The organism is Vibrio sp. S12_S33 (genome assembly GCF_963889785.1).
GTDB classification, from domain to species: domain Bacteria; phylum Pseudomonadota; class Gammaproteobacteria; order Enterobacterales; family Vibrionaceae; genus Vibrio; species Vibrio aestuarianus.
Genome location: NZ_CAWPQZ010000031.1, coordinates 1 through 46,001, shown reverse-complemented (window position 1 = coordinate 46,001; position 46,001 = coordinate 1). Strand labels below are relative to the sequence as shown.

General features: G+C 41.3%; 37 protein-coding genes and 3 pseudogenes. 19 read left to right on the top strand and 21 right to left on the bottom strand.

The genetic code is table 11. From position 1 onward, the window contains the following. Window positions 1-176: 176 nt before the first annotated feature. The 4 genes from yfaE to ubiG form a co-directional block, all read right to left on the bottom strand. Entirely contained in the window at window positions 177-455 is a 279-nt protein-coding gene (gene yfaE, locus AACW06_RS13825; RefSeq protein ID WP_192075504.1) for a class I ribonucleotide reductase maintenance protein YfaE, read from the bottom strand. Beyond that, window positions 455-1,588 (bottom strand): class Ia ribonucleoside-diphosphate reductase subunit beta, encoded by a 1,134-nt coding sequence (nrdB, locus tag AACW06_RS13820; RefSeq protein WP_053309895.1) that lies wholly within the window; start codon window positions 1,586-1,588, stop codon window positions 455-457. The genes yfaE and nrdB overlap by 1 nt, the downstream gene beginning before the upstream one ends. A 70-nt stretch (window positions 1,589-1,658) precedes the next feature. Beyond that, the gene (nrdA, locus tag AACW06_RS13815) at window positions 1,659-3,941 is read right to left on the bottom strand and encodes a class 1a ribonucleoside-diphosphate reductase subunit alpha (RefSeq protein ID WP_192075503.1); all 2,283 of its coding nucleotides are present in this window, start codon (window positions 3,939-3,941) and stop codon (window positions 1,659-1,661) included. Window positions 3,942-4,400: 459 nt separating this feature from the next. After that, complete coding sequence (gene ubiG, locus AACW06_RS13810; RefSeq protein WP_192075502.1) at window positions 4,401-5,108, bottom strand: bifunctional 2-polyprenyl-6-hydroxyphenol methylase/3-demethylubiquinol 3-O-methyltransferase UbiG; 708 nt, start codon at window positions 5,106-5,108, stop codon at window positions 4,401-4,403. Between the two features lie 293 nt (window positions 5,109-5,401). Here ubiG and gyrA point away from each other — a divergent pair, with 293 nt between their 5' ends. The 6 genes and pseudogenes from gyrA to AACW06_RS13780 all read left to right on the top strand — a co-directional run bounded on the left by gyrA (window position 5,402) and on the right by AACW06_RS13780 (window position 15,680). Then, window positions 5,402-8,056, top strand: coding sequence for a DNA topoisomerase (ATP-hydrolyzing) subunit A (gyrA, locus tag AACW06_RS13805; RefSeq protein WP_192075501.1), 2,655 nt, complete (start codon window positions 5,402-5,404; stop codon window positions 8,054-8,056). Between the two features lie 213 nt (window positions 8,057-8,269). Next, window positions 8,270-8,729: pseudogene (tnpA, locus tag AACW06_RS13800) on the top strand (IS200/IS605 family transposase). 656 nt (window positions 8,730-9,385) lie between these two features. Next, window positions 9,386-12,175, top strand: coding sequence for a glycosyl hydrolase family 18 protein (locus AACW06_RS13795; protein WP_192075500.1), 2,790 nt, complete (start codon window positions 9,386-9,388; stop codon window positions 12,173-12,175). A gap of 111 nt (window positions 12,176-12,286) precedes the next feature. Continuing rightward, a complete protein-coding gene (locus AACW06_RS13790; protein ID WP_238336714.1) occupies window positions 12,287-14,248 on the top strand; it encodes a S8 family peptidase in 1,962 nt (653 codons plus the stop codon). Window positions 14,249-14,344: 96 nt separating this feature from the next. Then, window positions 14,345-14,911 (top strand): annotated as a pseudogene (locus AACW06_RS13785) (IS66 family transposase); the annotation flags it as partial. 142 nt (window positions 14,912-15,053) lie between these two features. After that, window positions 15,054-15,680, top strand: coding sequence for a LysE family translocator (locus AACW06_RS13780; protein ID WP_192075498.1), 627 nt, complete (start codon window positions 15,054-15,056; stop codon window positions 15,678-15,680). Window positions 15,681-16,174: 494 nt separating this feature from the next. On the opposite strand, the gene manA is transcribed toward AACW06_RS13780, so the two are convergent. Next, complete coding sequence (manA, locus tag AACW06_RS13770; RefSeq protein ID WP_238336711.1) at window positions 16,175-17,371, bottom strand: mannose-6-phosphate isomerase, class I; 1,197 nt, start codon at window positions 17,369-17,371, stop codon at window positions 16,175-16,177. A gap of 153 nt (window positions 17,372-17,524) precedes the next feature. Next, window positions 17,525-19,423: a PTS fructose transporter subunit IIABC gene (locus AACW06_RS13765; RefSeq protein ID WP_192075497.1), complete on the bottom strand. Its 1,899-nt coding sequence runs from the start codon at window positions 19,421-19,423 to the stop codon at window positions 17,525-17,527. 319 nt (window positions 19,424-19,742) lie between these two features. On the opposite strand from AACW06_RS13765, the gene AACW06_RS13760 reads away from it, so the two are divergent. Then, complete coding sequence (locus tag AACW06_RS13760; protein WP_192075496.1) at window positions 19,743-20,597, top strand: helix-turn-helix domain-containing protein; 855 nt, start codon at window positions 19,743-19,745, stop codon at window positions 20,595-20,597. On the opposite strand, the gene AACW06_RS13755 is transcribed toward AACW06_RS13760, so the two are convergent. From AACW06_RS13755 to AACW06_RS13730, 6 genes are all read right to left on the bottom strand, one after another. After that, on the bottom strand, window positions 20,594-21,382 hold the full coding sequence (locus tag AACW06_RS13755) for a PTS sugar transporter subunit IIA (protein ID WP_192075495.1): 789 nt from the start codon (window positions 21,380-21,382) through the stop codon (window positions 20,594-20,596). The two genes, AACW06_RS13760 and AACW06_RS13755, sit on opposite strands and share 4 nt — an antisense overlap. A 6-nt stretch (window positions 21,383-21,388) precedes the next feature. Further along, window positions 21,389-21,685, bottom strand: coding sequence for a PTS fructose transporter subunit IIB (locus tag AACW06_RS13750; RefSeq protein ID WP_192075494.1), 297 nt, complete (start codon window positions 21,683-21,685; stop codon window positions 21,389-21,391). A gap of 297 nt (window positions 21,686-21,982) precedes the next feature. Continuing rightward, the gene (locus tag AACW06_RS13745) at window positions 21,983-22,387 is read right to left on the bottom strand and encodes a LysR substrate-binding domain-containing protein (RefSeq protein WP_337923473.1); all 405 of its coding nucleotides are present in this window, start codon (window positions 22,385-22,387) and stop codon (window positions 21,983-21,985) included. Window positions 22,388-22,394: 7 nt separating this feature from the next. Next, a complete protein-coding gene (locus tag AACW06_RS13740) occupies window positions 22,395-22,649 on the bottom strand; it encodes an antibiotic biosynthesis monooxygenase (RefSeq protein WP_192075493.1) in 255 nt (84 codons plus the stop codon). After that, window positions 22,649-23,302, bottom strand: coding sequence for an oxygen-insensitive NAD(P)H nitroreductase (gene nfsB, locus AACW06_RS13735; protein WP_192075506.1), 654 nt, complete (start codon window positions 23,300-23,302; stop codon window positions 22,649-22,651). The genes AACW06_RS13740 and nfsB overlap by 1 nt, the downstream gene beginning before the upstream one ends. Window positions 23,303-23,399: 97 nt before the next feature. Beyond that, entirely contained in the window at window positions 23,400-23,825 is a 426-nt protein-coding gene (locus AACW06_RS13730; protein WP_192075492.1) for a PaaI family thioesterase, read from the bottom strand. A gap of 38 nt (window positions 23,826-23,863) precedes the next feature. Between AACW06_RS13730 and AACW06_RS13725 the strand changes: the two genes are divergently transcribed. Next, on the top strand, window positions 23,864-24,142 hold the full coding sequence (locus AACW06_RS13725) for a DUF134 domain-containing protein (RefSeq protein ID WP_192075491.1): 279 nt from the start codon (window positions 23,864-23,866) through the stop codon (window positions 24,140-24,142). On the opposite strand, the gene nqrM is transcribed toward AACW06_RS13725, so the two are convergent. Together nqrM and AACW06_RS13715 are read right to left on the bottom strand one after the other, a co-directional pair. Further along, on the bottom strand, window positions 24,139-24,342 hold the full coding sequence (nqrM, locus tag AACW06_RS13720) for a (Na+)-NQR maturation NqrM (protein ID WP_192075490.1): 204 nt from the start codon (window positions 24,340-24,342) through the stop codon (window positions 24,139-24,141). The two genes, AACW06_RS13725 and nqrM, sit on opposite strands and share 4 nt — an antisense overlap. Further along, on the bottom strand, window positions 24,339-24,812 hold the full coding sequence (locus tag AACW06_RS13715; RefSeq protein ID WP_192075489.1) for a NifB/NifX family molybdenum-iron cluster-binding protein: 474 nt from the start codon (window positions 24,810-24,812) through the stop codon (window positions 24,339-24,341). Before AACW06_RS13715 ends, nqrM begins: the two co-directional genes overlap by 4 nt. A gap of 568 nt (window positions 24,813-25,380) precedes the next feature. On the opposite strand from AACW06_RS13715, the gene mglB reads away from it, so the two are divergent. From mglB to mglC, 3 genes are all read left to right on the top strand, one after another. Then, a complete protein-coding gene (mglB, locus tag AACW06_RS13710; RefSeq protein WP_192075488.1) occupies window positions 25,381-26,355 on the top strand; it encodes a galactose/glucose ABC transporter substrate-binding protein MglB in 975 nt (324 codons plus the stop codon). Window positions 26,356-26,601: 246 nt separating this feature from the next. Continuing rightward, on the top strand, window positions 26,602-28,110 hold the full coding sequence (gene mglA / locus AACW06_RS13705; RefSeq protein WP_053309876.1) for a galactose/methyl galactoside ABC transporter ATP-binding protein MglA: 1,509 nt from the start codon (window positions 26,602-26,604) through the stop codon (window positions 28,108-28,110). 10 nt (window positions 28,111-28,120) lie between these two features. Then, window positions 28,121-29,128: a galactose/methyl galactoside ABC transporter permease MglC gene (mglC, locus tag AACW06_RS13700; RefSeq protein WP_176246325.1), complete on the top strand. Its 1,008-nt coding sequence runs from the start codon at window positions 28,121-28,123 to the stop codon at window positions 29,126-29,128. Window positions 29,129-29,243: 115 nt separating this feature from the next. Here the strand turns inward: mglC and AACW06_RS21035 are convergent. The 7 genes and pseudogenes from AACW06_RS21035 to AACW06_RS13670 all read right to left on the bottom strand — a co-directional run. Next, window positions 29,244-29,354: pseudogene (locus AACW06_RS21035) on the bottom strand (IS5/IS1182 family transposase); the annotation flags it as partial. Then, on the bottom strand, window positions 29,309-29,437 hold the full coding sequence (locus tag AACW06_RS13695; RefSeq protein WP_272956763.1) for a hypothetical protein: 129 nt from the start codon (window positions 29,435-29,437) through the stop codon (window positions 29,309-29,311). The gene AACW06_RS13695 and the pseudogene AACW06_RS21035, both read right to left, overlap by 46 nt. A gap of 223 nt (window positions 29,438-29,660) precedes the next feature. Further along, window positions 29,661-30,017, bottom strand: coding sequence for a diacylglycerol kinase (locus tag AACW06_RS13690; RefSeq protein WP_176246328.1), 357 nt, complete (start codon window positions 30,015-30,017; stop codon window positions 29,661-29,663). Between the two features lie 209 nt (window positions 30,018-30,226). Next, complete coding sequence (locus AACW06_RS13685) at window positions 30,227-31,753, bottom strand: tripartite tricarboxylate transporter permease (protein WP_192075487.1); 1,527 nt, start codon at window positions 31,751-31,753, stop codon at window positions 30,227-30,229. A gap of 9 nt (window positions 31,754-31,762) precedes the next feature. Further along, window positions 31,763-32,260 carry a tripartite tricarboxylate transporter TctB family protein gene (locus AACW06_RS13680; protein WP_053309867.1) on the bottom strand — a complete coding sequence of 166 codons (498 nt, stop codon included), beginning with the start codon at window positions 32,258-32,260 and terminating at the stop codon, window positions 31,763-31,765. A 195-nt stretch (window positions 32,261-32,455) separates the two neighbouring features. Beyond that, window positions 32,456-33,427: a tripartite tricarboxylate transporter substrate binding protein gene (locus AACW06_RS13675; RefSeq protein ID WP_053309866.1), complete on the bottom strand. Its 972-nt coding sequence runs from the start codon at window positions 33,425-33,427 to the stop codon at window positions 32,456-32,458. 247 nt (window positions 33,428-33,674) lie between these two features. Beyond that, on the bottom strand, window positions 33,675-34,517 hold the full coding sequence (locus AACW06_RS13670; protein ID WP_238336710.1) for a hypothetical protein: 843 nt from the start codon (window positions 34,515-34,517) through the stop codon (window positions 33,675-33,677). A 245-nt stretch (window positions 34,518-34,762) separates the two neighbouring features. Here AACW06_RS13670 and AACW06_RS13665 point away from each other — a divergent pair, with 245 nt between their 5' ends. From AACW06_RS13665 to AACW06_RS13630, 8 genes are all read left to right on the top strand, one after another. After that, window positions 34,763-35,494, top strand: coding sequence for a GntR family transcriptional regulator (locus tag AACW06_RS13665; protein ID WP_192075486.1), 732 nt, complete (start codon window positions 34,763-34,765; stop codon window positions 35,492-35,494). Between the two features lie 117 nt (window positions 35,495-35,611). After that, entirely contained in the window at window positions 35,612-36,508 is an 897-nt protein-coding gene (gene prpB, locus AACW06_RS13660; protein WP_192075485.1) for a methylisocitrate lyase, read from the top strand. Window positions 36,509-36,774: 266 nt separating this feature from the next. Next, window positions 36,775-37,905, top strand: coding sequence for a bifunctional 2-methylcitrate synthase/citrate synthase (gene prpC, locus AACW06_RS13655; RefSeq protein ID WP_192075484.1), 1,131 nt, complete (start codon window positions 36,775-36,777; stop codon window positions 37,903-37,905). Between the two features lie 66 nt (window positions 37,906-37,971). Then, the gene (acnD, locus tag AACW06_RS13650; protein ID WP_192075483.1) at window positions 37,972-40,593 is read left to right on the top strand and encodes a Fe/S-dependent 2-methylisocitrate dehydratase AcnD; all 2,622 of its coding nucleotides are present in this window, start codon (window positions 37,972-37,974) and stop codon (window positions 40,591-40,593) included. A 12-nt stretch (window positions 40,594-40,605) separates the two neighbouring features. After that, window positions 40,606-41,781, top strand: coding sequence for a 2-methylaconitate cis-trans isomerase PrpF (gene prpF, locus AACW06_RS13645; RefSeq protein ID WP_192075482.1), 1,176 nt, complete (start codon window positions 40,606-40,608; stop codon window positions 41,779-41,781). 29 nt (window positions 41,782-41,810) lie between these two features. Further along, window positions 41,811-43,688 carry a propionyl-CoA synthetase gene (locus AACW06_RS13640; RefSeq protein WP_192075481.1) on the top strand — a complete coding sequence of 626 codons (1,878 nt, stop codon included), beginning with the start codon at window positions 41,811-41,813 and terminating at the stop codon, window positions 43,686-43,688. 227 nt (window positions 43,689-43,915) lie between these two features. Further along, a complete protein-coding gene (locus tag AACW06_RS13635) occupies window positions 43,916-44,398 on the top strand; it encodes a GNAT family N-acetyltransferase (protein WP_192075480.1) in 483 nt (160 codons plus the stop codon). Between the two features lie 29 nt (window positions 44,399-44,427). Then, window positions 44,428-45,846, top strand: a complete 1,419-nt coding sequence (locus AACW06_RS13630) for an NUDIX domain-containing protein (RefSeq protein ID WP_192075479.1) — start codon at window positions 44,428-44,430, stop codon at window positions 45,844-45,846. Window positions 45,847-46,001: the final 155 nt, after the last annotated feature.

Below are 46,001 nucleotides of genomic sequence, written 5' to 3'. Positions count from 1 at the left end.
GATGATATCGAGGGCTTGAGAAACGTGCATAAAAAAATCCGATAAACAATGTCTATCGGATTTTTACATAAAGGTAGGATCATTCAACTGATCTGCCGATTAAAGTCTTAACTGATCGGCATTAGAGCTTAGCTCTGGCTTTATCGTTTTCTCTATCTTACAGCATTATGTCAGTTCTAAGCTCGTTTCGCTTTCAACCGATAGGTTACATTAGCAAGTTCAATGTGATTCTTCGCCTTACAAATACAAGGCAAAATTTCATTGTGCTCAATGTAAGCCATAGCAAAACCAACATATTCCACTTCACCAGAAACTAAAGTGCAACGACAAGCACCACAATGGCCATCACGGCAGTTAAACTCAGGCTCTAGCCCTGCACCTTCCATACTTTCCAATACAGTGTTGGAAGAGTTTGATTCTATGGTGTTGATATTGTTGATTTTTATACGTGCCATTACAGCTCAAAGTCCTCAAAGTCATCAGCGTGAACTTCATTATCAATTTGACCTACAAGATATGAGCTAATTTCTGCTTCTTGAGGAGCAACTTGTACGTTATCTGAAGATAGCCACGCATTTATCCAAGGAATAGGATTGGAGGTTGCTTCAGGGTATGCGGTTGGAAGTCCAACGGCTTGCATACGCACGTTAGTAATGTATTCAACGTATTGACACAGGATATCTTTGTTCAAACCGATCATTGATCCATCTTTGAACAAGTATTCTGCCCACTCTTTTTCTTGTTCCGCTGCGGCCTTAAATAGGTCGAAACATTCTTGTTTACACTCTTCAGCGATTTGTAAAAATGCGAAATCATCTTGCCCGTTTCGTAGCAAGTTGATCATATGCTGAGTTCCCGTCAGGTGAAGCGCTTCATCACGTGCAATTAGCTTGATGATTTTGGCATTACCTTCCATCAATTCACGCTCTGCAAAAGCGAATGAACAGGCAAAACTAACGTAGAAGCGGATGGCTTCTAGCGCATTCACTGACATCAAGCAAAGGTACAGCTTGCGCTTGAGTTTATTTAGACTGACTTCGACAGGCTCTCCGTTGATTTGGTGGGTGCCTTCACCATATCTGTGGTAGTCGTTGGTCAATTGGATCAAATCATCGTAGTAGTGCGCAATGTCTTTGGCTCGTTTTAAAATATGCTCATTTTCAACGATGTCATCAAACACAAGACCAGGGTCATTCACAATATTGCGGATGATATGGGTGTAAGAGCGTGAGTGAATCGTTTCAGAGAATGACCAAGTTTCAATCCACGTTTCAACTTCAGGCAAAGACACCAACGGAAGTAGCGCAACATTAGGGCTACGACCCTGGATGGAATCAAGCAAGGTTTGATATTTCAAATTCGAGATGAAAATGTGCTTTTCATGATCAGGAAGTTTGTTGTAATCAATACGATCGCTTGATACATCAACTTCTTCTGGTCGCCAGAAGAAGGAAAGTTGTTTTTCGATCAGCTTTTCAAAAATCTCGAATTTTTGTTGGTCATAACGTGCAACGTTAACCGATTGACCAAGAAACATCGGTTCTTTTAATTGGTTATTCTTTTTTTGAGAAAAAGTACTGTAAGCCATAAATGCCTCAATCCTTTAAAACTCCCCAAATAGGGGAGCATTATTAAATATGTTTGAATGTGAAATAAGGTTAGATCTTACAACCACCGCCAGCACAATCATCATCTTGAGCCTGCACGGCATCTTTTTGATCATCTTTAGCGCCATCACGAGTGTTGTGATAGTACAGTGTTTTCACGCCAAATTTATAAGCAGTGAGTAGATCTTGCAGCAATTTCTTCATCGGCACTTTGCCCGTTTCGTAAGTGCTTGGGTCGTAGTTTGTATTCGCTGAAATTGCTTGGTCTACAAACTTCTGCATAATACCCACTAAGTGCAAATAACCGTTATTTGAACCGATATTCCATAGCAATTCGTAGCTCTCTTTTAGGTTGATAAAATCAGGAACTACTTGTTTCAAAATGCCGTCTTTAGAGGCTTTCACCGACACATAACCACGTGGTGGTTCGATACCGTTAGTCGCATTAGAAATTTGAGAAGACGTCTCTGAAGGCATTAACGCCGTCAAGGTCGAGTTACGTAGACCAAATTCCATGATTTCCGAACGTAGTGTATCCCAATCATAGTGCAAAGGCTCATCACAGATTAGATCAACATCTTTTTTGTAAGTGTCGATAGGCAGTAGACCTTTTGCATAGTTCGTCTCATGGAACAGCGGACATCTACCTTGCTCTTTTGCTAATGTAACCGATGCTTTCAATAAGTAATACTGCATTGCTTCGAAGGTGCGGTGGGTTAGGCCATTGGCACTACCATCAGAATATTTCACACCATTTTTCGCTAAGTAGTAAGCATAGTTAATGACACCCACCCCTAATGTACGACGATTCATCGTTGACTTATAAGCCGCTGGAAGTGGGTAATCTTGATAATCTAACAAGGCATCAAGAGCGCGTACAACTAAGTCCGCAAGTTCTTCAAAGTCATCAAGCGATGTAATGGAACCCAAGTTAAAGGCTGAAAGTGTGCACAAAGCGATTTCACCTTCGTCATCTTCAACGTTTTTCAATGGCTTGGTTGGTAGAGCGATTTCTAAACATAAGTTAGATTGACGCACTGGAGCGACTGCTGCATCAAATGGACTATGCGTATTACAGTGGTCAACGTTCTGAATGTAGATACGACCCGTTGACGCGCGTTCTTGCATCAATAATGAGAATAGCTCAACTGCTTTTACCGACTCTTTCTTAATTGAAGGGTCATTCTCATATTGAACGTATAGACGTTCGAACTCTTGTTGATTTTCAAAGAAAGCGTCATACAACCCTGGAACATCAGAAGGAGAGAATAGTGTGATGTTGCCGCCTTGCACTAAGCGCGAATACATCAGCTTGTTCAGTTGAACGCCGTAGTCCATATGACGTACGCGGTTCTCTTCAACGCCACGGTTGTTCTTCAATACCAGCAAAGATTGTACTTCACCATGCCATAATGGGTAGAACACCGTCGCAGCACCGCCACGAACACCACCTTGAGAACAGCATTTTACCGCGGTTTGGAAGTATTTATAAAAAGGGATACAGCCAGTATGGAATGCTTCACCACCACGGATCTCAGAGCCTAGTGCTCGGATACGACCTGCATTGATACCAATACCTGCACGTTGAGATACATAACGTACAATTGAGCTTGCAGTTGCATTGATTGAATCAAGGCTATCACCACACTCAATCAATACACATGAGCTGAATTGACGAGTAGGGGTACGTACACCAGACATAATTGGTGTTGGCAGCGAAATTTTGAATGTCGACGTTGCATCGTAAAAACGCTTGATGTACTCAAGACGATTCTCTTTTGGATACTTAGCAAATAGACAAGCCGCAACCAAAATATAAAGAAATTGAGCACTTTCATAGATTTGCTTGGTTACACGGTTTTGAACGAAATATTTACCTTCAAGCTGTTTAACCGCAGCGTAAGAGAAATCTAAGTCACGTTTGTGATCTATGTAAGTGTCGAGTTCTTCAAACTCTGCACGAGTATAGTCTTCAATAAGATGCTTATCATACTTACCCGTTTCGACCAAATGTGTCACATGCTTGTATAGCGTTGGTGGTTCATATTGGCCGTATGCTTTTTTGCGTAAGTGGAATACAGCAAGACGAGCAGCCAAATATTGGTAATCGGGTGTCTCTTCTGAGATCAAATCCGCGGCGGATTTGATAATGGTTTCATGGATGTCCGAAGTCGTGATGCCATCGTAAAATTGAATGTGAGCTTTCAATTCTACTTGTGATACAGACACGTTGTGAAGGCCTTCAGCTGCCCATGCAATCACACGGTGGATCTTTTCAAGATCAATATTTTCTTTGCGGCCATCACGCTTAGTGACAGTGAGTTGTTGGTTCATTCTGCTTCATTTCCCTAACAAAACTGCTTAAAGCCGCATTTCCATAGAATTGTTGTAAATTTCATTGCGGCTTTGTGATCTGAGTCTATCTATATATTGTAGCGTAAACACTACATATAGGGGTGCTTTGCTTTGCAATTTACAAGATAGTGCTATATGGAGGTCATTTCAAGTTACAGATCTTGAACAGCTTGTGGATAACTAGCAAATAACAAAAAATCAGTTAGTATCCACTTACCGATGATCAAAGAGCAGGTTTGCTTGTAGGAAATTGCCATTTTGAGATCGGTTTAGATATAACCACAATTAAAAAAAACTTCTTGATCTTTGTATTAAATCGAAGGTGTATTTTAGGTTGGTTAAAATGGAATCTGGAGCACAAAAAATGCACTAAAAAAACGAGTTGAGTTGTGTTAATCAACTCGATTTTTAACGTGAGTTATGCGCTAAATAATACGCCTAAAACAGACGTGTATGAACGATGTAGTTAACGTCGACATTACGACCCAAGCGGTAAGTGTCAGTCAGAGGGTTATATAGCAAACCTGTGATACCTTGTTCCTGCAAATTAGTTTGATCAATCATTTTAATAAGTTCGGATGGGCGAATGAATTTATCGTGGTCATGGGTGCCTTTGGGAACAATTCGCATCAACTTTTCAGCACCGACAATGGCAAATAAATAAGACTTAATATTACGATTGAGAGTTGAGAAAAACACATGCCCCCCTGGTTTAACCAAAGTCGCACAAGCACGAACTACCGAAAGCGGGTCTGGAACGTGCTCTAACATTTCCATGCAAGTTACCACATCATAGTAGTGTGGTTTCTCTTCGGCGTGGTCTTCAATCGTACTTTGGATGTAAGTCAATTTGGTGCCTGTTTCTAATGCATGTAAACGAGCAACTTCCAGTGGTTCTTTGCCCATATCCAAGCCAGTTACGTTTGCCCCTTCGCGTGCCATACTCTCAGCCAGAATACCACCACCACATCCTACATCGAGTACAGTCTTACCAAATAAGCCATTGGCATTGCCGAGCACATAATTCAATCTTAATGGGTTTATCTGGTGAAGAGGTTTAAATTCCCCATCGAGATCCCACCAGCGAGACGCCATTTCTTCAAACTTTTTGATTTCATTAAGATCAACGTTCTGTGCTTTAGTCATGATAGATTCGCTCTTACTGTCAACTTATACATCCTTTATTGAATCACGCATTATAACTTGTTAAGTGAAACAGACCACTGCTTTCCCTATTTCGCGGATTTGTGGCTGAAAAGTAACCACTTATCAGTTGGGTATGGAATGAATGTGCAATTTCTCGGCATTTGATACACAACAAAGGTCACAACCTGATAAAAGGACAGGGAAAGTGATGCCGAAGTAGTGAATTATGTGTTATATTTTCCGGCCTTGTACGTATCAAATATACGATCAAAAGATAGAGGGATAATGGCTCTATGAGCGATTTAGCTAAAGAGATCACGCCCGTCAACATTGAAGATGAGCTAAGAGGTTCATACCTAGACTACGCGATGTCAGTCATTGTGGGTCGTGCTCTTCCAGACGTGCGTGATGGTCTAAAACCAGTACACCGCCGCGTATTATTCGCGATGAATGTGCTTGGTAACGATTGGAATAAACCATATAAAAAATCTGCCCGTGTTGTGGGCGACGTAATCGGTAAATATCACCCACATGGTGATAGCGCGGTATACGATACTATTGTTCGTATGGCGCAGCCTTTCTCATTGCGTTACATGCTTGTTGATGGTCAAGGTAACTTTGGCTCGATCGATGGTGACTCTGCGGCAGCAATGCGTTACACCGAAGTGCGTATGGCAAAAATAGCGCATGAGCTATTGGCCGATCTCGACAAAGAAACCGTTGATTACGTACCAAACTATGATGGTACTGAGCAAATTCCAGCGGTTCTGCCAACAAAAATTCCTAACCTGTTGGTAAACGGTTCATCCGGTATCGCTGTAGGTATGGCCACCAACATTCCACCACACAACTTAACGGAAGTAGTTGATGGTTGTTTGGCGTATATCAATAACGAAGAGATCACTATTGATGAGTTAATGGACTATATTCCAGGTCCTGACTTCCCAACAGCTGCACTAATTAGTGGCCGCAAGGGCATTATTGATGCTTATAAAACAGGGCGCGGTAAAGTTTACATGCGTTCTAAAGCAAACATCGAAGTTGAGAAAAATGGTCGAGAAACCATTATTGTGACTGAGATCCCTTATCAAGTGAACAAAGCTCGTTTAATCGAAAAGATTGCCGAGCTGGTTAAAGATAAGAAAGTGGAAGGCATCAGTGCGCTGCGTGACGAGTCTGATAAAGATGGTATGCGTATCGTTATTGAATGCAAGCGTGATGCGGTAGGTGAAGTGGTTCTAAATAACCTCTACTCACAAACTCAGCTGCAAACGACTTTCGGTATCAACATGGTTGCGCTTGATAATGGTCAGCCTAAGCTATTCAACTTGAAAGAAATGTTGAAATGCTTCGTTGATCACCGTCGTGAAGTAGTGACACGCCGTACTATTTTTGAATTACGCAAGGCGCGTGATCGTGCTCATATTCTTGAAGCACTAGCACTGGCACTGGCTAATATCGATGAAATCATCGAGTTAATTCGAAGTGCAGCGACACCTGCTGAAGCAAAAGCAGGATTGATCGCGCGCGGTTGGGACCTTGGTAACGTTGCTTCTATGCTTGAACGTGCTGGTACTGATGCGGCTCGCCCTGAGTGGCTTGAGCCTGAGTATGGTATTCGTGATGGTCAGTACTTTTTAACTGAGCAACAAGCTCAAGCGATTCTCGAGTTACGCCTACACCGATTAACAGGCCTAGAGCATGAGAAGATCCTTGACGAGTACAAAGCACTTCTAGAAGAAATCGCAGAGTTAATGCATATCCTTGCAAGTACTGAGCGTTTGATGGAAGTGATTCGTGAAGAGTTGGAACTTGTACGTGAAAACTTTGGCGATACACGCCGTACAGAGATCACTGCTGCAAGTCACGATATCGACATGGAAGAGCTAATTGCTCGTGAAGATGTTGTGGTAACACTGTCTAATGCTGGTTACGTGAAGTACCAAATTCTGAGCGACTACGAAGCTCAGCGCCGTGGTGGTAAAGGTAAGAGTGCGACGAAGATGAAGGAAGAAGACTATATTGAACGTCTTCTTGTCGCGAATACGCACGATAACATCCTTTGTTTCTCGACTCGTGGTAAAACGTACCGCCTGAAAGTTTACCAATTGCCATTGGCAAGTCGTACTGCACGCGGTAAGCCAATCGTTAATATTCTTCCTTTGGAAGAAGGTGAGCGTATTACAGCGATCCTACCAGTGACAGAGTTTAATGATGATAAGTTTATCTTCATGGCAACTGGCGATGGCACGGTTAAGAAAACCTCACTTTCAAGCTTTGCTAACGTACGTTCAAATGGCCTGATTGCTGTTAACCTACGTGATGATGATTCTCTAATTGGTGTTGATATTACCGATGGTGACAGCGATATCATGCTGTTCTCTAAAGAAGGTAAAGTCGTTCGCTTTAATGAGAATCATGTTCGAGCCATGGGACGTACTGCAGCGGGTGTTCGTGGTATGAAACTGGCCGAAGGCGACCAAGTTGTTTCTTTGATTGTTCCTTCCAATGAAGGTGATATCTTAACTGTAACGCAAAATGGTTACGGTAAACGTACAACCTTAGGGGAATACCCAACTAAAGGTCGTGCTACACAAGGTGTTGTTTCAATCAAAGTTTCTGAACGTAACGGTCAAGTTGTCGGCGCAGTGCAAGCTGAAGAAGGCGACGAGTTCATGATGATCACTGATGCTGGTACGCTGGTTCGTACACGTGTGGCTGAAGTAAGTCAAGTCGGTCGTAATACTCAAGGTGTTACTTTGATTCGTACTGCTGATGATGAGAATGTTGTTGGTCTACAGCGTATTGAAGAAATTGAAGAAACTGAGTTACCAGAAGGCGAACAGCTGGAAGGTGAAGAAGCGACAGTGGTGGCTACAGAAGAGAACACTGATTCTCAAGTTAGCGATGATACTACTGCCGAGAATGATGACTCTGAAGACGAGTAGATTACTCTTGCGCCTTGAATAACAAGGTTTAAACAATACGAAAAGCCGAGCGATGATAGCTCGGCTTTTTTGTATCGAGAACCCCCCCAGCTAGGCTGGGGGGTCTGTAAAGCTTACTGCTATAAGTCAGTTATATAATCCCTTTCAATTTGATAAAAACGTCTTGTGGTCTGGCAACTGCAAGAGTTAATTAAGAATTGAAAGGGGATCCCAATGGGGGACGAAAAGAGCTTAGCGCACACGCGATGGAATTGTAAATATCATGTGGTTTTTGCACCGAAGTGTCGAAGGTAGGTGTTTTATGGTGAAAACGAAGGACAGTAGGCGAGATACTTAGAAAACTATGTGAATGAAAAGGTGTGAATATTATTGAGGCGGAATGCTGCGCAGATCATATTCATATGCTTTTAGAAATTCCCCCAAAGATGAGTGTTTCATCATTTATGGGGTATTTGAAAGGAAAAAGTAACCTGATGCTATATGAGCGATTTGGAGATTTGAAGTTCAAGTACAGGAATCGAGAATTTGGTGTCGAGGGTATAATGTAGGTACGGTAGGAAAAAACACCGAGAAGATAAAAAGTTAGATAAAGCACCAACTAGAGCAAGATAAAATGGGAGAGCAATTATCGATCCCATATTCAGGTAGCCCGTTTACAGGCCGCAGGAAATAGTCATATGCAAATGCCAGATCACTACGCGCCTGTTAGGGCGCAGCCAGTAGGAGAGCCTTATAGGCGCATATGAAAAACCACCGGCTATGCCGGTGGATACTTTTTTGTCATCCCTAAACCATCGCCTTGGGCGGTGGTGATTGAACCTTGGGGTTATTGCCCGAAGGAGTGCCCATGCTAGAAGTAAACCTCTTATTCATCACAAGTAAGAGGAAATTAAAAACATGGACGATTACAGGTATAAACATAATTGGTAGATATCATTATCAATTAAATCAATACAAATATGATTTATATGGATATTACAAATATTATATTGGTGTTAATTAACTTGCGACCTTAATATCATAAAATTTAATAATATTATTGTCTAATATAGTTGGAGTTATTTTCAAATATGATACATATCACTTTTTAATGATAGGAGGTTATGTATGACTGCGACGCAACTAATGATAATAGAAGGCATTAAATTAGCAATATACCCGTTCAATTTAACCATGTATTCTCATCGAATTAAGCAGTAAAGCTTGAATCAATATCATATTCTTAATTTTTATTAAATTTATATGTTTATTTTTAATCAAAACATAATAATATGAATATGCTTAATGTTTAATTTTTAAACACACTTTGAAATTAAAGAGGATAATATCATGAAAGCTTTTAGGTTTGCATTATTACCTACATTTATTAGTTTGTTGATCACTCATTCAGTATATGCATATCCGCAAAATGTTTCTAAATCTGATGGCGTATCTGTTCCGCCTGATTCTACCACTGGATTAACAGAGTATGCTCTGATAAATAAATATGGTCAATATTCAAATGAGTATAATAAAGACCAAAACTTGCCTAAAGTAACGGCATATCTATCTAACTGGACCTTTTGGGAGCAAGGCTATCAACCTAATCTAACCGAATTGTCTAAATATGATAAAATTCTATTATCATTTTTTGGGCTGTGTGGGACAGAAATTGGTGATCCAACGGTTATTAGTGGGGTCAATGGTTTAAAAAGCACATGTGAAACATTTAGTTTAGAAAAATTTGAATTAGCAAGTACAGATAAGGACGGTGATTTTAACAAGCCTTTACTACCGGGTCAGAATTGGGATGAACATACTTGGTTAGATCCAAATCTAAATGCAGGCATGATGAAAGTTATGAAAGACCTCCATGAAACTCATGGAACTAAAATTGGCATTAGTATTTTTGGCTGGTCTTTATCAAATATCGCCAGTGATGCAGTTAAACCTGAAAATAGAGAAAAAGTCATTGATAGCATAGTTAACTTTGTTAAAGCATATGATTTTATCGAACATTTAGATATTGATTGGGAATATCCTGGTATCCAAGGTGCGCCACGGAATAAATTTGATCCTGTTAATGATGCTACTAACTATAAAGATTTTATCTCAGAATTGAAAAGTGAATTTAATAATAATGGTCTAGATATTTCTATTGCAATAGCAGCAGGAGCACCAAAAGATAAAATAGATGCTGCTAAATTAAATGATTTAATAGCCGCTGGCGTTGATATGATTCATCTTATGACTTATGACTTCTTTGGACAGTGGGCTGAATCATTAGATCATCATACAAATTTGTTTTCCTCATCTGAAAACAAATGGTCTGCTGATAAATCAATACAATACATGATAAATGTACTGCATATAGATTCTAAAAAAATATCAATTGGTTATGCTAACTATTCACGAAATGCTTTAACTAAGCCTAATGCAATAAGTTTAGGTGATATGGATATTAATCCATTAAGTGGTAATTTTACCCCTAATTCAAGGACAATAGGATCTTGGGAAACAGGAGTAACTACAATAAATGATATAATGTCAAATTACGTAACACCGTCAGCATCATCACCATTGTTGGGGAAAAATGGTTTTAATTTATATACAGATGAATATGCTGATGCTGATTTTTTGTATAATGATTCTGAAGGGATATTCATAAGCATTGATACCCCTAGAACTGTTTTTGCTAAGGCTCAATATGTAAAAAAATACAATCTAGGTGGAATATTTAACTGGATGGCAGATCATGATGAGGGTTTGATGTTAAATGCAGCTAGAGAGGGACTAGGTTATATACCAAAAGTTAAAGTATTTGATATGAATAAAATAATCAATTCTTGTGGTATAAATATTGAATCAACAAATAAATGTCATGATTTAACATATTTGGATACAGCTGTAGATTCAATTACTACAAATGGCCCTATTGAAGATGTGTACGCACCAGGGAAGAGTTACGATTTAGGTGCCACTACAACTTCTGAAGAAGGTGTAACTGTAAAATCAGTTTTATGGAGCATTTATTCAGTTAAAGGTACAAATGAAAGTAATATTAACATTCTTAATCCTAATCAGTTGAACACATCGTTTTCAATTAATGATGAGTCAGCTAATGAAAATATTGACATTAAATTTATAGTTTCTGCAGAATTCTCTGATGACCAAACTGCAAATGCGACATTAGATTACAAACTAAAAGTAGGAGAAAGCATTCCTATTATTACTAAAATTAAACATGAGAAAGAATATAATATTTCATCAGGAGATCCTTTGAGTTTTGAATCGATTGCTTCTGATGATAAAGATAAAAACTTAATTTATTCGTGGTCTGTTAATTTGGATTCTTCAGTTATTGACTATGGGCAAAATTCAAGTAAACTGGTAATTGATACAAATAAGTTGCCTAATAAACCTCAATATGTTCTTAAAGCCACATCTGTTGTTAAAAACAAGTTTGAAAATACAGATACAAAGACAGCTAAAACTACAGTTATTGGAGATGAATCAGAAAACGATTCTCCTGAATCAAGCTTTATTATTAACAGTCAAGATATTCACCAAGGTGATATTGTTTCTTTAACCTCAACATCAAAAGATGAGTTACCTGATGAGTTAATTTACACTTGGAAAGTAATTTATCAAGATGAAGAAATCCAAGTTGATAATCGTAAAGGCATAAATGCATCGTTTATTGCAGAAAACTTAGGTAAATATACGATTAAACTAACTGTCAAAGATGTATTTGGTTTAACCGCTTCATCTAAACAAGTAGTGGACGTAAAACAAAAGGATATTCCTGATATTTGCTCCCCAGTTGATTCAGATGCAGTAAACTACCCAGAATGGGATCCAACTAGAGACCATTATAATACAGGAGATAAAGTCTCTCATAATGGATTAGTATTTGAACCAAATTATTGGACAAATAGTGAGCCAGTATATGGAAACTCTGATTGGAGTTTAATTTCTCCCAATGAACAACCTTGGTCTGCAACAAATGCTTATAAACAAGGTGATGAAGTAGATCACAATGATAGACGTTGGAGAGCAAATTGGTGGGTAGTAGGTACTGAACCTACTGAAGGTGCTAGCGAATGGACAGATATTGGTGAAGCAATATGTAATTTTTAAAGAGAATAATTCAATTTATATGTATAGATATTAGTTTGTGAAATTTAATTTGATATAACTACATTGGTGTCATCGCCTATTCTTAGATGTTTGAATTAGGTAGGGTAGGTGATGACATTTGTTAAAAATAATAAAATTTATTTTAGTCTGGATTCAACTCTCAAGAAAATTAAGAAGGTTATCAAATTGGATGGCTTTAAATATTGTCAGGAGGATTTTATGAAACTGAAGTTTTTAATGTGTGCAATGATTTTGTCTTTTTCGTCTGTTGCACATGCAATACAGGTTAAATATGCTCAAGAAAATATTGACTATGATGCCGTAGTTGTGAAGTTTAAAACAAGTATAAAGGATATTAATGCGATAAGAAAAGCCATAAATAATAAGTTTCCCAACACTGATAATGATGATGTTTTTTATGCTTATAAAAACCATACTGGCAATAAAGAAACCATATTAAATCGCTATGTTAAAATACGGATTCCTACGGGTTTTTCAGGTACGAAAGATTTTATTAATGAAGTAATAAGTATTATCAAGGACTTTGATAGTGTTGAATTGGTTTATCCTCAGACTCCTGGAGTAGGGATTCAATTACCACCACCACCTCAAATACTCAATAAAACAAACCAATCCTTAGAAACGACGCAAAACTACGAAACCTTGCAGTATTATTTAAATGCGCCAGATAAGAAAAAACCAAATTATCAGCTTGGTGGAATTAATGCGCATTACGCATGGAGTGTGTCAGGTGGTGATGGCTCAGAAATTACTGTTATTCAGAAAGAGATAGACAGATGGAATGAAAGTCATGAAGACTTACCTAGGGCAATTGTCCAATTTACGCCGTCCAATAAAGTAGATGACCATGAAACTGCATCAATGGGTATCATGGGAGGAATACGAAATGGTTATGGTGTCACTGGTATTGTTTATAATGCTCAATTTGGTCGTGCAGGTCCAGGCTCAGAAAATTTCCCTGATTTATTAAATTATCTTAAGCCAGGCGATGTGATACAAATTGGTATGCAAGCAAATATGGGTTATAAAGATGGCTGCACGAAAAGTTGTTACGGCCCTGTGGAGTACCAACAGCTGTGGTTTGACTTTATTAAAGAACTGACTGATAACGGAATTCATGTTATTGAAGCTGCGGGAAATGGGAGTCTTAATTTAGATAGCCAAGACTTTAAAGGTCTTTTTGATCGTAACATTAGAGATTCTGGTGCAAATATCGTTGGTGCAGTATGTGCTAGTGACAATAAAACTGCGTCGTTTAGTGATTATGGTAGCCGTATAGATAATTCTAGCTGGGGTTGCTGGGATGTAGTCACAGCAGGTTATAACGGCTTATCAAGCAAACCTAACGCAAATTATACTGATACTTACTCAGGTACTTCTTCAGCAAATCCTATCATAGCGGGTGCTACAGCATCACTATCTGGTGTTGCTAAAGCTCATGATATCAGTATTACGCCAAAAGCCTTACGCCAATTATTAATAGACACGGGAACACCAGTCGGCAGTAAAGATCGTTATATAGGTACACAACCTAACTTAAAAGCAGCTATTGATGCATTATTAGGTAATTCAAACAACACTCCTCCAGTTGCAAAAGCGACGGTAGACAAATCTATTATTACCGATAATGAAAGCATTATTTTAAATGGCCAACAGTCAACAGACATGGATGGTGATGAGTTAACCTACCAATGGAGCCAATTATCACCAAAAGAACCTAAAGCAATTATTCAGTCACCATCAAGTTCAATGACATTGGTCTCCTTTTCAGATATTGGTCAGAAAACTTATTATAGCTTTATGCTAACCGTCTCAGATGGTCAGTTCTTAAATACAGATGAGGTCACAATTACTGTAAATCCAGAATTTCCAGTATCTAATCAATGGGACCGATATAAAACATATTCAAATCCATGTAATAGAGTCTCTTGGAACGGTAAGCAATGGGATAATCAGTGGCACACGGTAGGTGAGGAGCCTGGAACAACCGGAGATTGGGGGGCATGGAGACAAGCTGGAGGAAGTACCGAAAATAATTGTGAAAAAAAATAAATGATGGGATATCAAGATTAGAATATGAATTGTATTAATTCTGACTAGATCTGAATGTAGTGGTCAATGAATATTGACCACTACAACCACTACAGGCCCAATCTATTGAGTCATATCGCGCTCTTGGCTGGTCAATATCATCTGAGCGTGCACAAAATACGCTCTTTACTTAAGGAGCAATTCGGTACGACTTTTTCAATTGGCGCAATCAGTGAAGCTCAAACTCGTGTTGCCTCAATGCTTACCCCACTGCACCAAGCCATCAAAAGTAATATTCAAACGGCTCCGTTAGTACATGTCGATTAGACTTCACACTCACGAAATAGTGAAGAGCGTTTACGGTGGTGCTGGTTAGTATCGAGCGACGATTTAGTGTACGAAAAGATCCTATTCTCTCGCTCCATTCACTCAGCTAAAGCGGTTCTGGGCGCCAATTACTCTGGGGTTGTCGTCAGTGACCAATATGGTGGTTACAACTGGATATCACCAAATAAACATCAGTTATGTTGGTCACACGTGATCCGAAACTTACAACAGATTGCGGATTACACAGGTAAAGGACATACAGCTAAAATAGGGCAACGACTTGTTATGCTGAGCAAATTAGTCTTTCGAACACGACATCGTTGGGAGTCCGAAACGATAAAATATAGCCTGCACCTAAACACTTAGTCAACACACTGCTGGTGAACGCTTACTTATATTCGACTCACTCGACAAAACTGATGAAAAATTAGACATCAGAAAGTGTTGTGTGTAATTTAATAAGCAGCTAAATGGATTAGCATTTAAAAAAGGAAAGTTTATGACATTAGAAACATGGATTGTTTATGCGTTCGCGATATTAATTTTGACGGCTTCTCCAGGTCCTAGCTCCTTATTGTGTATGACTAAAGGGGTTACTCACGGTATGCGTGGTGCATTGTTCACTGCATTAGGTAGTTTAACGGCCATTACGATTATCTTAAGTTTGTCTTTTACAGGACTTGGTGTATTAATTGCTTCTTCGGAGCTTATTTTTAATGTGGTTAAATGGATGGGTGCCGCTTATCTCATTTATTTAGGTATCAATGCCTTGCTAAGTAAAAGGCAGACTCTCAGTGTGAAGCCAAATGAGAGCAAAGGAGAGACAGCACGAAGTCACTATATAAGTGGTTTTGTTGTCGGAGCGAGTAATCCCAAGGCTATCATCTTCTTTAGTGCTCTATTCCCTCAGTTTATTTCTCCTGACATTTCATTAATGAGTCAATATTTGATTTTTGCTGCTACCTTTGTTGTTTTCGAGCTTTCTTGGCTGCTGACATATGCGTACTTAGGAACTAAGTCTTCAAATTGGTTATTAGCGGAAAGTCGAGTGAATATCTTTAATAAATTAACTGGAGGAGTATTTATTGGTGCTGGGGCTATTTTGTCGTCAACTAGCCGAGTCTAGTTTGGTTTATTAGAGGCTATTTGGGGAGTTGGATTGCTTTTATAAGTTGTCGATATAACTTTTCTACTAGCCACATGCCCATTCCTTCAAATAGTTTGAGTATTGAACAAAGTGTGATGATTATTCCATAACTTTTCACGATAGAAGAAATCTTTATGAAAAATGGTATTATTTTTGAGAATTAATATAATTTTTATAGGGATGAATCGTGAACTCCGTGATAATGCAATTAAAAAAAGACTTTTATGCGCAGATTGATTCTCCTAAGGAAAGTTCTTCGCCTTCATCTCAAACAACACTTGCCCTTTTGACGGAAGAAGAAATTCAACAACTCGAAAAGATCTGGATTGAATTAGTAATTTGGAAACGAAACCAAAGCCACTAATTAAGAAATTTAACCTTTTAATTCCATCCCCAAATAAAGCGAGCCTATCTAGGCTCGCTTTATTTTTTAGACATGAGTAGTCATTACAATGACTGTAGGAACTGATCGTTTAGTTATAAGCACGAGCCACTCGGCCCTTAGCAGATAATTGATATTGCTCCGTGTATGCCGGAATAAATACCGAGCAGCCTTTGGCGATGGTAATCTTTTCGCCATTTTGATGAGTTAATAATGCGTCACCATCGATCGGTAAAATAATTTCAGCACTCGTTACTTCTACTGTGACATTATTTGACTGCGGATAAATCGCAAATTTAAAGTCCGTTACTGGCACAGGGAAAAGTAGTGCACCACATTCTTCTATCGGTTGCAATAACAGCGTAGCAGCAGGTTTTTCTTCAAACCGTGTGCACGATGCAAGTTCTGCAATGTCCATATGTTTTGGGGTTAAACCTGCACGCAATACGTTGTCGGAATTCGCCATGATTTCAAGGCCTGTTCCTTTTAAGTAAGCGTGTGGTGTTCTGGCATCCAAAAACATCGCTTCACCAGGAGCCAAGGTTAATACGTTTAACATCAGTGGTGAAAACAAGCCAATATCGCCCGGATATTGCTGAGCAAGTTCTAAAATAAGACCCAATATTTCGTCGTTTGAGTAGCGATTGGCATGAGTCAGTAGCGCATTAACGGCTTGCTCTTTTTGCTTGCCGGAGAGCGATAGTAAGTCAGTAAAGAAATCTTGTAGGCCTTTTGGTGTTTGGTTTAGCTCAAATTGCTCAACGAGGTCTGAAATGACATCAATTTGTAATGCTTTAAAGCGCGCTACGATTTCTGAAAGTGCACGAAAACCATTCATAGCTTGGTAAGGTGTTAATGCGTAAACCAACTCAGGTTTATGGTTTGGATCTTTATAATTACGATGCCCAGCATTGAGTGGAATACCGGCCTTATTTTCTCTCTCAAAACCGACCTCAGCTTCTTGCTTGCTTGGATGAACTTGAATTGATAGCGCATTTTCTGCGGCTAATACTTTGAATAAATAAGGTAACTCAGCAAATGTTGTAGCTGTTGAAGTGGAAAGGAATGTAGATTTATCTTGGTTGATCAATTCTAACAATGAAATAGATTTACCATCAATTTCAACTTGAGAACATCCGTTGGGGTGTGCACCCATCCAAATTTCAGCCTGTGGAGTTTTAGTTGGGTTTGGAATATCAAACAATTGATTGATAGAAGTTGTACTGCCCCAAGCGTAATTTTGAATGACATTGTTCATCAAAAAAAAATGTTGTGGGTTGTTGGTCATTATGGCATCTCACGAAAATCAAATATAAAGAAAAAATAGCGAAAACAAACAGTAAAAAACTCCCGAGGTGAAGCGGGAGTACAACATAAACGAAGGAGCATCGCTTTGATTTGCATCAACCACCCCACGGGGGACGGGGTGGTTGGTTAAGTATTATGCTGCTGTTTGTTGTAACTTCTCTTGGCGCATTTTTTTCAGCGTCACACAGATAAGACCAGTTACGACTGCACCGGTTGCCATGCACAGAAGGGCAAGTAGCGGTTTGTTCATTGCGCCGAGTAATGCTACTACAGGACCGCCGTGAGCAACACTGTTTGTAATACCAAAAGTGAAAGCCATGACCGCTGCAACCATTGAGCCGAGTACGTTTGCCGGGATTACTGACATCGGATCTTGCGCTGCAAATGGAATGGCACCTTCAGATATACCCACTAAACCCATAGCGCCAGAGGCTTTACCTGCTTCAATTTCTGATGCTTCAAATAAGTTGAGCTTGCGGCCAAGTACGGTTGCTAGGGCCATACCCAGAGGAGCTACCGGAATAGCACACGCCATTGCACCCATAAATTGAGTTTGACCGCTGGCAATCATTCCGACAGAGAATAGAAACGCCACTTTGTTGAATGGTCCACCCATATCAAAACCAGCCATCCCACCTAACACAATGCCCAATAGAATAACGTTACCCGAGCTCATATCCGTCAGTAGCGCATTTAAGCTATCCATTAAGCTTGCGATAGGCGCACCAATAACAAAGATAAACAGGCTAGAGATAAATAACGAACCTGCAATTGGAGCAATCATAATTGGCACAAGTGGTTGCAAAAATTTGTGAAAATGAATGCTGGTTAGCCATTTAATAAAGTAACCCACGAGAAGACCCGCGATAATTGCACCAATAAAACCAGTACCGGCATCTGCACCGTAAAATGAACCATTATTGGCGATCCAACCGCCGATTAAACCTGGAGTTAATGCGGGGCGGTCAGCAATCGCGTATGCGATGTAACCAGCAAGAATCGGGATCATCAATGTAAAGGCAACCACACCCACATTGAGTACTTGGTTCCACAAACTGCCATCAGGAATGGCCATTCCTGCCTCGGTAGGCTCACCACCGATAGCTAGAGCCAAGGCAATCAACAAACCACCCGTAACAACAAATGGGATCATGTGTGACACGCCATTCATTAAGTAGCGGTATAAATCAGAACGCGCTTGTGCCGCTTTGCCTTTTCCATCTGGTACATTAGCGCTGGAATCAGCGTTGTATTTAGGGGCATTTAAAGCTTTTTCAATTAAACCTTTTGCATCGCGGATCGGTGCTTTTACACCAGTTTCGACCAGTTTTTTACCAGCAAAACGTGCCATATCGACCTGTTTGTCACACGCAACAATGATGGCGTCTGCTTTGGCAATTTCTTCATCGCTTGGGCTGTTTTTCACACCAATAGAGCCGTTGGTTTCTACTTTGATGTGGTAGCCCAGTTCAGCGGCGCCTTTCTCAAGGGCTTCTGCGGCAAGGTAAGTGTGCGCAACACCAGCAGGGCAACCAGTTACCCCAATTAAGAAGCCTTGATCGGCTTTTATCGTGTTTTCTTTCTCCGTTTTGCTCAATAGTAAGGTGAGTGCCTCTTGCTCTGTAGTTGCTGATAAAAATTGTTCAATAAAGCCATCTTCAATCAGCTTAGAAGAGAGTTCAGCAAGCACTTCAATATGATGGTTTGAACCACCGTCTGGTGAAGCAATCATAAAGAAGAGTTTTGATGGTAGGCCATCTTCAGCGCCGTATTCGATGCCCGTTTTGCTAACGCCAATCACAACGGCAGGTTCAATAACGGCGGTGCTTTTAGCATGTGGCAGTGCTACGCCATCTTCAAAACCGGTATTGCCAAGTTCTTCACGGGCATAGATATCGGTTAAGAATTGTTCTTTATTGTTGATACGGCCTTGTTCTGCTAGTACATCGATGAGTTCAGAAAACACCTCATCTTTTGATGTTGCTTGAAGATCAAGACGGATCAATTTCTCATTAATGAGTTGAGTGATCATCGTTCGTTCCCTATACAGTTTTATCGTTATTGTAAATGACGCTTTGTTGACGATATTGTGAACGGATAACGTATGATTCGGTAGTGTACGAAAAATGCATTTACTGGATTATTGTACCCTTAGTTACTAAACGTGATCAGTGTCCTGTTTCTGTTTTTTGATTGTCATCTTAATGATTTTTATAAAATACCTTTAAAATCAGGTTTATATATTAATTTTCTTGTATTTTTTATAGTTAATCAAACCAAGCTTATGTTTGGTACAGTATTGATTATTGGATTATAGTTGCATCTCTAATGCGTGTTGTAAGGTTTGTTATGTGATCCCCGTTTTTAAGAATGTCATTGAAGTCCTATTGTCTGAGCGCGAGAGCTTTAATCGAATTTGGTTTGCTAGCGATAACATTACGCCGCCTGCATTTAGCTACCAAGTCAATTTCCCTCGTTTAGAATTAGTGGTCAGTGGGGTATACAGTAATGAAATTGAAGAGGCAGAGCACAATATCGCCAAGGTGAATATTTTAGCAGGGGACGCGCTTTACATTCCCCCAAATTGCTGGAATAAACCGGATTGGGAAGAGGACTGCTCGGTATTGAGTTTATTGTTTGGTCGTCGCCAAATGGGCTTTAGCCTAGTGAGTAAGCATAAAGGGGATAGTGGATTTTATGACGTGCAAAAACACAGTATTCCAACCCGAACAGGTCATGCGATTGACCATATTTTAGCAGGCTTAAATGCGTTATCTCAAGAGCCTACAAAAAGCCCAATGGATGAACATTTACTGCTGGCATTACTAAGCTACAGTGCCACCATGCTTGACCAGCCAAATGCTTCGCCGAAGAAACGTAGTGAAGACTTATACCAAGGTATTTGTATCTACATACAAGAAAATTTTCATCGTAGCATTACGCGCGATAGCATCGCCCATCGCTTTAATATTTCAGCAAACCATCTTTCACGTATGTTTCGCCAGCAGGGTCACATGACATTGGCTGACTATATTGCTTGGGTACGGATTGAACGGGCGAAATTCATGTTAAAGAAATACGCATTTCGCCTGAACGAAGTAGCAACGCGCTGTGGGTTTCTCGATGTCAATTATTTCTTTCGTGTCTTTAAAAACAAAACAGGAATGACACCGTCGGAATACCGTGCAACGGTCAATAATACTTAGTTAGCGAAGCTTTCTTCTTTCACCATTACGTGCAGCAAAATAGCTTTTATGGTTTCCTCGCGTTGTGCATCTATCAACAATTGTCGGTGCTCCTTATCTAATAACCAGCGAGTTAATTTTGTGATTGGTTTTAAGACAGTTTTATCGCAAGCAGAAGGTAAAAGCAGGGTAATGATCATGGAGACAGGGCTTACTGTAGCTGACCAATTTAATTCATTATCTACGACGTGAACCGCTAATGTTGGGTGTGTAATGCTAGGGTGCATAATATGAGGTATGGCGATACCAGAGCCAATAAGTGTTGATGAGATGGTTTCTCGTTGCTCAAGTGCTTGCAGAATGTCAATCGGGTTGTGGGGCACGATCTGTTGTGAAATCTCACAAAGAGCGGTTTGCTTTGTCGGGCAAGAAAGTGAATTTGAATAATGCCACTTTAATGAAAAAGGCAGTTTAAAAGCGGAATGTGTATTGAAAATATGTTCGGCGTGGCGGTTTTTTTTATGGGATGTGGAGATTAACAGTGAGTGATCACGTAAATATTCAGTGATTACCATACATGCTAACTCAGCATCCAACCCTTCTATCGCGATCTGACATAAGTCACCAGGATTTGACCCCATACTTAAGACTTGCAGCGTATGTGTAAGTAGTGCTTTTTTATCTCTGGTGAGGTTGAATACCACTACCACTGAGCGGAAATGATGGCTTAACGTCTTCAGCTCATTGAGCTGCCAAGCGACTAACCCGTTAGGTTTTAAGACAAAATTGATTCGGGTGGTGATCATGGATACTTACAGATAACGGTCAAGCACAGACTGAACATTTGTTAGAACTTCTTCAATTGAAACTTGAATGGTTTTACAGCCAGCAAAACGCTCACGTCGCTCTATTTCAATGTCAGAGGCAATTATAATAAGATCAGCACTAACAATATCTGAAACGGTGAGTGGGTTCTCTACGCCCATCGCCCCCTGTGTTTCTACTTTAATAGATAAGTGACGTTTTGTTGCTTCTTTTGTCAAGGCATCGGCAGCCATATAGGTATGAGCAATCCCCGTTGGACAAGCAGTAACCGCTATAATTTTCATAACATAAAAAGGTATTGGAAATGTTGGTTGAGTATAAGGAGGTTAGAAGTCAGGCTCAACCTAAGTTCAGAGTTAAAGGTGTTATCTGCATCAAATAAAAGTAATCCCACATTTAACGGGATTACTTTCTTGAAGCTAACTACAAGGTCACAGAGAGTCACGGAAACCTTGTTTAGCCATTAGAAGTGATAAGCGACAGTGGCGCTATGGACATTGTACAAAATGAGAACGAAAATAAATATCGACACTTTGTATGGATATATCATTCATGTGTCATGTGTCATGTGTCATGAATCGTTATTGTCCGCCAGTATTTCCATTCATAAAATGAATGGTATGGCGTAATTGCTGTTCACATTTTTGTTGAAGAAATTGGTGAAGTGCACACGTTATCGGACTCATTAAGCGTTTATCGGCACAAACCAAATAAACAGGAGTTACTTCACTTTGCCAATCGGGGAGGAGCGAGATTAATGACCCGTCTATAAGATCTTGGCTAATGTCGAGCAGCGATTTGTAAGCGACTCCTTTCCCTTTTATAGCCCACTGCTTTACGGCGTCACCATCATTCGCGGCGAATTGTCCTGATACTGAGACCGTCTCAACTTGACCGTTTTTCCAAAATACCCATTTATTATGATAACTGCCAGAAAGCATAAAACATAAACAGTGATGCGAGAGTAAATCAGTGGGTTGTACAATTTGGGGGCTATTTTTTATGTAAGGGGGTGATGCACAAGCGATACGAATGTTTACTTTGTTGATGCTGAAGTAATGATGCTTCAGAACACCAAATTTCTTGCATTACAAACAAGCCGTCAATGGATTGATCTCGGTAAAGCTCATATTGACAGCAACCGGCTTCTGCGCGAGAAGGTTCCAATAATTCGGTAAGCAGCCTTTCAACTCTTTTTTCATTACCCTGACTAGCTTTTATTTCCGCGATTAGATTCACACTTGCCATTAGCACTCCGTGATAATTGTTGTTTCAGGCCAGCGAGATTTAGGCAGCTTGGCATTGAAGTCTTCTTCACTGCGGTAACCTAAAGGAACAATCACAACACTAGACAAGCCTTGTTCTCTTAAAGCGAACGCTTCGTCAAGCATTTTGGCATCGAAGCCTTCAATTGGTACTGCATCAATGCCTAATGTCGAGACACCTAGTAGTACTGTACCAACGTTCAAATAAACTTGTTTTTCCATCCAATGTTGAGCATCTTTTAAGTCAAATCTGTGCATGTTGACAAAGTAAGAGCGACCTCTGTGCTGACCTTGCTTTGCCTCATCATTGGAAAATCGCCCATCTTGGTCTTCAACTTCAAGTAGATCAAGTAAGTAATTTTCATCAATACTGGTTTTCGCGCAGAAGACTAAAACGTGAGAGGCGTTAAGGATTTTCCCTTCATTAAATGAGTAGAAGCCTTGTGTCGCTTGTGCCACTTTTTGCTTGGCTTCATCACTGCTTGCGAGAATGAAATGCCAAGGTTGAGAGTTGGTACTCGAAGGGCTAAAACGGATCAGCTCTTTAATTTCAGCAATGTGCTGGTCAGAAATACGTTTTGTTGAGTCAAAGGCTTTGGTTGAATAGCGAGCTTTCGCATGAGCGGTAATATTCATCATATATCCTTGTTTCTAAATAGGTGGCTTATTGTTGATATACAATAAGCCACCCTGTGAGAATGAAACAGTGCTCCTGTTCATCATCACTTTCAAATTATTTTTTAAAATACTCGTGATTCCCTTGGCACATGAACTTAGCAGTAGCGGTTGAAAGGCATTGTTCACCACAAAATATCGAACTATCAAGATAGTAAATCGTTCGTTTTTGTTTAATGAGCGTTGCTTGAACCGTGAGAGATTGGTAAAGGGGCACTGGAGAAAGATATCTTACGGTTAATTCTGCTGTCATGGCGTGGATATCTTTAGCAAATAAACAATGAGTCATTGCCGAATCATGCAAGGTGCTGATCAACCCTCCTTGCATTACGCCGCGATAGCCTTGCATCTTTTCAGTTGCTACAATCTGTGCGGTCACACGATCATCAGTTAACGACTGAAATTCAATAGGTTGGTGATTTGAAAAAAAAGGTTCGCAACAAACTGCGCAGTGACAATGGTGTGGTGGATGCTTAATAAACATAATGTTTCCAATCTATGAATGAGAAATAGGAACAGATAATGGCTAGACCGAAAAAAGCACGTAATATTTGTGGGCAGGCTGCCTATGCTTGTTTCAAACCCAATGGCGTTAAGCTTACAGAGTTAGCTCAGGTCGATTTGCTGCCGGAAGAGTTAGAAGCACTACGGCTGGCAGACAAAGAAGGGCTAAGTCAATTAGATGCAGCGACTCAAATGGGCGTATCAAGACAAACGTTTGGTAATATTGTTAATCGTGCCCGAACCAAAGTCGCTACTTGCCTAGTGGAGGGGTGCGCACTGGTGCTTGTTCAATACTAGCTATGTGATGTAGGTTCTTCAATTTGATAGAGTACTTTTTGATGCTCATCGCATACATCAACACAATTACATTCTCGCTCAATATCAATATTAGCCAGTCCACCACAGCTACCTTGTAAAGATTTTCTGTGAAATATAACGCCCAGTGCCATCAATACAATCAAGCCAACAAAAAGCATAAATGCTAACAGGTAAGTCATACCGTTTCCTTGCTAATCACATTCAATTTAAGTACTTTTTTTAATGCAACCATGGTCCGAGGAGAAAGCTTATTATTGAGGCTATTCTGGGTATGGCACTCTTTTTTACTAGCACATGTTTTTTTTGCTTTATTCGGTGACGGTTTGCCAAAAGCAAGATCAGTTACTGGTTGCAGCTGATTTGGGTTAAGTGAAGATAGAACGCTCCCTCTCGGAGCTTTATATACAGCAATGTTTTTATTGAAGAGTGCTGACAACATATTTTGTCCAATACTACGGACAATGACGGCATCGACGTGATGCTGGTTTAGAATATTAAATATTGTTTTTTTCTTGCCACAATTTTCCTTTGAAAGCGGTACATCAATTAACGTACTAGTTGATTGTACATTATCTACAATCATCAATTGTGGTGCTTTAGCAAAGTGATTGAAGAGGGCGTTTTGCTGGCAAGGGATCGCGTAAATCATAAGAACTCCTAAAATTCGCATTTCGTTGTCAAGTCAATATACTCTTTATTTTTGGCATATGCCAATAACAATGAGATGAAAAATTAGAATTCATGGATGAAAACAGCGCATAAAGTTATTTGGATATAGCAAATATACCGAGTATTACTTGTCAAGTTTTCCTCAATTGTTTCACGTATGTAACAATTTTAATCTACACTTTGTCAGCCACAAACCCATGAATCTTAATTGCATATACATAACATTGATTGTAAACGTTAACATTTGGTTATTTGAGAGTTTGAACGGATTTGTTTGTTCATTTGGCTAAGAAAACGAGAAGATGATCTCGCTGTTACATTGCGTTACGTAGTCTTACTTAACTTTGCAGGCCCTATCAAATTATTCACATAAAAACTTACAATTTGACACGTTCGCCATCAAAATTTTAACCAGTTCACATTAATTGTTCTTATTATTACTATACTTCGAAAGGTAAACGTTTTCACTGATGCCTTTTTTGTCAGTTAGATAGCGTTTTCCCCCTACATATAACGTAATAACAACACTAACAAATAGGACTTGTTCAATGAGAAAGTTAACTACTTTAACAATGCTTGCTGCCGGTATGAGCTTTGGTTCTCAAGTAATGGCTGATACAACAATCGGTGTTACTGTTTATAAATACGATGACAACTTCATGTCGGTTGTGCGTCAAGCCATTGAGAAACAAGCAGACGGTGACAGTGATACCAAAGTTTTGATGAATGATTCTCAAAACAGCCAATCCATGCAAAATGACCAAGTAGATGTAATGCTTGCACGCGGTGTTAAAGCCCTTGCTATCAACCTTGTAGACCCTGCGGCAGCACCGAGTATCATTAGCAAAGCGAAAATGGATGATGTTCCAATCGTTTTCTACAACAAAGAACCAAGTGCGAAAGCGTTGGCTTCCTACGATAAAGCGTATTATGTGGGGACGGATTCTAAAGAGTCTGGCATCATCCAAGGTGACTTAATTGCTCAACATTGGAAGGCAAATCCATCATGGGATAAAAATGGCGATGGTGTTCTTCAATATGTCATGTTGAAAGGTGAACCCGGCCATCCAGATGCAGAAGCTCGTACATCTTACTCAGTGAAAATGGTCAATGAAAACGGCATCAAAACTGAAGAACTTCACATGGATACTGGCATGTGGGATACCGCAATGGCAAAAGACAAAATGGATGCATGGTTGTCAGGCCCTAACGGTAGCAAAATTGAAGTTGTTATTGCCAACAATGATGGTATGGCAATGGGTGCAATCGAAGCATTACGTGGTGCAGGCGCAACAGTTCCAGTATTTGGTGTAGATGCCTTGGCAGAAGCACTTGCATTGGTTAAATCTGGCGATATGGCTGGTACAGTATTAAACGATGCTGATTCACAAGCGAAAGCGACATTTGAATTAGCGCGCAACCTAGCGAACGGTAAACCTGTAACAGAAGGCACTCAGTGGGAAATGAAGGACAAGATTGTCCGCGTTCCTTACGTAGGTGTTGATAGATCTACGCTTGAGTAATCTAATTTAAAGGGGGAGTTATTCCCCCTTTATCCCAATGCAGCGTGTTTATTCAATCAATTATCGACAGACCATTCATATTTTAAACTGCAGAGATGTTAGTGGTGCTCATTGCTCATAATTACATAGTTTTCCTATGTTAATGGGAGTAATTCTATGTTCTGCTTAATAGAAAGTTTAATTTATTTGGTTATAGTAAAATAATCGTAATTGATAATAACAACCTAAAATGAAATAAGTGATGCCATGGTAAATCAAGAACATGAATTTCTGTTAGAAATGACAGGGGTGAGTAAAGAGTTTCCTGGGGTTAAGGCATTAGATAAAGTAAATTTAAAAGTTCGACCACACTCTATTCATGCATTAATGGGAGAAAATGGAGCAGGGAAGTCGACACTATTAAAATGCCTATTTGGAATTTATGAAAAAAATGAAGGTGATATTATATTTCTAGGCGAGCATGTCAATTTCCAATCGTCTAAACAAGCTTTGGAAGCTGGTGTTTCCATGGTACACCAAGAATTAAACCAAGTATTACAGTGCTCGGTTATGGACAATATTTGGTTGGGTCGCTATCCCAAAAAAGGGTTGTTTGTTGATCACGATAAAATGTATCGTGATACCAAAGAAATCTTTGATGAATTAGATATTGATATTGACCCAAAAATTAAAGTAGCGAAATTGTCAGTTTCTCAAATGCAGATGGTCGAAATTGCCAAAGCATTTTCTTATAACGCTCGTATCGTGATCATGGATGAGCCAACTTCATCTTTAACTGAGAAAGAGGTATCACATCTCTTTACTATTATTAAGAAGTTAAAAGAAAAAGGCTGTGGCGTGGTTTATATCTCACACAAAATGGAAGAGATTTTCGCCATTTGTGATGAGATTACGATCCTACGTGATGGGCAATGGGTAGACACACGACCACTGCAAGGTCTAGATATGGACAAAATCATCTCGATGATGGTTGGTCGAGAACTTACTCAACGCTTCCCTGTAAAAACAAACGTCCCCAAAGAAGTGATTTTAGAGGTTAAAAACTTAACAGCGCTGAACCAACCTTCGATTCAAGATGTTTCATTTGAACTAAGAGAAGGTGAAATTCTCGGTGTTGCTGGGCTTGTTGGTTCAAGGCGGACTGATATAGTCGAAACGATTTTTGGGGTACGTGAGCGCAGTGGTGGACATATTGTTTTACACGGTCGTGAAATGAAAAACCGAGATGCTCATGAAGCCATTAATAACGGTTTTGCTTTAGTAACTGAAGAGCGTCGATCAACGGGAATATACGGCAATCTAGATATCACTTTTAATTCCTTAGTAGCTAACGTTGATGAATACAAAACCAAATTGGGATTGTTGAGCAACAAAAAGATGAAAAGCGATACTCAGTGGGTGATTGACTCCATGAGTGTAAAAACACCATCGCATGAAACATCGATTGGTTCCTTGTCTGGTGGTAATCAACAAAAAGTAATTATTGGTCGTTGGTTATTAACCCAACCTGAAATATTAATGTTAGATGAACCTACTCGTGGTATTGATGTGGGTGCTAAATTTGAAATATACCAGTTGATATTGGAATTAGCGAAGAAGAATAAAGGTATTGTTATTATTTCTTCTGAAATGCCAGAGCTGTTAGGTATTACTGACCGAATTTTGGTTATGAGTAATGGCCGTGCTGCTGGGATCGTTAATACTAAAGACACTTCACAGAATGAAATATTAGAGCTGGCCTCTCGTTACCTCTAGGGAAATTATTATGGATTCGGTTAAAACATTTGCAATGAAGCACCTTAAGGAAGGTGCGATCTATGCGGTTCTATTTATTCTTCTTGCTATTATTATTATTCAGGAACCTTCATTTTTAAGCTTGCGCAACTTCAGTAATATTTTAACGCAATCTTCTGTGCGTGTTATTATTGCACTCGGAGTAGCTGGTTTAATTGTTACACAAGGTACTGACCTTTCAGCGGGTCGCCAAGTTGGTTTGGCTGCTGTTATTTCAGCTACACTTTTACAGTCGATTGATAACGTGAACAAAGTATTTCCAACTATTGGTGAAGTGCCAATTATTGCGGTGATACTTTGTGTGTGTGCTATTGGTGCAATCCTTGGTTTGGTCAATGGTATTATTGTTGCTTATTTAAAAGTGACTCCATTTATCGCGACTTTGGGTACGATGATCATCGTATATGGTGTGAACTCACTGTACTACGACTCGGTAGGTGCTTCACCGATTGCTGGTTTTGATGAGCGTTTCTCTGCATTTACCCAAGGGTTCATCCGGTTTGGTGACTTTAGGTTCTCTTACATAACCTTTTACGCCATTATCGCGATTATCTTTATGTGGATTTTGTGGAACAAAACAGTTTTCGGCAAAAACATTTTTGCTGTCGGCGGTAACCCAGAAGCGGCGAAAGTCTCTGGTGTTAACGTACCAATGACACTACTTAAAGTGTATGCGTTGTCCGGTGTATTCTATGCCTTTGGTGGTATGTTAGAAGCGGGCCGTATTGGCAGTGCCACGAATAACTTGGGCTTCTTGTACGAGCTTGATGCGATCGCAGCATGTGTGGTAGGCGGTGTTTCGTTTGCTGGTGGTGTTGGTAGTATTGCAGGCGTTGTGACAGGGGTACTTATTTTTACTGTTATTAACTATGGTATGACGTATATCGGTGTAAGCCCTTACTGGCAGTACATTATTAAAGGTGGCATTATCATCTTTGCTGTTGCCTTGGATTCAATGAAATACGCAAATAAAAAATAATTACCTACCTGTGCGTCACGGTTAGTGGCGCTCTTTTCTATCTTTTGAACGCTAATGAACCTAATCATTTAACGCGGAGGCTCCATTTGGAGCCTCTCTTACATCTATCATCTCATTTGTGATAACCATACTTCTTTTTCCATCTTTTATTTGAGCCGTAAAGCTTTTGACAACCAACAGCTAAATTGCGAGGGTGTCCTCGCTCCCAGAAAGTAGCGTCTTCCCTTCAAGCTGAAGTTTTTGCCACTGAGGTAAAAAAGCCTTACAAAAGTCGTCGACATGGCAGAATAGGTCAGTTAACTTTTTCATAGCTGGTTCCTTTGCGATGATTTCCTTTTTAGTCGAAAGATCTGATCGCAGAACCAGCTTTTAGTTCCTGCCTATTTTTATCCCGAGTTCTGGTTAATTTACTCAAAACATCACTGAGCGCAGAATAAAATGGAAGGTTAACAATGACTACAAAATATAACGCGAGACAAAAACTAATGCCTACGTAAGAGAGGTTAATTCCTTTGAATGATCTATGCATTGATTACACCAAAATAAAACACCATGTGAATGCTGCAAAAATTAATGCAACGAGAACGGCGGCAGAGCCGATATCTTTTGCCCGTCCACTCAGTTCATGCCATTCACTACCGACTCGATCAACCACAGCTTCGATGGCGGAGTTCATCAATTCAACAAGCACAACCAGTACTAAGCTGCCAATCATTAATAGCTGCTCTATTTTCGTGACAGGGAGAAAGAATGTAAGCGCGATTAATATAAGAGAAGCAACCACTTCTTGCCTAAAGGCTGCTTCATTCTGCCATGCAGCATGAAGACCTTTCATTGAATAACCGGTGGCATAAAAAAGACGACTGATACCTGTACGACCTGGTTTCATAGTTCAAACAACCTAGTAATAATTATGTGAGAAATAAGATTAAATTAGACTAGCACCATAAGTGTGAAAAATTTGTTGAGGAAAATCACCCTTGTAGTGTAGTGAGATTAATTGTGCAGTATTGTTACTGTCGTAGTAATCATAACGTAAAGGCCTAGCAATTTCGCTAGGCCTTTTTATGGTTGGATGAGTTATCATTCGATGGGTGACTATTCCGCCGCTTTAGTCGGTTGTGTTCGTAGTTTATTTGCTAATGCCACTACAAATGGGCTACTAAGAATCAATACCGCAAGAAATGTAAAAGCAAGAGTAATCGGACGTTCCCACAAGAAACTTAATTCACCATCGCTGATCATCAAGGCGCGGCGTAAGTTTTCTTCCATTAAGCCTCCCAAAATAAAGCCGAGTAGCAAAGGCGCGAGTGGGAAATTAGCCAGCCTCAATGCTATTGCCCCCATAGCGACCAGTAGCATAATGAAGACATCCATAGTATTGAAGGATACCAAGTACACACCAGTAATTGAGAAAAACAAAATCATCGGTAGTAATACTGTTCTTGGTACGGCAAGTAACCTTGATATGTAGGGAATAAGCGGCAAATTTAAAATAATCAGTACGATATTACCCAAGTACATTGAAATGATGACAGACCAAAAAACATCGGGGTGATCAACAAACAAGCGAGGACCGGGTTGAATGCCGTATGACAAAAGTGCACCTAGCATAATTGCCGTCGTACCTGAGCCTGGAATGCCCAGAGTTAAAAGCGGTACAAACGAGCCACTGGATGCTGCGTTATTGGCAGACTCTGGTGCGACTAATCCTCGAATTGAACCTTTGCCAAATTGTTCTTTTTTATCTTTTGGTGCTAAGTTACGCTCCATGCCGTAGCTCAAAAATGCGGCGATGGTTGCACCAGCACCAGGTAAGACACCCGTGAAGAAACCAAGGATAGAAGAACGAATAGAAACCGGAGCCGCTTCCTTAAACTCTTCTTTGGTGATTTTCATGCTACCTAAATTACTGAGTTTATTTTGTTCATCTGAACGTGTATCGCCATCTGGTTTTAAAATGCCCATCAATGTTTCACCTAACGCAAAGGTAGCCATCGCGAGTAATAAGAAGCTAAAGCCATCCATTAAATCAGTTAAACCGAAAGTAAAACGCTCAACGCCAACCCCTTTATCGATACCCACCGTTGAAAGCATTAAGCCAAGAATGGTCATCATCCAAGCTTTAATTACTTGTCCTTTGCCTGCAAAAGCTGCAACGGCCGACAAACCTAATAGCATCAGTGCAAAATAATCAGATGATTGGAAACTTAGTGAGACTTTCGCCAGTGCAGGGGCTGCGACCAATAACATAATGGCTGAAAGTGTGCCGCCAGTGAATGAAGCATAAGCTGCAAGGGCTAACGCTTTACCTGCTTGGCCTTTTTGTGCCATTGGGTAGCCATCGAATGCGGTAACAACAGTGGATGAGCATCCCGGAGCATTGATTAAAATTGATGAGGTGGAACCACCAAAAATAGCGCCATAGTAAACACCAGCCATTAAAATTAGGCCTGAGGATGGTTCAAGACCATAGGTAATGGGGATCATCAGCGCGATAGCCGAAATCGGCCCCAGTCCCGGTAGCATACCGATAAAAGTACCAACAAAACAACCAATGATAACCATGAAGATATTCATTGGCATCATGGCGGTAGAAAGCCCTTGTAAAATTCCATCTAACATAATCTGTTCCTACCAAAGAGTGAAAATAAGCCCTGGCTCAAGGTAAATATCCAAGCCTTGAGTCAAGAGAAGGTAAAAGGCGATCACAAAAGGGAAAGACGCACCAAGAAGAATGGATTTACGTCTTTCACCCAAGATAAAAAAGCCGGCGAGAAGAAAGAAGCTGGTGGCGAGTACAAAACCAATGTATGTCAGTCCCAGCCCGTAAAGTGCCATCAACACTAAAAAGCCAATTAATAACTTCCAGTTAAAGTCGAGTACCGCTCCACTGTCTTTATCCGGTTTGCCCATCACCAATAACATCAGTGATAAAAACACACCGGCGTAAGTGAGTAAGTTCGGTAGTGTTTGCGCATTAAACGGTTCATATTCATCACCGGGAAACATGGGAATATTGGTGGTTTGATAGCCGTAACATAGGCTCAGAGCAAGAAAGACTAATGCACCAACACGATCGCGGCACAGTAGGTACTCCTTACTGAAATAATTAGTTGGCAGATCCGACATATCCAACTCCGTTGCAAAATAATGGATAGAAAAAGCCGCACACCAGCGAGTTAATAAATGTATCAACTAAGTGGTAAATTAAAGGGCGTGATTAGCGACCAATAACCTGACCGAATAAACAAAAGAGTATAAACATAGTGGAATGCGGCAAAAGGTGATTTAGAGGCGGGGACAACGTGCGCCCCCGAAACGTTACTATTTTAGGAAACCTAGCTCACGCATTAGATCACCCATTTGTTTTTCTTGATCTTCCAAGAATGAGTAGAACTCTTTGTCTGCCTTGTAGTTGTCTATCCAACCATTGCGGTCACGAACAACTTTCCATTCATCAGTGGTGTACATTTTCGACAAAGCGGCATTCCATTCATTGATTTTTTCTTGGCTAGTTCCCGGAGCTGCAAAGAAACCACGCCAGTTAGCAAATACGGTTGGGTTGCCATATTCAGTCAGTGTCGGAATGTTTGGTGCAACCTCAAGACGCTTTGGTGCGGTAATAGCAAGAATTTTCACTTGACCAGATTTCGACATTTCTAGTACTTCACCTAGGCCAGTAGAAAGCAACTGAGTTTCACCAGAAAGCAGAGCAGCCATGGCTTTGCCGCCCGCATCATACGCAATATAGCGTACTTCTTTCGGGTTGAGGTTTTGTCCTTTAAATGCTGCAGCAACGACCAAATGGTCCATACTACCGCGCGCGGAACCACCAGCTACTTTTACTTTTCGTGGATTGTCTTTGAAGTCTGCAACGGCATCTTCCCAAGTATTATATTTTGAATCGCCGGCTGCAACGATAGCACCGTAATCAGAAACGGTGGCAGCGATGGGGGTTAAATCTCGAAATGATTGAGGAAATACGCCAGATAAAGAACGCACCACAATAGGGGTCGAATTGACCATCAACGTATCTTGTTGACGATCTGCTGTTTCAATTAAGTGTGCAATGGCTTTGCCGCCACCACCGCCAGAGAGGTTTTGGTACGAAACATTACTGACAATATTGGCTTTCATCAGCACATCACCAGTACCACGAGCCGTCATGTCCCAACCACCACCGGCACCACCAGGAATTAAAATGTGCAGTTTTTCTATGTCAGCCGCCAAGCTACTGAAAGAAAAGGTTGCAGCCAAAATAGATGCGGCGAGGGTTGGTTTAAAATGCTTAAACATATTCACGTTCCTTATGTCGGCGCATCATTGTCGTCAGCGTAAGCTGGCTGACGATAACGTCATGATGCTTATTGTTATTATCATTATTCCGCTAAATGTAGCTTGTTGCGGATAATATTAAGTTAATAACTTGTTGCCGTTTTGTCTCTAATGCGTAGATAAAAACAATATTGAGCATAAAGGAAGTTTTGTTCATAAAGTTCACGCTCGGTTTCGCAGGCTTGATGTGAACTTTATATGAAGGGGCTTATTGACTTTTTACGAGCAATAACTTGCTGTTATTGTAAGAAAAATCAGAAGCTGCCATTTCATTTTCTTGGCTTAAAATTGAATCAATATTTGGTAGCAGTACAAAAAAGATCAATGGCTCTGCGTGAAGTGGTTGCCACAATGCATTCTCGCTATTTTGTGTATAACCGTTTAGGTAGACGGTTAACACCAAGCTATCAGGTGACAGTTGTGAATGGTTAAAATGACCTAAGGTATGGACGGCTCCCCACACAGAGTCTAGCGAACGCTCAAAAGCACTCTTTAAGTAAAGATCAATTGCGAATCTCTGTTGGTTGGATTGTTGATGCACTTGTAGTCGTTCGCCTAAATATTTCCCTTTGTTAAAAGGTAAATATCCTAAATTGTTTGCAGCGATGGTCCCTTGATTGTCACAGGTTTGAACAGAATCTTCGTTTTGCACGCTGCTGTATAATTCACAACCAAAACGTCCAATCAGGTGATTCAATGCAACATGGAAGATCTGTACATCGAAGGTATGACCATTTTTTTCGCGCAAATTTAATTCTGGAAATAGCGTAGGTAATTCATCTTCGACAGATTTGAGGTCGGTTGTCCATACCAAGTGATTTTGCTCAACCGCGCTTCGAACTACATTTGGGTTATCCGCAACAGTAAGTTCGTTTTCTGAGTAGTAAGCCTCACTTAAAGTAGAGTAGGTCATTGAGTGGTATTCATCTAATGAATAAGCAATGCATCCCGATAGCAAAGGAATAGTGAGTAGTGAGGTAAAATATTGTGCAGTTGTGCTTGTCTTCCAAAGACTCATAGTGACTACCATGTCATAGGTGATTGTTTGCATTTGTTATTCTATCGGTTCAATGATTATTTTTCCCTTTCCAAGCTCACAGAGTTACCTTGCTATCTAACCTTTACATTCTGGTTAGACATTGAGTCAGTTTATTATACATTAGTCTAAAGTGTCGACAATTGTCTTGATTGTTGACACTTTATTGGTATATTTTGTGTTTAGTTTAATTAATTGTTAACACATTTTTCTTTTTAGTGATGTAAACCAGCTAGTGAAGAACTGTGTAAGGCGAAATGATGAATACAATAGTCCAAAATAAAGCGCTAAAAACAAGCACTCTTGAGCGTCAAAAAGAGTTGATGGCTAAGCCAGAAAAAGAAAGCACCAAATCTGAGAATCTGACTGAGTATTTGATTGAAGCGATTGTTGAAGGGCAAATCGCACCCGGCAGTAAGATTTCAGAACCGGAACTTGCTAAACATTTTCAAGTCAGCCGAGGTCCACTGCGTGAAGCCATTATGCGAGTTGAAGGACTAGGCTTGATCGAGCGTATCCCACATATTGGCGCACGGGTTATTCAACTATCACCCGACAAATTAGTTGAGTTATACGCGGTGCGCGAGGCTCTTGAAGGAATGGCCGCTAGGCTTGCGGCTCGCAATATCAACACCGACGAGTTAATTAGACTTGAAGGGTTATTGTCGACACATTCTCACCATATCGACCAAGTGGAAGGGGCATCTTACTTTCACCAGCATGGTGATTTCGACTTTCATTACTGCATCATCAAAGCGAGCCGCAATCAGAAACTCATCACTTTATTGTGCGATGAGCTTTATCACTTATTACGTATGTATCGCTATCAATCACCGCGTTCACATTCACGCCCTAAAGAGGCGTTAGATGAGCATAAATACATTCTGCAAGCGATAAAAAACCACGATGAAGAATTGGCTGAAATGTTAATGCGACGCCATATATCCGGTAGCCGGAAATTGATTGAACAGCAGATTGCGAACGAACAGTAGATAACCAATGGCTTGAAGTTATTAAATAAATAGTGGTGGTACAGGCTGAGTGTCAGTGTAGAACCACTTCAAGACGAAAAGAATCGAAATCTAAAGCGCACTGATTAGGAGAATCTCATGAGCTTAAGTCCGGGGGCGAAATTTAGACTCGCCGTGCAAAGTAATGACCCGCTGCAAATTGTCGGCACCGTCAACCCTTATTGCGCCATGATGGCGAAACGTTTAGGCCACCAAGCGATTTATCTTTCCGGTGGCGGTATTGCCAATGCGTCTTATGGATTGCCGGATCTTGGCATAACAACGCTTAACGATGTGCTGGTGGATGTGGAGCGCATTACTAATGCGTGTGATTTGCCTTTGCTGGTCGATATAGATACCGGATTCGGTGGTGCATTTAACATTGCCCGCACGATCAAATCGATGGAAAAAGCCGGTGCAGCCGCGATCCACATGGAAGATCAAGTCGCGCAGAAGCGCTGTGGCCACCGACCAAACAAAGCCATTGTCAGTCAACAAGAAATGGTGGATCGCGTGAAAGCGGCCGCTGATGCACGCATCAATCCTGAATTTGTCATCATGGCACGAACAGATGCGTTAGCGGTGGAAGGAATTGATAGCGCAATAGAGCGTGCGATTGCTTGTGTGGATGCTGGCGCAGATATGATTTTCCCTGAAGCGATGACCACTCTAGAACAGTATGACCGTTTTTCGACTGCACTTGCTGCGGCTAGTGGTAAACACGTGCCAATTTTGGCCAATATTACCGAGTTTGGCCAGACGCCACTTTATGGCTGTCAGGCTTTAGCAAAATCGAAAGTTGACATGGTGCTTTATCCACTCAGTGCGTTCCGAGCAATGAATAAAGCGGCTGAAATGGTGTATCGCCATTTACTCGAACATGGCAACCAAGAAGCTTTACTCGATACGATGCAAACCCGCAACGAACTTTATGATTATCTCAATTACCACGATTATGAAGACAAACTCGATCAGCTGTTCTCTGAGAAAGAATAAGTGAAGTGCGCTTAATGAAAAGCGCAATACATCAAATAAAAATCAACAGAATAAGCATGGACTGAATTAACTATTGGCCACTAACAAGATAAATAGAAATAACAAGCTCTAAATGAGCATATTCAATAACGTGAAATAGCTTGAACGACCCGCTACCTAATTATGGTGTTTTTCTACAACTTCGGATTTTTAGAAAGACAAGACATGATGAAGATAAAAGCACATCCACACGAGATAGGGCGTAAGAGCAAGAAAAGGAGTTCAACATGTCAAATGCACCACTCGGCGGCGCAGGTCTGCGCGGACAAAGCGCGGGCGTTACTGCTTTGTGTACCGTAGGAAAAACCGGAACCGGCTTAACTTATCGAGGTTACGATATTACTGACCTTGCCAATAACGCACAATTTGAAGAAGTCGCGCATTTATTATTGGTTGGACATTTACCTACCCAAGCCGAATTGGATCAATACAAAACTCGTTTAATTGGTCTACGTGGTTTGCCACAGCCACTGAAGGCTGCACTAGAGCTTATCCCTGAGGATGCGCATCCAATGGATGTCATGCGCACAGGCTGTTCTGTACTTGGTAATCTTGAAACTGAACACAGCTTTGATGAGCAACTCAGTGCGACTGAGCGCATGTTGGCGCTGTTTCCGGCCATTATTTGTTACTGGTATCGTTTTAGCCACGATGGCGTTCGCATTGATACCGAAGATCAAAGTGAAGATTGCATCGGTGGTTACTTTTTGAAAATGTTGACCGGGAAAACCCCAAGCGAGCTACATAAGCAAGTGATGCATTGCTCATTAATTTTGTACGCTGAGCATGAATTTAACGCTTCAACGTTTGCAGCGCGAGTGTGTGCATCTACCTTGTCAGACATCCACTCTTGCGTGACTGGTGCGATTGGTACATTGCGTGGCCCGTTGCATGGTGGTGCCAATGAAGCGGCAATGGAAATGATTGAAAATTGGCAAACACCTGAAGAAGCAGAGTCCAACATCCTGCAAATGCTCGCTAATAAAGACAAAATTATGGGATTTGGTCATGCAATTTATCGTGAAAGTGACCCGCGCAATGCGCTGATCAAACGCTGGTCTAAAACTTTGTCTGAAGCCGTCGGCGATACTCATCTGTACGCCGTGTCAGAGAGAGTCGAAGCGGTGATGAAGCGCGAAAAAGGTTTATTCTGCAATGCCGATTTCTTCCATGCTTCGGCGTATCACTTTATGGATATTCCCACCAAACTCTTTACCCCTATTTTTGTGATGAGTCGTTTAACAGGCTGGGCTGCGCATGTTTTTGAACAACGTGCCAATAACCGAATCATTCGTCCAAGTGCCGACTACGATGGCCCAGAGCATCAACAATGGTTACCGATAGAGCAGCGTAAATAACGAAATATAAAGCGTTCCCCACTTTGGGGACGGTTTGAGGGAGGAATAATGTGATGGGTGGAAGTAATGAATAATCAAACAGTTAGCCAGTTTCAGAGTAATAGCCAATACAAAAAAACATTGGCAGGTACAACACTGGATTATTTTGACGCGTGCCAAGCGGTTGATGAAATTCAAATGGGTGCGTATGAAAAACTCCCTTACACCTCGCGAATTTTGGCGGAAAACTTAGTCCGTCGTTGCGAGCCGCATGCATTGGTTGATTCTTTAAAGCAATTGATTGAGCGCAAGCGTGATCTAGATTTTCCTTGGTATCCAGCGCGTGTCGTTTGCCACGATATTTTAGGCCAAACCGCATTGGTTGATTTAGCTGGTTTAAGAGATGCGATTGCCGAACAAGGTGGTGATCCAGCCAAGGTTAATCCAGTGGTGGAGACGCAATTAATAGTCGATCACTCCTTAGCGGTGGAGCACGCAGGCTTTGAGCCTAATGCCTTTGAGAAAAATCGCGCAATTGAAGACCGTCGCAATGAAGACCGCTTCCATTTTATCGAATGGTGTAAAACCGCGTTTGAAAATATCAGCGTCATCCCTGCGGGTAACGGCATCATGCACCAAATTAATCTAGAAAAAATGTCGCCTGTGGTTCAAGTCAAAGATGGTGTTGCCTTTCCAGATACGTGTGTTGGCACCGACAGCCACACGCCGCATGTCGATGCATTAGGTGTGATAGCGATTGGTGTTGGCGGCCTAGAGGCTGAAACAGTGATGCTCGGTCGCCCATCAATGATGCGTTTACCCGATATTGTTGGGGTGAAATTAACTGGGAACCGTCAGCCCGGTATCACCGCTACCGATATTGTACTCGCGATAACTGAATTTTTACGTAACCAGCGCGTGGTTTCGTGTTATCTGGAATTTTTTGGCGAAGGGGCGCGTAATTTGACCATTGGTGATCGCGCTACCATCTCTAATATGACACCTGAATACGGCGCAACCGCAGGGATGTTTTACATTGATGAACAGACTATCAATTACCTAAAGCTAACGGGACGAGATGCCGAACAAGTGGCGTTAGTGGAGCAATATGCAAAGCAAACGGGGCTGTGGGCGGATGATTTGCAACACGCGGAATATGAGCGTGTGTTGGAATTTGATTTATCACAAATACAACGCAATCTTGCAGGACCTTCTAATCCACATCGTCGCTTACCCACCTCCGAACTCACTCAGCGCGGTATCGCTGGTGAATGGCAAGAAAAAGAGGGTGAATTGCCTGATGGCGCGGTGATCATCGCCGCCATTACGTCGTGTACCAATACCAGTAACCCACGTAATGTGGTTGCAGCAGCACTGTTGGCCAAAAAAGCGAATCAGCTTGGTTTGGTGCGTAAACCTTGGGTGAAAACGTCATTCGCTCCAGGTTCAAAAGTGGCCAAGTTATACCTAGAAGATGCGGGATTACTATCCGAGTTGGAGCAGCTTGGTTTTGGGATTGTCGGCTATGCATGTACCACCTGTAATGGCATGAGTGGTGCGCTGGATCCGCTCATCCAAAATGAAATCATCGAACGCGACCTTTACACCACAGCTGTGTTGTCGGGCAACCGTAACTTTGACGGTCGTATTCACCCTTATGCCAAACAAGCATTCTTAGCTTCACCACCGTTGGTGGTGGCTTACGCGTTGGCGGGAACGATTCGTTTTGATATTGAAAAAGATGCATTGGGCACTGATGCACAAGGTAACCCGATCTATCTCAATGACTTGTGGCCGAGCGATGAAGACATTGATGCTGTTGTTAATCATCACGTAAAACCGGCACAGTTCAATCAAATCTATATTCAGATGTTTAAGCCAGAGAGTGAAGCAGCAAACAACAATCCGCTTTATGATTGGCGGCCAATGAGTACCTATATCCGTCGTCCTCCTTATTGGCAAGGTGCTCTAGCCGGTGAGAGAAGTTTGTCTGGTATGCGTCCTCTGGCGATTTTGGGTGACAATATCACTACCGACCACTTATCACCATCGAACGCTATTTTAGCTTCTAGTGCCGCAGGTGAGTACCTGACCCAAATGGGGGTTCCAGAAGCTGATTTTAACTCGTATGCAACCCACCGAGGCGATCACCTCACCGCGCAGCGTGCCACTTTTGCTAACCCCAAGTTATTTAATGAAATGGTGCAACCGCGGGGTAAGGTTCAACAAGGATCACTGGCACGCATTGAGCCTGAAGGGCAGGTCACACGTATGTGGGAAGCCATTGAAACTTACATGAATCGTAAACAACCGCTCATAATTATCGCAGGAGCCGATTACGGTCAGGGTTCATCTCGTGACTGGGCGGCGAAAGGAGTGCGTTTAGCTGGCGTTGAAGCGATTGTGGCTGAAGGTTTTGAACGCATTCATCGTACTAATTTAGTCGGTATGGGCGTGCTACCACTGCAATTTAAAGCTGGGACTGATCGTCACACGTTAGAACTCGATGGTACTGAACTTTATGATGTTGTGGGTGAGATCAAACCGTGTGTCGATTTAGCTTTGGTTATCACTCGTACTCAAGGCGAAAGAAACGGTGAGAAACTAGACATTGCGGTGACATGTCGTTTAGACACGGCTGATGAAGTGAATGTCTATAACGCAGGCGGTGTATTACAACGTTTCGCGCAAGATTTTCTGGCTCAGTAGGGAGAAAGATAAGTGAGTAAATCATTAAAAATCCCAGCTACTTATATGCGTGGTGGTACGAGCAAAGGCGTTTTCTTTCGATTAGAAGATTTACCACAAGCTGCACAACAAGCTGGAGAAATCAGAGACCAGCTGTTGCTACGTGTGATTGGTAGCCCTGATCCTTATGCTAAGCAGATTGATGGCATGGGGGGGGCTACATCGAGCACCAGTAAAACCGTCATTGTCAGTAAAAGCGAGCGAGACGATCACGATGTTGATTACCTGTTCGGACAAGTTTCTATCGATAAACCGTTTGTCGATTGGAGTGGAAATTGCGGCAATCTTTCCGCTGCAGTAGGCCCGTTTGCCCTTCATAGTGGCTTTATCGATAAAGAGCGCATTCCCGACAATGGTGTAGTAACAGTGCGCGTGTGGCAAGCGAACATTGGAAAAACCATTTTAGTGCATGTGCCGATTTGTAATGGTGAAGTACAAGAAATGGGGGATTTTGAATTAGATGGCGTGACGTTCCCTGCTGCCGAAATTCAGGTTGATTTTCTTAATCCTGCAGATACAGCTACCGATAATAATAACTCCATGTTCCCAACAGGAAATTTGGTTGATGATCTGGAAGTGCCCGGTTTAGGCACCTTAAAAGCCACCATGATTAATGCAGGCATTCCAACCATTTTTGTTGAAGCGAATGCGATTGGTTATCAAGGTATTGAGCTGCAAGATAAAATCAATAGCGATGAAAAAGCGTTGGCGATGTTTGAATCGATTCGTGCTTATGGCGCATTAAAAATGGGATTGATTGAGCATCTCGAACAGGCACAGCAACGTCAACATACGCCAAAGGTCGCGTTTGTGGCAAAAGCGCAAAACTACCTGTCATCGAGCGGTAAAGCGGTTTCTGCGAGCGAAGTGGATATTCTGGTTAGAGCCTTATCGATGGGTAAACTGCACCACGCCATGATGGGTACGGCGGCGGTCGCCATCGCTTCAGCCGCTTGTGTGCCCGGAACTTTGGTGAATACGATGGCCGGTGGTGGCGAAAAAGAGTCGGTCACTTTTGGTCATCCATCGGGCTCATTGAAAGTGGGGGCGAGTGCTACCAGAACCAATAATAATTGGACAGTAGAAAAGGCGGTAATGAGTCGTAGTGCGCGAGTATTAATGGAAGGTTGGGTGAGAGTCCATTTTTAAAATAGAAAAATGACGTGAAGGAAAATGTTATGTCTGCATATTTAAAGGAATATCAATGGGCTCAATCTGAACCAGAATCATTTTGGCAAACGCAAGCCAAACAGATTGATTGGTTTGAATTTCCGAAAACCATATTACAAAAAGACAGCAACGGTATTGAACGCTGGTTTGCTGATGGTGTGCTTAATACCTGTTGGCTGGCGTTGGATTATCACTGTGAACAGGGGCGAGGTGAACGTACCGCCTTAATTTATGATTCTCCTGTAACGGGAAGAAAACGCCAATATACATATACCGAGTTACGTAACCAAGTGGCAAAAGTCGCTGGCATGCTGGTTGAACAAGGCGTGGCTAAAGGCGATAGGGTAATCATTTACATGCCGATGATCCCTGAAGCGGCGATGGCAATGCTCGCATGTGCAAGAATCGGCGCGATTCATTCTGTGGTCTTTGGTGGTTTTGCCCCCAATGAACTGGCAGTGCGAATTGAAGATGCCGAGCCGAAAGTGATCATGACGGCATCGTGTGGTATCGAAGTCGATAAGATTCTGCCTTATAAACCGCTGGTGGATCGCGCGATTTTAGACAGTCACTGGAAGCCAGAAAAAGTGTTGGTATTGCAGCGATCCGAGCATGTGGCTGAACTAAACCATGAGCGAGATATTGAATGGAATAGCGCGGTTAAAGCTGCACTTCCTCACGGTTGTGTACCGGTGTTAGCTACTGATCCGCTCTATATTCTTTATACTTCTGGTACGACAGGCAAGCCGAAAGGCGTGGTGCGTGACAACGGTGGTCATGCGGTAGCGATGAAGTATTCTATGTCGACTATCTATAACATGCCGCAAAACGGGGTATTCTGGGCAGCTTCAGATGTGGGGTGGGTTGTTGGGCATTCCTATATTGTCTATGCGCCGCTTATTCATGGTTGTACCACTATCTTGTATGAAGGGAAACCGGTGCGGACACCAGACCCTGCCGCGTTTTGGCGAGTGTGTGAAGAGTATCAAGTCGAAGCGCTATTCTCTGCCCCGACCGCTTTTCGGGCCATTAAGAAAGAAGATCCTAATGGCGATGGTTTGAAGCGTTATGATTTGTCCAAGTTAAAAACTATTTTTATGGCCGGAGAAAGGCTTGATCCACCGACCTTAGATTGGGTAGAACTGAACACCAACAAACCAGTTATTGACCATTGGTGGCAAACCGAAACCGGCTGGGCGATAGCGGGTAACCCTACTGGTTTAGAACTTATACCAGTTAAGGCCGGCTCTGCAACTAAGCCGCTTCCCGGTTATCAGGTTGAAATTCTCAATGAATTTGGTGAAGTATTACCCGCGAATCAACAAGGGTTTGTCGCACTTAAACGGCCGCTACCACCAAGCTGTTTACCGACAGTGTGGCGCAACCATGATCGTTTTGAATCCGGCTACCTAGCGCAATTTGAAGGTTATTATGTTTCTGGTGATGGTGGTTATCTTGATAAAGACGGTTATCTGTTTATCATGGGGCGAATTGACGATGTGATTAATGTCGCTGGGCATCGATTATCGACGGGTGAAATGGAAGAAATTGTCGGTGCGCATCCTGCTGTTGCCGAATGTGCAGTCGTTGGTGTGTACGATGAACTGAAAGGGCAGTTGCCATTGGGTTTGGTGGTACTTAAAGATGGTATCAAGCTCGATGAGCTGGAATTAGAAAAAGAGTTAATTGGTAAAGTGCGTAGTGAGATTGGAGCAGTCGCTTGCTTTAAGCATGCCTTGGTGGTCGAACGTTTACCCAAAACGCGTTCAGGTAAAATTCTACGACGGGTGATTCGTCAAATTGCCGATGGCGATGAATACGCCGTACCTTCAACAATTGATGATCCAGCTAGCCTTAGTGAGCTTGAAAAAGCACTACATCACTAGGTTTATTGACCATGGTATTAACGCCTCACATGCTGTGAGGCGTTTTTCAATGTGAGTAGCAAATATTGATTTACTTAAATTATTATAAGGGTACTTTGTTCTCTATATCTTAACAATGAGACAGCTTTAGAAAGTGTTTGCATGAAAAGGGACTACGTCGAGATGTATTTTTTCAGAGCTATCTTATAAAATCGTGCCCCCAGCTTTCTTCATTCATGGTGCAAAATATGTCACAAATAACGATTGCCCCAGCCGGTGATACCGATTTGGCATCATTGAATCAACTAATGTATGACCTTCACCATGAACATCATCTCACTTGCCCGCAATATTTCAAAACCGCAGAAGAGATAGAACAAGAGAAAAGCATTGCTCGCTATCTCGATGATCCAGAATGCTTAGTTTATGTCGCAAAAAAGCAAGGGGCAATTGTCGGTTTTATTACGGGGCATTTTTGTGAGCTGATCTCGACAGTTAGCCAACCTGTGCAAATGGGAAGTATTGATGAGCTTTATGTTGAGCCAAAAGAGCGCCAACAAAAAATCGCGCAGATGTTGCTAAACAAAATAGAACAAACTTTTGAAGACTATGGTGTAAGTGAAGTTTTTGTTGAAGTGTGGGATTTTAATCAAGGTGCGCAGTCTTTTTATCAGCATTCAGGTTTTTCTCATCATATTCATTGGTTACGTAAGTCAATCGATAACAAATAGGTCGGTGGCTGATATTGATAGGTTTTAATGTGTTTAAGCAGTTTTTATTGATCAGCGGGATATTACTTTCATTGCTGTTTTCAACGAGTGGTCTTGCACTAGAACAGGGTAAGAATATTCGTGGTGCCCTATGTTTGATCAAAGCCGATGACAAGATTGTGTTGGTCAATGAGATCATCACAAAACAGATTTCGTTACCAGGTGGCACTATCACCCCAGGAGAAACCCCAGAGCTAGCCGCTCAGAGAGAAACATGGGAAGAAACCGGTTTAGTGGTGACTGTTGGATCAGTATTAGGCTATACCGATAGTGCGGTTATTTATAATTGTCGTAGTGATTCGGACGTTATTGCATTTAAGCCCAAGAATGTATTCGATGGGCATGAATTACCGATCTGGTTTGCGCCTCATTACGGAGTTGAAGTCGCCAGCGCAATGTTGGTTGACCCGAATAAAATAAATGCATACCAGTACCGCTACCCAGAACAATGGCAATTTATCATAGACATGGCTACTCAAGCTGAGGATCAGCCAGTTAATTATGTCTCTGAGCTTATGGCCGCAGCCCCTAAGATCCACCAAATTCAATTACATTGGATAGTGTCACTGCAACAAGCGGTTACCTTATTGCCAGAACCACTGTTGAATGGTGTCAACCTAATGGCTAATTGGCTGACAAAGTTGGCAAGCCCTTTATTTTTGATTGTTTTATTTCCATTGATTTCAGGCTATTTTGGAAAACAATCTGTTTTCAAAATATTTTTTGTTGTCTCCGTGACATCGATACTTTCTTTGGTTGCTGAGCAAGGTTTTACCTTGCCAAGACCGCATGCTTATATTCCCTTTTTGGAGCGACACCAAGGCTATGGCAATGGATTTCCTAGTTTACCGATAGCGTTATGGGTTGGTGTCGGGATTATCCTGCTTAGAGCTTGTGGAAGGTTGTATTGGAATCGATGGGTTGCCTTATGCTTGGCGATAATGTCACTATTTATGTTGAGTCAATTTTATATTGGTGAAGCATTCTTGACGGATATGGCAATGGGCGGATTACTCGGTTTTTTGATAGCATGGCATATCATTCGTTTAGAGTTGAAGCCTGATGTTGATATCAATACTTTGTTGAGTTCACGGGGTGTTTGGTGGGGCTTAACGATTTCAGTTGCGATTTTGACCGTGATATGGCCGTTTCCTATTTTCACTTTGTGGCTTGCAGTATTGAGCACTGCTTCAATGTTGGTGCTGGTTATGAAAAAAATTGAGTTCCGTATGACGGAGACGCAAATGTGGTTAGCCGTTATCTTGTTACTTGGGGGCAACCACCTCATTTCGTATGCAGCAACATTTATTGCCTATAGCGGCTTGCTATCGTTAGTCGTTGAAACGCTACGCTTTCCAGTCTTGATGGTTATTTTTACTCTCTCATGGAGAAAAAAAGCGTATAAATAGAACGCCTCAATTGACGATGAGGCGTTTATTGTATCGAGAAAACCCCCAGCTAGGCTGGGGGTTCCGTAAAGCTTACAGCTATAAGTCAGTTATATAACCCCTTTCAATTTGATAAAAACGTCTTGTGGTCTGGCAACTGCAAGAGTCAATTAAGA

What these genes read in the sequence shown, in the direction of transcription:
- AACW06_RS13680 (WP_053309867.1), bottom strand. Translation starts at nt 32,260, where the DNA reads ATGTCGGATCTGCCAACTAATTATTTCAGTAAGGAGTACCTACTGTGC.
- AACW06_RS13635 (WP_192075480.1), top strand. Translation starts at nt 43,916, where the DNA reads ATGTCACAAATAACGATTGCCCCAGCCGGTGATACCGATTTGGCATCA.
- AACW06_RS13725 (WP_192075491.1), top strand. Translation starts at nt 23,864, where the DNA reads ATGGCTAGACCGAAAAAAGCACGTAATATTTGTGGGCAGGCTGCCTAT.
- AACW06_RS13690 (WP_176246328.1), bottom strand. Translation starts at nt 30,017, where the DNA reads ATGAAACCAGGTCGTACAGGTATCAGTCGTCTTTTTTATGCCACCGGT.
- ubiG (WP_192075502.1), bottom strand. Translation starts at nt 5,108, where the DNA reads ATGACTAAAGCACAGAACGTTGATCTTAATGAAATCAAAAAGTTTGAA.
- nqrM (WP_192075490.1), bottom strand. Translation starts at nt 24,342, where the DNA reads ATGACTTACCTGTTAGCATTTATGCTTTTTGTTGGCTTGATTGTATTG.
- yfaE (WP_192075504.1), bottom strand. Translation starts at nt 455, where the DNA reads ATGGCACGTATAAAAATCAACAATATCAACACCATAGAATCAAACTCT.
- AACW06_RS13765 (WP_192075497.1), bottom strand. Translation starts at nt 19,423, where the DNA reads ATGATCACTCAACTCATTAATGAGAAATTGATCCGTCTTGATCTTCAA.
- AACW06_RS13670 (WP_238336710.1), bottom strand. Translation starts at nt 34,517, where the DNA reads ATGCAAACAATCACCTATGACATGGTAGTCACTATGAGTCTTTGGAAG.
- AACW06_RS13695 (WP_272956763.1), bottom strand. Translation starts at nt 29,437, where the DNA reads ATGAAAAAGTTAACTGACCTATTCTGCCATGTCGACGACTTTTGTAAG.
- AACW06_RS13685 (WP_192075487.1), bottom strand. Translation starts at nt 31,753, where the DNA reads ATGTTAGATGGAATTTTACAAGGGCTTTCTACCGCCATGATGCCAATG.
- prpC (WP_192075484.1), top strand. Translation starts at nt 36,775, where the DNA reads ATGTCAAATGCACCACTCGGCGGCGCAGGTCTGCGCGGACAAAGCGCG.
- nrdB (WP_053309895.1), bottom strand. Translation starts at nt 1,588, where the DNA reads ATGGCTTACAGTACTTTTTCTCAAAAAAAGAATAACCAATTAAAAGAA.
- AACW06_RS13755 (WP_192075495.1), bottom strand. Translation starts at nt 21,382, where the DNA reads ATGATCACCACCCGAATCAATTTTGTCTTAAAACCTAACGGGTTAGTC.
- AACW06_RS13715 (WP_192075489.1), bottom strand. Translation starts at nt 24,812, where the DNA reads ATGATTTACGCGATCCCTTGCCAGCAAAACGCCCTCTTCAATCACTTT.
- mglA (WP_053309876.1), top strand. Translation starts at nt 26,602, where the DNA reads ATGGTAAATCAAGAACATGAATTTCTGTTAGAAATGACAGGGGTGAGT.
- AACW06_RS13750 (WP_192075494.1), bottom strand. Translation starts at nt 21,685, where the DNA reads ATGAAAATTATAGCGGTTACTGCTTGTCCAACGGGGATTGCTCATACC.
- AACW06_RS13730 (WP_192075492.1), bottom strand. Translation starts at nt 23,825, where the DNA reads ATGTTTATTAAGCATCCACCACACCATTGTCACTGCGCAGTTTGTTGC.
- gyrA (WP_192075501.1), top strand. Translation starts at nt 5,402, where the DNA reads ATGAGCGATTTAGCTAAAGAGATCACGCCCGTCAACATTGAAGATGAG.
- nfsB (WP_192075506.1), bottom strand. Translation starts at nt 23,302, where the DNA reads ATGAATATTACCGCTCATGCGAAAGCTCGCTATTCAACCAAAGCCTTT.
- AACW06_RS13640 (WP_192075481.1), top strand. Translation starts at nt 41,811, where the DNA reads ATGTCTGCATATTTAAAGGAATATCAATGGGCTCAATCTGAACCAGAA.
- AACW06_RS13780 (WP_192075498.1), top strand. Translation starts at nt 15,054, where the DNA reads ATGACATTAGAAACATGGATTGTTTATGCGTTCGCGATATTAATTTTG.
- acnD (WP_192075483.1), top strand. Translation starts at nt 37,972, where the DNA reads ATGAATAATCAAACAGTTAGCCAGTTTCAGAGTAATAGCCAATACAAA.
- AACW06_RS13740 (WP_192075493.1), bottom strand. Translation starts at nt 22,649, where the DNA reads ATGGCAAGTGTGAATCTAATCGCGGAAATAAAAGCTAGTCAGGGTAAT.
- manA (WP_238336711.1), bottom strand. Translation starts at nt 17,371, where the DNA reads ATGACCAACAACCCACAACATTTTTTTTTGATGAACAATGTCATTCAA.
- AACW06_RS13675 (WP_053309866.1), bottom strand. Translation starts at nt 33,427, where the DNA reads ATGTTTAAGCATTTTAAACCAACCCTCGCCGCATCTATTTTGGCTGCA.
- mglB (WP_192075488.1), top strand. Translation starts at nt 25,381, where the DNA reads ATGAGAAAGTTAACTACTTTAACAATGCTTGCTGCCGGTATGAGCTTT.
- nrdA (WP_192075503.1), bottom strand. Translation starts at nt 3,941, where the DNA reads ATGAACCAACAACTCACTGTCACTAAGCGTGATGGCCGCAAAGAAAAT.
- mglC (WP_176246325.1), top strand. Translation starts at nt 28,121, where the DNA reads ATGGATTCGGTTAAAACATTTGCAATGAAGCACCTTAAGGAAGGTGCG.
- AACW06_RS13665 (WP_192075486.1), top strand. Translation starts at nt 34,763, where the DNA reads ATGAATACAATAGTCCAAAATAAAGCGCTAAAAACAAGCACTCTTGAG.
- AACW06_RS13790 (WP_238336714.1), top strand. Translation starts at nt 12,287, where the DNA reads ATGACATTTGTTAAAAATAATAAAATTTATTTTAGTCTGGATTCAACT.
- prpB (WP_192075485.1), top strand. Translation starts at nt 35,612, where the DNA reads ATGAGCTTAAGTCCGGGGGCGAAATTTAGACTCGCCGTGCAAAGTAAT.
- AACW06_RS13795 (WP_192075500.1), top strand. Translation starts at nt 9,386, where the DNA reads ATGAAAGCTTTTAGGTTTGCATTATTACCTACATTTATTAGTTTGTTG.